Source organism: Arthrobacter sp. 10L430 (genome assembly GCF_056395245.1).
In genome coordinates this window covers 57672-113885 of record NZ_JBFTJD010000008.1, presented here as the reverse complement: position 1 = coordinate 113885, position 56214 = coordinate 57672, and the positions used below count along the sequence as shown (strand labels likewise).

The following is a 56214-nucleotide window of genomic DNA, read 5'->3' as shown; positions in this document are numbered from 1 at the left end:
ATCAGCCGGCTGTTCGACTCTGACGAACTTTCCAAGTAGCGGATAAGGACCGAACGGCTGACCACCAGCAGCGGCACGCCGCTTCGCCCGCAGTGTCGGCCCCGCCTCAACCAGCCTCGCTGGGGCCCGACCGGACCAGGCGGGCTTCTGCAGTTTCAGCTCAAGCAGCTGATCGGCGGGATCCTCGCCCAGATTCCGGCAGGGCTGAAGACCGAACCGTTCATCAACGGCGAATGGACCCCATCGTCCTCGGGCCAGACCTTTCGCGTGGAGAACCGAGGTGCTTCTTTCTGCCTGTGAGATTGGTGCGTCAACAACACTATTTTCCCAGCTCAGAAGCACCTTGCGTTTAACACGCCCCTAGTCGGCCAAACTCATGAAATCGCCGGCTAAACATCGTCGCAAGCCCGGGGCAGCTGCCCGCCCTTGCCCATGCTCCAAATAGACCCGTTCATTTGAAGCACAACCCAACCTGACGCCGATCGCGGTTTCCCAGCGCCGGACAAGATCCCTTTCGTCGGAGAGTTGGGATTCCACGGTGTCAGCGAAGTCGCTGCCCTGCTTCCAGCTGGCAAAGAACTCGGGCTCGTGCTTAGCGGCCCACGCGCTGGCCTGGGCAAGCTGGGCTTGGTGGTCGTCCTGGCCTTGTCCCGCCGGCTCACCAGCGTTGCCTGATGGGATGGCTACGTCGGTTCCGGCCCGACGGGCTTTCTCGGTGCTGAAGGCCTGAACCCCTGACTCCGGGTAGGCGGCATCCGGACCGACGTCGTGGGTGTCGATCCTGTACCGGGCAAGGAGTTCGGTACGGATATTCTCCGAGGCTGCCAGCGCAGCCGGGTCGTGGTCCTTCCAGCCTTCGGCGACGACATGTGCCGTTGCGATGTCATGGGGCTGGGCCTTGTCCCATCATTGCTCCTTCTCCACCGGAGCCAGGACTGCGTGTGCGGCGCTGCGGTCCGCAGCGAGGCGTGTCTGGGCTTCCCGTGCTGCCTGGGCGGCCGGGTGTTCCTGGCCCCTTTGAGATTCCTGGCGGCGGCGGGCCAGGGTTCGGCGATACGTAAGGCAATCATCAGCGACTGCCGCAGGCCACCCTCCACGGCGTCATCGATTTCCATCTGATCATGCCGCACCACTCCCCCGCATCCATGAACCACCAAAAGCAACTTCGCTGTTTGTCATTCTGATTCCCATCATCGCTGGGCAGGTCCTCCACGCAACCAGGGCGCCACGCGCCGCTCACGAACCAAAATTCCGTTCGGCGCTCCTCCGTCACTTATTTCCTCACGAAACTTTGAACCGCTCCCGGTTCCCCAAGCTGCACTCCGGACCCTCAAACCCAGCGCTGACTCCGTTACCAGAACGACGCACACATCTGACAGACACCCCTGCCGGCCCCAACAAAAGAAGGCAGCAAGCGGACGCCGTGGATGACCGCGTGAAAGCAATTCACAGGATGAACGCGGGCCAGACCTCCGAGCAGGCCAGGACGCCCGGGAAGGCGTGCTGTACGCGAGCAGGTCCCGACCATGACATGAAGACCCACGGGGAAAGCGACTGCAAGGCAGAGGAAACTTCCACAGCGGGAACCGGTCATGTAGCCCACTCCGTGAACGACGATGAAGAGGTAACACGCACCGAAACATCGACCAAGTAGGCAAGGAGGCATCCGGCCACAGGAACGGCCACCAACAAAAAAGGGCCCCCGAAGGGGCCTATCAGTGAACAGTTTGTGCACACCCAGAGGCCCACAAGCCCCTGAACAGGGAAAACACGTGCCCGAGGTGGGACTCGAACCCACACACCTTTCGATACCGCATTTTGAGTGCGGCGCGTCTGCCAATTCCGCCACTCGGGCGCGGAGTACACGGAGTAACAATCGTAGGCTCACAACGTGTTGTGAGCAACGCAGCCACTTCCAGTGCGCGGATTTACTCTACATGCAGATAGGCTGAATTCCAGAATCGCGCCAGTGCCGCCGCAACAAGCCATGCAGATCCAAGTACAAACCCGGGCGCAACTAAGATAGTCATGTTCCCGCCGTACCTTTTCAAGGAGATCCCGTGTCAGAACCGACGGAGTCAAACACCACGTCCCAGCCGGCGCGCCGCGTAATTGTCGCCGAAGACGAAACCCTCATCCGCCTGGACATCATCGAGATCCTGCGCGGCGAGGGCTACGACGTCATTGGCGAGGCCGACAACGGCGAGAAGGCCGTGCAGCTGGCCGAGGAGCTCAAGCCCGACCTCGTCCTCATGGACGTCAAGATGCCCGTCATGGACGGCATCACCGCGGCCGAGAAGATCGTCAAGGCTCGCATCGCCCCCGTGGTGCTGCTGACCGCCTTCAGCCAGAAGGAACTCGTGGAGCGCGCCCGCGACGCCGGCGCTATGGCTTACGTGGTCAAGCCCTTCACGCCGGCCGACCTCATCCCCGCCCTGGAGATCGCCCTCTCCCGCCACGAGGAGATCAAGGCCCTCGAAAACGAGGTCACGGACCTCCAGGAGCAGTTTGCCACCCGCAAGCTCGTGGAGCGCGCCAAGAGCCTTCTCACCACCAAGATGGGCCTGACGGAGCCGGAAGCCTTCCGCTGGATCCAGAAAACCTCCATGGACCGCCGCCTGAGCATGCGCGAAGTGGCCGAGACCATCATCAACCAGGTCAACTAACACCGAGACCAAGCAACCAAGGAGGGTCCCCGCCAATCGGCAGGGACCCTCCTTTTGTTCCCAGAAGAACCTTTTCGTTCTCAACGAAAAAGGGAGGGTCCGCGCCCAACGGCGGGGACCCTCCCTTTTGGTCTCAGCTACCCAGCAGGACCTGGAACTAGCTCTTCTTCTTCTTTTCCGGCCAGGGGCCGAGCTTCTCGCGGTTGGTCGTCCCCTCGCCCAGGCGTGAGGTGTCGGCGAGGTCGCCAACCTTGTGGACCTTCAGCGAGTTGGTGGAACCGGCCTTTCCGGGAGGGGAACCGGCAGCGATGACCACAAGGTCACCATCTTCCACGAGCTCCATGTCCAGCAGGCTGCGGTCAACCTGTGCCGTCATTTCATCCGTGTGGCCCACCATGGCCACCAGCACCGGCTGGATGCCCCAGGTCAGCGCCAGCTGGTTCCACACGTGCTCCACCGGAGTGAACGCGAAGACCGGCTTGATCGGGCGGAGGCGGGACAGGCGCCGTGCGGAATCACCGGACTGGGTGAAAGTACAGATGTACTTGGCGTCCAGCTGGTCGGCGATTTCGACGGCGGCACGGGTGATGGCGCCACCGCGGGTCTTGGGCTTGGTGCCCAGCGGGGGGACGCGCTCCAGGCCGTGCTCCTCGGTGGACTCGATGATCCGGGCCATGACCTTGACCGTCTCGATCGGGTACTTGCCCACACTGGTCTCGCCGGACAGCATGACCGCGTCGGCGCCGTCGAGCACTGCGTTGGCGCAGTCCGAAGCCTCAGCGCGGGTGGGGCGCGGGTTGTCGATCATCGACTCGAGGACCTGCGTGGCCACGATGACCGGCTTGGCCCAGCGGCGTGCCAGTTCGATGGCGCGCTTCTGAACGATCGGCACTTCCTCCAGCGGAAGCTCCACACCGAGGTCGCCACGGGCCACCATGATGGCGTCGAACGCGTCGATGATTTCGTGGAGCTGCTCCACGGCCTGCGGCTTCTCGATCTTGGCGATCACCGGAACGCGGCGGCCTTCTTCGTCCATGATCTCGTGGACGCGCTTGATGTCCGTGGCGTCACGCACGAAGGACAGGGCAACCATGTCCACGCCGCGGCGCATCGCCCAGCGCAGGTCGTCCTCGTCCTTCACGCTCAGCGCGGGGACGTTGACGGCAACGCCCGGCAGGTTGATGCCCTTGTTGTTGGACACCATGCCGCCCACGGTCACCTGGGCGACAACCTTGACGTTGTCCACTTCGATGGCGCGCAGCGCGACCTTGCCGTCATCGATCAGCAGCGCGTCGCCCACGTTGACGTCCTCGGTGAGGCTCTTCAGCGTGGTGGAGCAGATGTCCTTGGTGCCGGGCACGTCCTCGGTGGTGATCGTGAAGATATCACCGACAGCCAGCTCATGGGGGCCGTCCACAAAGCGGCCGAGACGGATCTTCGGTCCCTGGAGGTCGGCCATGATGGCAACGGCCTTGCCGAGATCAGCCGCAGCCTTACGGACGTTCTCGTAGGTGTTGTCATGCACGGAGTAATCGCCGTGGCTCATGTTCATCCGGGCTACGTCAACGCCGGCTTCCAGCACCGCGAGGGTGTTTTCATAGCTGGCAATCGCCGGTCCGAATGTGGCCACAATCTTTGCGCGTCTCATATACCTACCCTATTGGTCTCTTGCATTGGTTAAGTTGTCGTGGAGGTGAACTTTCACCTCCGAGGCATCGCTAGAGGACGGCGATGGCGCGGTCCGTCGGGGCCACGGGAGCCGGAAGGATTGTGCTCCCCATCAGGAACTTGTCCACCGCGGCTGCGCAGGCACGGCCTTCGGCGATGGCCCACACAATGAGCGACTGGCCGCGTCCGGCATCGCCGGCCACGAACACGCCCTCGGTGTTGGTCATGTAGTAGCCGTCGCGGGACACGTTGCCGCGGCCGTCGAAGTCAGCGCTGACCTGCTCGGTGATGCCGGCAGGCTCGGCACCGGTGAAGCCCAGGGAGAGGAACACCAGGTCTGCGGGGATAATCCGCTCGGTGCCGGCCTTGGGCAGCCGCTTGCCGTCAACGAACTCGGTTTCGGCGACCTTGACGCCGGTCAGCTTGCCGTTTTCGCCGACAAATTCCACGGTGGAGGCGAGGTACGTGCGCTCACCGCCTTCTTCGTGGGCGCTGGCAACTTCGAAAAGCGTGGGAAAAGTCGGCCAGGGCTGATGGCCCGCCCGTTCCGCGGGGGGCTGCTTGCCGATGGCCAGGGTGGTCACCGATGCCGCGCCGTGGCGGTGCGCGGTACCGAGGCAGTCAGCGCCGGTGTCACCGCCGCCGAGGATCACCACATGCTTGCCCTTGGCGTGGATCTGGTTTTCCACCGACTCCCCCGCCACTACGCGGTTGGCCGGCACGAGGTAGTCCATCGCGAAGTGAACACCGTCAAGCTCGCGGCCCGGGATGTTCAGGTCGCGCGGCACGGTGGCGCCGGTGGCAATGACCACTGAGTCGTAACGGCGGCGCAGCTGCTCCCACGTCACGTCCGTGCCGACGGCGACGCCGGTACGGAAGCGGGTGCCTTCAGCCTTCATCTGCTCAAGCCGGCGGTCCACCTGCTCTTTTTCCATCTTGAAATCGGGAATGCCGTAGCGCAGCAGTCCCCCGATCTTGTCGTCGCGTTCGTAGACTGCCACGGTGTGGCCCACGCGGGTCAGCTGCTGGGCAACCGCCAGCCCTGCCGGGCCGGAGCCGACGACGGCGACCGTCTTGCCGGTGAGGCGTGTGGGAGGCAGCGGGTTGACCCAGCCGTTGTCGAAGGCCTCATCGATGATGGAAACCTCCACCTGCTTGATGGTCACGGCAGGCTGGTTGATACCCAGCACGCAGGACGCCTCGCAGGGAGCCGGGCACAGGCGGCCGGTGAACTCGGGGAAATTGTTGGTGGCGTGCAGCCGCTCAATCGCTTCCTCGCCCTTGTCCCGCCACATGAGGTCGTTCCACTCGGGGATCAGGTTCCCGAGCGGGCAGCCCTGGTGGCAGAACGGCACGCCGCAGTCCATGCAGCGGCCGGCCTGGCTCTTGAGGACACCCTTTTCCTGGGCCTCATAGACTTCCTTCCAGTCCATGATGCGGACGGGAACGGGGCGGCGTGGCTGGGTTTCACGCTGGCGTACTTTCAGAAATCCGCGTGGGTCAGCCACCGGTCACCTCCAGGATTCGAGACCAAACTTCTTCGCCGTCGGGGTCCAGGCCCTCTTCGATGGCGTCAAGACGGGTTTGCAGCACGGCCGCGTAGTCGCGCGGCAGCACCTTGGTAATGCGGGCAGCGGTGTCATCGAAGTTCTCGAGCAGGCGCGCCGCGAGCTGCGAGTCGGTTTCCTCGACGTGCTTGACGAGGAGGCCGTGCACGATGTCGCGGTCCTCGGCGTCCAGGTCGCGGAGCTGCAGCTCGCCGGACTCCAGCGCCTGCTTGTTCACGCGGGTGGTCCGCAGGTCCAGGACGTAGGCCGTGCCGCCGGACATGCCGGCGCCGAAGTTGCGCCCGGTCCGTCCGATGATGAGCGTCTGGCCGCCGGTCATGTACTCGCAGCCGTGGTCGCCGATGCCCTCGACTACCGCCGTGGCGCCGGAGTTCCGGACCAGGAAGCGTTCGCCCACCTGGCCGCGCAGGAACATTTCGCCGCTCGTGGCGCCGTAGCCGATCACGTTTCCGGCGATCACGTTGCTCTCCGCATTGAACACGTTGGTGCGGTCCGGGCGGACGATGATCCGGCCGCCGGAGAGGCCCTTGCCGACGTAGTCATTGGAATCGCCGTACATGCGCAGCGTGATGCCGGCAGGCAGGAAGGCGCCCAGCGACTGGCCGGCCGTTCCCGTCAGCGTGATGTCGATAGTGTCCGTGGCCAGTACGTCCGTGCTGAACGTCTTGGTGACCACGTGGCCGAGCATGGTGCCCACCGAACGGTCGGTGTTGATGACATTTACGGCAATCTTCACCGGGGCGCGGTCGCTCAGCGCTTCCGCTGCCATGGCGATGAGCCGCTGGTCGAAGTGCTTGTCCAGCTCGTGGTTCTGGCCGGTCAGGTTCCGCAGCGGGGCGTCGTCGTCGAACTCCAGCCCGTGCAGGATCGGATCAAGGTCCAGGCCCTCGGCCTTCCAGTGGTTGATCGCTTCGCGGGTGTCCAGCATTTCTGCGTGGCCTATCGCTTCCTCGATGCTCCGGAAGCCGAGTTCCGCGAGGATTTCGCGGACTTCCTCTGCCAGGAACTCGAAGAAGTTGACCACGAACTCGGGCTTGCCGCTGAAGCGGGCCCGCAGCTCGGGGTTCTGCGTGGCAACGCCCACCGGGCACGTGTCCAGGTGGCAGACGCGCATCATGATGCAGCCTTCGACCACCAGCGGGGCCGTGGCGAAGCCGAATTCCTCGCCGCCGAGCAGGGCAGCAATCACGACGTCGCGGCCGGTCTTGAGCTGGCCGTCCACCTGCACCACCACGCGGTCGCGCAGGCCGTTGAGCATGAGCGTCTGCTGGGTCTCTGCGAGCCCCAGCTCCCACGGGACACCGGCGTGCTTGAGCGAGTTCAGCGGCGAGGCGCCGGTTCCGCCGTCGTGTCCGGAAACGAGCACGACGTCGGCCTTCGCCTTCGTCACACCGGCGGCAACTGTGCCGATGCCCACCTCGGAGACGAGCTTGACGTGCACGCGGGCCGAAGGATTGGCGCGCTTGGCATCGTAGATGAGCTGCGCGAGGTCCTCGATGGAGTAGATGTCGTGGTGCGGGGGCGGGGAGATCAGTCCGACGCCGGGGGTCGAGTGGCGGGTCCGGGCAACCCAGGGGTAGACCTTCTGGGCCATCAGCTGGCCGCCTTCGCCGGGCTTGGCGCCCTGGGCCATCTTGATCTGGATGTCGTCGGCGTTGGTCAGGTACAGGCTCGTGACACCGAACCGGCCGGATGCGATCTGCTTGACGGCGGAGCGGCGCTCGGGATCGAGCAGGCGGTCCACGTCCTCGCCGCCTTCACCGGTGTTGGACTTGCCGCCCAGGCGGTTCATCGCGATCGCGAGCGTTTCGTGGGCTTCCTTGGAGATGGAGCCGTAGCTCATGGCACCCGTGGAGAACCGCTTGACGATGCTGGAGACCGGCTCCACTTCCTCGAGCGGCACTGCGGGACGGGCGCCGTCCTTGAACTTAAGGAGACCGCGCAGGGTCATCAGGTTCTCGGACTGGTCGTCCACGCCCTTGGTGTAGGACTTGAAGATGTCGTAGCGGCGCTCACGCGTGGCGTGCTGCAGCCGGAAGACCGTCTCCGGGTTGAAGAGGTGCGGCTCGCCGTCGCGGCGCCACTGGTATTCGCCGCCGCCAAGCAGCGGGCGGTGCGGCTGTTCAATGCCGCCCTCGGGGTAGGCCATCTGGTGCCGTGCGGACACTTCGGCCGCGATGACGTCCAGGCCCACGCCGCCCAGCTGGGAGTGCGTGCCGGAGAAAAATTCGTCCACGAGCTCCTGGCCCAGGCCGAGCGCTTCGAAGGTCTGCGCACCGGTGTAGGAGGCCACGGTGGAGATGCCCATCTTGGACATGATCTTCAGGACGCCCTTGCCGAGCCCCTTGATGAGGTTGTAGACGCCATCCTGCGCGGTGACGCCAACGACGTCGCCTGCTGTGATGAGCTGCTCCACGGACTCCATGGCCAGGTACGGGTTGACGGCCGAGGCGCCGTAGCCCACGAGCACTGCCACGTGGTGCGTCTCGCGGACGTCGCCGGCCTCGACCACGAGGGCCGTCTTGGTGCGGTTGGCGCTGCGCAGCAGGTGGTGGTGCACGGCGCTGACCAGCAGCAGCGAAGGAATGGGCGCCCACTGGGCGTTGGAGTCACGGTCGGACAGCACCACGTACTGCACACCGCGGTTGATGGCGCCCGAAACCTGCTCGCAGATCTCGGTCAGCCGGGCACGCAGGGCGTTCTCGCCGCCTTCGGGGCGGTAGAGGCCGCGGACCTTCATGGCGACCTTGTCGCCGTCGGCATTCTCGATGTTGGCGATCTTCGCCAGCTGGTCGTTGTTGATGACCGGGAACGGCAGCGAAACCTGCGGCTGGCGGACCTGCTTGGTGTCGAGCAGGTTGCCGTTGGGGCCGATGGCGCACGTCAGCGACGTGACCAGCTCTTCACGGATCGCGTCCAGCGGCGGGTTGGTGACCTGCGCGAAGGACTGCACAAAGTAGTCGAACAGCAGCCGGGGGCGCTTGGACAGGACGGCAACCGGCGTATCGGAGCCCATGGCACCCAGCGGCTCGGCACCCGTGCGTGCCATCGGGCCGAGCAGGATCTTGAGCTCTTCGGTGGTGTAGCCGAAGGTCCGCTGGCGGATGTTCACGGACGCGGCCGTGTGCACCACGTGCTCGCGCTCGGGGAGCTCGTTGAGGTCGATCAGGTTGTCCTTGACCCATTCGGCCCAGGGGTTCGCCGCAGCGACCTCGGCCTTGACCTCTTCGTCGTCGATGATCCGGCCGGCTTCGGTGTCCACCAGGAACATCTTGCCGGGGGAAACGCGGCCCTTCTTGACCACCTTGGAGGGTTCGACGTCGATGACGCCCACCTCGGAGGCGAAGACGACCAGGCCGTCCTCGGTGATCCAGTAGCGGCCGGGGCGCAGTCCGTTGCGGTCCAGCGTGGCCCCGACGAGGTTGCCGTCGGTGAACGACACGGCGGCCGGTCCGTCCCACGGCTCCATCAGCAGGGAGTGGTACTCGTAGAACGCACGGCGTGCCGGATCCATGGTGGCGTGGTTTTCCCACGCCTCCGGGATCATCATCATGATCGAGTGCGTGATGGGGCGGCCGGAGAGCCAGAGCAGCTCCGCCACCTCATCGAAGGACGCCGAGTCAGAGGCACCGGGGGTGCAGATCGGGAACAGTTCTTCCGGGGAATCCCCCAGCAGCGGGTTGGCCAGCTGGGACTGGCGGGCGCGCATCCAGTTCCGGTTGCCCTTGACGGTGTTGATTTCACCGTTGTGGGCGATGGTGCGGAACGGCTGTGCGAGCGGCCAGGACGGGAAGGTGTTGGTGGAGAAGCGGGAGTGGACGATCGCGAGCTTGGTCTTGAAGCGCTTGTCGGAGAGGTCCGGGTAGAACGGCTCCAGCTGAGCCGTGGTCAGCATGCCCTTGTAGACGATGGTCCGTGAGGACAGCGACGGGAAGTAGACGCCGAACTTGTTTTGGGCGCGCTTGCGGATCCGCCAGGCGCGGGAATCGAGTTCGTTGCGGTCCAGCTGCTCGCCGGTGGAGGAGGCGAAGAACGGCTGCGAGAAGTACGGCATGCAGGCGCGGGCCATGGCACCGACCAGGTCGGCCACGATCGGCACTTCGCGCCAGCCGAGGACGGTGAGGCCCTCGTCGGCGGCGAGGCCTTCGATGCCTGCCTTGGCGGCATCGGCCTCGCGCTGCTCGGCAGGGAGGAAGGCCGTGCCCACGACGTACTGCCCGGGTGCCGGGAGTTCGAATTCGGTGACGGCGCGGAAGAACTCGTCCGGTACCTGCATCAGCAGGCCGGCGCCGTCACCCGTTCCCTCGTCCGCGCCAACGGCTCCGCGGTGCTCAAGGTTGCGCAGGGCCGTGAGCGCGGCATCAACGATGTCGTAGCCGGGCTCCCCGCGCAGGGTGGCGATAATCGCAAGACCGCAGGCGTCCTTCTCCTGCTCCGGGTTGTAGAGCCCGGCTGCCTCGGGGAGCGCCGCAAACCGTTTAAACGGTGACATGGCGGCGTCCGGCTGGTTCGCTTCGGACCAGCTGGGGCTGTGAAGAGTTTGGGTCATGGGAGACGTCCTTCCTCCTGATCGTGCGTATGGAAGGGACAACGTTGGCCCCACTCAGAGCGCCGGTGTGATGGGCACAACAAAGTGTTAGTTACTGGAAATTGTAGGGCAGGGAGGACTGCTGAACTAACAGTTACGCAGTCTCTCCGCCCGGGCTTGACCGGTCAGCAGCTCTATGCTGCCCGGCATGGGCCCTGATGCCACGACGCTGTGGTGTTGGGCGCTCCAAGCGGTGGCTCAGGCTGCCCTCGGTGCCGGCGCTGAACTAGCGGGTGCCGTCAGCTTTCGGCGCAGGTCCGGTGGCAGTAGCACCGGATTTTCCGGTGTCCGGCGAGTCCTTGGCGGACGTGTTGCCGCCAGTGGCTGCCGGCACTGCTTCCGTTGGGGCAGAAGCGTGGCCTGGACCGTTTTGGTTATCTGGGAGATTATCACGCGATTCACTATCTGAGACAACGGCGTCCGCATCACGGACGGTATCGGCTGCGGCACGGCGGCCGCTTGCCTTCTCCGGTGAGGTCCCGCCGTCGTCCGCTTTCCCGGTGACAGCCGGCGCTACCGACGCACCGACCGTCTCTTTAGCGGGGCCCACGTCGCCATCCGCCGTTTCGCCGACGGGTCTGTCACCGGCCGTTTCGACGGCGGCCTTGTCGCCGGCCGTTTCGACGGCGGGCTTGTCGCCGGCCGTTTCGACGGCGGACTCAGTGCCGGGCCCGGCAACGGGCTCGCGGCCGGGGAGGTAGACGCTCTGCTGATCGCCCTTCCTGCGCAGGCCCAGCACGATGAACACGGCCAGGGCAGCGATGAACACGAAGATGCTGGTCCAGACATTGAGCCGTGTGGTGATGCCGAAGAGGCTGATCTGCTCGGCATCGTCGATGCGCATGGCTTCGATCCACACCCGGCCCAGTGTGTAGTACATGGCGTAGACCCAGAAGAGCCGGCCGCGGCGGAAATGGAACCGCCGGTCCAGCGCCAGAAGGATGAGCACACCCACGAGGTTCCAGAGCGACTCGTACAGGAAGGTGGGGTGGAACAGCGTGTCCGCAGGGAATCCGGACGGGAAGTTGGGGTTGTCGGAGTCAACCTGGAGGCCCCAGGGCAGCGTGGTGGGGCCGCCGAAGAGCTCCTGGTTGAAGTAGTTGCCCCAGCGGCCAACGGCCTGCGCGAGCAGCAGTCCCGGCGCCGCGGCGTCCAGGAACGCCGTGAGCTTGACGCCCGCCCGGCGGCAGCCGATCCAGGCGCCGAAGGCACCCAGCACCACGGCACCCCAGATGCCCAGGCCGCCGCGCTGGATTTGCGGGATCAGGGACAGGTCCCCCGTGCCGTCAAAACCCGGCCCGAAGTAGGCGTCCGGGGAGGAGAACACGTGATAGAGCCGGCCGCCGATGATGCCGAACGGGATGGCCCAAATGACGATGTCCCACACGCTGCCTTCGGGAGCTCCGCGCTTTGCCCACCGCACCGACGTCAGCCACAGGCCGACGATGATGCCCGCGAGGATGCACAGGGCGTAGGCATGGATGCGCAGCGTGCCCCACGGCAGTGGAATGTCGAAGCCGGACCAGTCGGGGCTCGGAATGCTCGCCGGGACGAAGCCCGCCGGCACCATATTCGCCAGCGCGGCCGCGGAGTGGAACATCTGCATGATGGAGGGCTACTTCCTGGTCAGTCCGGCGCTAAGGTCTTTGGTCAGGCTGGCCACGGCGTCCACGCCGCCGTCGCGGATGGCGGACACGAGGGCTGTTCCCACGATCACACCGTCGGCATAGGCGGCGATTTCCGCCACCTGGTCCGCGTTCGATACGCCGAGGCCCACGCAAACTCGCTCCGCGCCGGCCACCTTGGCCGCGGCCACCACGCCCTTGGCTGCCGTGCTCACGGAAGACCGGGCGCCGGTGACACCCATGATGGAGACGGCGTAGACGAAGCCCCGGCTCGCCTCGACCGTGCGCCGCATGCGATCGGTCGAAGACGAGGGGGCCACAAGGAACACCCGGTCCAGCCCGTACTTGTCGGAGGCTTCCATCCAATCCGCGGCTTCGTCCGGGATGAGGTCCGGAGTGATCAGGCCCGCTCCCCCGGCTTCGGCGAGGCGGCGGGAAAATTCGTCCACGCCCATCCGGATCACGGGGTTCCAGTAGGTCATAACCAGGACGGCAGCGTCGGTTTCGGCCGTGATGCCAGCCACGACGTCGAAGACCTGGCGGACGTGGAACCCGTTGGCGAGGGCTTCCGTGGTGGCGGCCTGGATGACCGGGCCGTCCATTACCGGATCCGAGTACGGAATGCCGATCTCGATGAGGTCAGCGCCGTTGCGTGCCAGGGCTATGCCGGCGGCGATGGTTTCCTCGACGCTGGGGTAGCCGGCGGGCAGGTAGCCGATGAGGGCCGCCCGTCCTTCCGCGCGGGCCTTGTCAATGGCGATTGCCGATTTGCTGGTCATCTGCGCGGTGCTCACAGCTGTTCCCCTTCCTTGCCGATGGCGGCCTCTGCGGAATCCTTCTCCAGGAGGTCGAACCATTCGGCTGCTGTTGCCACGTCCTTGTCGCCCCGGCCGGACAGGTTGACGATCACGATCTTGTCCGAAATCTTGCCTGTGGCCTGGCCCGCTGCGGCCTCCTCAACGGCCAGCCGCTGCCCCACCTTGATGGCGCCGGCAAGGGCGTGCGAGGACTCGATGGCCGGAATGATGCCTTCGGTGCGGCACAGGAGCCGGAAGGCCTCCATGGCTTCGCTGTCCGTGATGGGCTCGTAGCTGACCCGTCCGATGTCGGCGAGGTACGAGTGCTCCGGGCCGACGCCCGGGTAATCCAGTCCGGCGGAGATGGAGTGCGATTCGATGGTCTGGCCGTCGTCGTCCTGCATGAGGTACGACCGCGCACCGTGCAGCACGCCGGGCCGGCCGAGCGTGATGGTCGCCGCGTGGCGGCCAGTTTCCACGCCGTCGCCTCCGGCCTCGAAGCCGTAGATCTTAACGGAGGCGTCGTCGAGGAAGCCGTGGAAGATGCCGATGGCGTTGGAGCCGCCGCCGATGCAGGCGCAGACGGCGTCCGGCAGGCGGCCGGTCTGGTCGAGGATCTGCGCGCGGGCTTCCTCACCGATGACCTCGTGGAAGTAGCGGACCATCGCGGGGAACGGGTGGGCGCCCGCTGCGGTGCCGAGCAGGTAGTGGGTGTTTCCGACGTTGGCCACCCAGTCGCGAAGCGCTTCGTTGATGGCGTCCTTGAGGGTCTGCGACCCGTTCGTGACGGGAATGACGGTGGCGCCCAGGAGCTCCATCCGGGCCACGTTCAAGGCCTGGCGGCGGCAGTCTTCCGCGCCCATGTAGACGACGCATTCCAGGCCCAGCAGCGCGGCGGCCGTGGCGCTGGCCACGCCGTGCTGGCCGGCACCGGTCTCGGCGATGACACGCGTCTTGCCCATGCGCTTGGCAAGCAGCGCCTGGCCCAGCACGTTGTTGATCTTGTGCGAGCCGGTGTGGTTGAGATCTTCGCGCTTGAGGAAGATGCGCACTCCCCCGGCGTGCTCGGCGAACCGCTTGGCTTCGGTCAGGAGCGAGGGCCGCCCGGAGTAGTTCTTGTTTAGATCGGCGATCTGTGCGGTGAATTCGGGGTCCGCCTTGGCTTTTTCGAACGTGTCTTCCAGTTCGTCCAGGGCCGCAATCAGTGATTCAGGCATCCATCGGCCCCCGTAGGAACCGAAGTAGGGTCCCGGGGCGTGGCGCAGCGATGCGCCTCCCTGCAGGAATGCGTCCACCGAGCCTTCGTCAGAGCCGGCTGTCGGCGCTTCGGCCATCAGTCTCACCATCCTGTTCACTTTTGACTAATTGAGGTCAGGCGGCATCCGGTGCGCAGCCTATTGCGGGCTGTGTCCGGATGGCGCCACGGTTAGGGCGAAGCTTAGACGCGGGCAGCGATCGCTGCGGCCCCAGCTGCGGCGAACTCCGCGATGCGTTCGCGCGGTGTGGCGTCACTGACGAGCGCCTCTCCCACGAGGATGGCGTTGGCGCCGTTTGCCGCGTAGTGGGCAACGTCGTCGGCTCCCCGCACGCCGGACTCCGCCACCACGACCGCGCCGGCCGGAATGCTTCCGGCGAGTGAGGCAAAAAGGGACCGGTCGACGTCGAGCGTCTTGAGGTTGCGTACGTTGACACCGATGATCCGGGCGTCGGCATCCACGGCCCGGTCGATCTCCTCCGGCGTGTGCGTCTCCACCAGAACATTCATGCCAAGTTCCCGGCTGAGCGCACTGAATTCACGCAGCTGCTGATCGGACAAAGCGGCCACGATCAGCAGGACAAGGTCCGCACCGTGGGCGCGTGCCTCCCAGATCTGGTACTCGTCCACGGTGAAATCCTTGCGGAGCAGCGGGACGTCCACGCGGGCCCGGACCGCATCCAGGTCCGCCAGCGAGCCGTTGAAGCGGCGCTGTTCGGTTAGCACGCTGATCACGGCGGCGCCGCCGTCGGCATAAAGCGCCGCCAGCGAGGCCGGGTCCACGATGTTCGCGAGGTCGCCCTTTGACGGGCTGCGGCGCTTGATCTCGGCAATGACCTTGAGCTGATCGCGGGTGGCCGACGGCCCGTCGAGGGCTGCCCACGCGTCGCGCGCCGGAGCCGCTGCCAGGGCGCGGTCCTTGAGTTCCGCGAGGGACACGAGGCGCTTGCGGCCGTCCATGTCCTCCCTGACACCGGCATTGATGTCGTCGAGAACCGTCACGGTCAGTGGCCGGTGCCCTTGATCTTGCTGCCGCCCACGCCGTAGCCCGCCTTGCGCATGATGAAACCGGCCAGCAGGCCGAGCACCATGACCGCGGCACCTGCCACGAAGATGGGGGTGCTGGCGATGACAAACGCGATGGCGGCGATGAGGGCGCCGATCAGCATGACGATCACGCAGGTCCACGCGGCCGGGCTGTTGCCGTGGCCCAGGTCAATGCTGTGGTCGATGCCGTGGTGCGTCTTTCCGGGCGCCGCGGGCTTAGTACCGGAAACAGTGGCTTTGCTCATGTGAATCTCCTCAGGATCAATACTGCTTACATTCTGCCATTTTTTGGCGCGGCCTTAGTCATCGGCGGGCACGCCGCGTGGCTCCGTGACCATCCGGCTCAGGTGGGATCGTCGCCGCGCGAGAGCCGGTCCCAGCTGTCGATCTCGTCGACAGGGCCGGCCTGGGCGCCAGAGCTGCCTGGTGCGGCGGCGTCGTACTTGGTCCGCGCCTTCCAGCGCCGTCCCGCCGGGACGACCAGGAGCCCGCCAAGCGCGAGAAGGGAACCGGCGACGACGGCGAGGACGGGAAACGCCGTAACGCCCACCTCCGCGCTGCTCCCGCTGATGCCGGTGGCGGCGGCGATGGAACCCTGCGCGGCCGCCAGCGGGTCCGCGAGTACGGTCGCCGCAGCGGTGACGATCCCGACGGCCGCCAGCACGATGATGGCCGTAATGATCCAGCGGGCGATCCTGCCGGCGATGGACGCGGCGAGGCCGCCCGCCAGGGCGACGAGGGCAAGCGCGGTCACCGTGGTGGCTGCCTTGCTCCCCTGGACCTGGAGTCCGTTCTGTTCCGCGGCGCCCTGCCCCAGTTGCTGCGGGTCAAGATGGACAGTCAGCCAGGTCTGGGTGGTGGTGCCGAAGACCGCCAGCGCCAGTACGGCAATGAGCAGGACCACCGTGGATTTCCGCGCCCATGCCGGGGTGCTGCTGCGGGCTTTTGTCCTGGCGGCGGACTCTGCCGGAACCGCCATCAGGACTCTGTTCCGGCTTCTGCGCCGGCTTTCGGGCCGGTTTCCTTCCCGGCCTTCCGGCCGGTGGCGTCAGCCGCGGAGACAGAGTCCGGCGTGATGTTGTGCAGCGAGCCCGCCGTGTGGACTGCGCGGAGCGGAGCGGCCGCCTTGTTGACAGTTTCCAGCGCCTCGGTGGGATTGACTGAGTCCGCCACGATGCCGCCGCCGGCCTGGACATAGGCCCGGCCTTCGCGCAGCAGCGCCGAGCGGATGGCAATGGCCATGTCCATGTCCCCGGCGAAGTCGAGGTATCCCACCACGCCGCCGTAGATTCCGCGCCGGTGCGGCTCAAGCTCATCGAGCAGGCGCAGGGCGCGGGGTTTCGGGGCGCCAGACAGTGTTCCGGCCGGGAAGGTTGCCTTCAGGACGTCGTACGCCTTCGCAGTGGGGGCGAGCCGTCCCACGACCGTGGAGACGAGGTGCATGATGTGACTGAAGCGTTCCACCTCCATGAACTGAGTGACGTCCACGGACCCCGCCATGCAAACCTTGGAGAGGTCGTTACGGGAGAGGTCCACCAGCATCAGGTGTTCCGCCCGTTCCTTTTCGTCCGCCAGGAGTTCTTCGGCGAGGGCCTTGTCCGTTTCCACGGTCTTGCCGCGCGGGCGGGACCCGGCAATGGGGTGCGTGATGACGTCGTCGCCGGTGACCGTCACCAGCGCCTCGGGCGACGAACCGACGATTGAGTACTCCCGGCCGTCCGCGTCCTCGAGGCTGAAGATGTACATGTAGGGACTCGGGTTCGTGTTGCGGAGCACCCGGTAGACGTCAAGCGGGGATGCGCCGCACTCCATCTCGAAGCGGCGGGAGATGACCACCTGGAAGACTTCACCGTCCACGATCGCCTCCTTCCCGCGGTCCAGGGCAGCTAGGTAGGCAGGCTCGTCCCACCGTTCCTGGACACTGGACGCGAAGTCGAGGGCCGCGGGCTCCAGCACTGACACGGGCTGGGTCACGGGAGTGCTGATGCGGGCCAGCAGTTCCTTCACGCGGCCGACGGCATCCTGCCAGGCTTCGTCGACGCGGTCGGGGCTGTTGTCGAAGTTGATCGCGTTCGCGATCAGCAGCACCGTGCCGTCCATGTTGTCGTGGACGGCCATATCCGTGACGAGGTTCAGCGCCATTTCGGGCAGCTGAAGATCGTCTTCGGGAGGGCTGGTCAGCCTTTCCCAGTGCCGGACGGTCTCCCAGCCGAGGAAGCCCACGAGCCCCGAGGTGAACGGAGGCAGTCCGTCGAACCGGTCGGTGCGCAGGGCATCGATCGTGTCCCGGATGGCGTCGACCGGGTTACCGTCAACGGGAACGCCAGCGGGCGGTTGGCCAAGCCAGTGTGCCTGCCCGTCCTTGGTGGTCAGTGTGGCGCGGGACCGTGCGCCGATGAAGGAGTACCTGGACCAGGCGCCGCCGACGGCCGCCGATTCCATCAGGAAGGTGCCCGGCTGGCCCTGTGCCAGTTTCCGGTAGAGGCCGATGGGCGTTTCGGCGTCGGCCAGCACCTTGAGCCGGACAGGGATGACACGGCTGTGGCCGGCGAGTTCCCGGAATTCTTCCAGGCCCGGGCTGATGATTCCAAGGTCCTGCATGGCTATTGGTTCTCCGTCTGTTCTTGGGTGGTGCCTGATTCGATGGATCTGGTGAGTGGAACGCAGGCTATTCGGCCGTTCCGGTCACGACGTCGAGGCCCCGGCCGTCGAAGCACGTGCGTGTTCCGGTGTGGCAGGCTGCACCGACCTGATCGACGCGCACGAGGAGGGCATCGCCGTCGCAGTCGAGGGCCACCGATTTGACCCACTGCACATGGCCCGAGGTATCTCCCTTGCGCCAGTACTCCTGGCGGGACCGGGAGTAGAAGGTCACCCGGCCGGTGGTCATCGTGCGGCTCAGGGCTTCGTCATCCATCCAGCCGAGCATGAGCACCTCGTCGGTGTCGTGCTGCTGCACGATCGCGGCCACCAGTCCGGCGCCGTCCCGCTTCAGGGCAGCGGCGATTTCGGCGGGAAGCGGGCTTGCGGACGGGCGGTCGCCGGCAGCAGTGCCGACGGCGGCGGCAAGGGCTGAACCGGGAGTGGGGCTGGGGGCGGGCTGCTCAGACATCAGGTCAAGTCTAGTGCCTCACCACATGGGCCTAATCAGTGTGAAGAACAGCACAAACTGGCGAATCGATTCGCTGCGCAACTGCCCCGGCGACGTGCTAGTTTCACAAGTGATGCATTTCGTCGACCCGTCCCGAGAAGTCCTGGCCGAAACCCTGCTGGCGGCTGGCCCTGAGTCCCCCACGCTTTGCCGTGGCTGGAAGACCAGGGACCTGGCAGCACACCTGTATCTGCGCGAGCGGAAGGCCGCTGTGGGCCTCGGCCTGATCATCAAGGGCCTGTCAAGGGCTTCCGACAAAGCCACGGCCAAGCTGGCCTCGAAGCTCAAGACGGCCGACGATTACAGCAAACTGGTGAACTCGTTCCGCGCCGGACCGCCTGCTTTGTCGCCAATGAAGATCAAGGCGCTGGACGAAAGCTCCAACCTGATCGAATACTTCGTCCACACCGAGGACATTCGGCGTGCCGTGGACCGCTGGGCACCGCGTGCCCTCGACGAGGAGTATTCAGAGGCCCTGTGGGATGAACTCATCAAGCGGGCTGCCATCCTTTACCGCGGCGTGGACCTCGGCATCGTTCTCGTCCGGCCCTCCGGCCCCCGGCATGTCGCGAAACGCGCGCCGGTCTCCGTAGCCATCGTCGGCGAGCCCGGCGAACTGCTGATGCACGCCCACGGCCGCACCCGCCATGCCCTGGTGACCTTCGAGGGCCAGCCGGACGCCGTCGCGCTTCTTCAGTCCGCCGAAGTCGGGCTGTAACTGTCACCGAATTAGCCTGTCGAAATATCGCTGATTGAGCCTGCCGAAATCAGGCGTCAAAACTCTGGTTTCGACAGGCTCAACCAGCTCACCTGCCGGCTTCCCTAGCGGACTTCGAAACCGGCTTCGCGGATGGCCGCCTTGACCTGCGACATCATGTCGTCCGGGCCCCAGTGGAAGATCGAGGCGGCCAGTACGGCGTCCGCACCGGCCTCGACGGCGGGCGGGAAGTGCGCGGGTTCGCCGGCACCGCCGGAGGCGATGATCGGAACCCTGACGGCGGCCCTGACGAGCCGGATCAGCTCGAGGTCGAAGCCGTCCTTCGTGCCGTCGGCGTCGATCGAGTTGAGCAGGATTTCGCCGACTCCCCGGTCGGCAGCTTCCTTCGCCCAGGCGACGGCGTCGATTCCGGTGCCTTGGCGGCCGCCATGGGTGGTGACTTCAAAGCCCGACGCCGTGGGCTCGGATCCGGGGCGCGTGCGCCGTGCGTCCACGGACAGCACCAGCACCTGGGATCCGAAGTGCTTGGTGATTTCGTCGATGACGTCGGGGCGTGCCACCGCGGCGGTGTTGATGGACGCCTTGTCCGCACCGAAGCGGAGCAGCTTGTCCACTTCGGCAACCCCGCGGACGCCGCCGCCCACGGTGAGCGGGATGAACACTTCCTCTGCGGTGCGCCGGACGACGTCGAACGTCGTTTCCCGGTTGCCCGACGACGCCGTCACGTCCAGGAAGGTGAGCTCGTCCGCTCCGGCGTTGTCGTAGCGGTGGGCCAGTTCGACGGGGTCTCCGGCGTCGCGGAGTCCTTCGAAGTTGATGCCCTTGACCACACGGCCGGCATCAACGTCCAGGCACGGAATGACGCGTACGGCTACAGCCATGACTTCTCCTGTTGTCCTGCAGAATGCTGTTAATGAAGGGCCCGCGTTTGCGGAGGCGGCTCAGATGCGGCAGGCGTGGATGCTGCTGACCAGGATGGCGCGGGCGCCGAGGTCGTACAGCTCGTCCATGATCCGGTTGGTTTCCTTCTTGGGGACCATGGAGCGGACGGCAACCCACTCGGAGTCACGCAACGGCGAGACCGTGGGCGACTCGAGGCCGGGGGTGAGCGCGGCGGCTTCCTCTACGAGGTCCTTGCGGATGTCGTAATCCATGAGCACGTACTGGCGCGCCACCAGGACGCCCTGGAGGCGGCGGATCAGGACCTCGATCTCTTTCGAGGTGCCGTTCGCGGCGCCTCCCTGCCCGGTGCGGCGGATCAGGACGGCTTCGGACTTGAGAATGGGATCCCCGAAGATCTCCATGCCGGCGGCCTTGAGCGTGTTGCCGGTTTCGACGACGTCGGCGATCGCGTCCGCCACGCCGAGGCGGACAGAGGATTCCACGGCACCGTCGAGGCGGACGACCTTGGCCTTGATGCCGCGGTCTGCAAGGTAGTCGCGCAGCAGGCCGTCGTAGCTAGTGGCCAGCCGCTTGCCTTCGAGTTCGGACACGTCGGAGAAATCGCCTACCGGACCGGCGAAGCGGAAGGTGGACGCCGCGAATCCCAGCGGAAGCAGTTCCTCTGCCTCCACCTGTGCGTCCAGAAGGAGGTCGCGGCCGGTTATGCCGACGTCGAGCGTTCCCTGGCCCACGTACACGGCGATGTCCCGGGGGCGGAGGAAGAAGAATTCGATCTCGTTGTCAGGGTCCACCATGACCAGCTCGCGGGTATCGCGGCGCTGGCGGTAGCCCGCCTCGGAGAGCATCGCAGACGCGGCTTCGGACAGGGATCCCTTATTGGGTACAGCTACTCGCAGCATGGTAGGTCTTTCTGGGGTTGGAAGTTTTCAGTTCAGGCAAGCGGGCCACGCGGACGCGGCTACAGATGCTTGTAAACGTCTTCCAGGCTCAGGCCCTTGGCCAGCATCAGGACCTGCAGGTGGTACAGGAGCTGCGAGATCTCTTCGGCCGCGGCGTCGTCGGACTCGTACTCTGCCGCCATCCAGACTTCGGCGGCTTCCTCCACGACTTTCTTGCCAATGCCGTGGACTCCGGACTCCAATTCGGCGACGGTGCGGGAGCCCTCCGGACGGGTGGCTGCCTTCTCACTCAGTTCTGCGAACAGCGTCTCGAAATTCTTCACGCCCTCCAGACTACTTGCTCCGGGCCGGACCCCGCCTGTCGGGCCGTTGCATGACGGCGGGGATGTGAGCGAATACACACGCTGGGTGCGTCCGCCCCATCCCCGCTGTCTCGACTGGCCTTGCGGTTACTCAGTACTGCTTGAGCAGCAGCGCGGTGGTCAGCGCAGCTGTGACGGCCTCGTGGCCCTTGTCCTCCGAGGAGTCCGGCAGTCCCGCCCGGTCCAGGCCCTGCTCCTCGGTGTCGCAGGTCAGCACGCCGAACCCGACCGGAACGCCGGTGGTAACGCTGACGTCGGTGAGCCCCAACGTCGCCGCCTGGCAGACGTAGTCGAAGTGGGGCGTTCCGCCGCGGATGACGACGCCGAGGGCAACGACGGCGTCAAAATGCGGTGCCAGCCGCGCCGCGGCTACGGGAAGCTCAAAGCTGCCGGGCACCCGGAGAACGGTGGGTTCGCTGATGCCCGCGTCCTTGGCTGCGCGGAGCGCGCCGTCCAAGAGTCCGTCCATGATCTGGGTGTGCCAGCTGGCGGCCACGATGGCCAGCTTCAGCTGCGAGGTTTCCGCCAGGTTGAGGGTGGTGAGGTCGATCTGTGGTGCGCCGTGTCCGCTCATGGGTGGTGTTGATCCTTCAGTCTTGTTCGTGGTCAAAAGTGCCTGAGCCGTTGCCAGGTACAGTCGCGGCCTGGCCATCCAGGGTGAGCATGTGGTCCATCCGGTCCTTCTTGGTCTGAAGGTAGCGGATGTTCTGTTCCCGTGAGGGCACCTCGGTGGGAACCATCTCCACCACTTTGACGCCCGCCTTGGCCAGTCGGTTCTGCTTGTCCGGGTTGTTGCTCAGCAGCCTGATCTCGTGGAGTCCCATCTCGGCCAGGATCTGCGCTGCGGCGTTGTAGCACCTGGCGTCCACGGGCAGCCCGAGCTGCTCATTGGCCTCGACCGTATCGAAGCCGGCCTCCTGCAGGGCGTAGGCCTTGATCTTGTTGGCCAGTCCGATGCCGCGGCCCTCCTGGCCGCGCAGGTACAGGAGCGTACCGCCGTTTGCCTCGATCATTTCCAGGGCATAGGCGAGCTGCTCGCCGCAGTCGCAGCGGTAGGACCCGAAGACGTCGCCGGTGAGGCATTCGGAGTGCAGCCGGACGAGGGGAGCCTTGCCGTCCCTGGGAGGGTTGGGAGAGCTCACAGCGAGGTGCTCCGCGCCAGTGATCAGATCGGTCCAGGCCTGCGTCACGAGGTTTCCGAACGCCCCGGGCAGCTGCACCACAGGACCGCCGCTTACCGGATGCGGCACCCGGCCGTTGCTGCTGGTCTCCGCTGCTTGAGTTGCGGTCATCGTCTTTCCCCTTCTCCGGCCGGACTGGCTTCCGGACTGCTCTCCTGTGAAGATACACGGTCGTTTACCTCAAGGTATGCCACGAGGTCCTCGATCGAAATCAAGGGGCAACCGTGTTCCGCGGCGAAAACCCGCAGGCCATCCAGCCGCATCATTTCACCGTCGTCGTACACAACTTCTGCGATCACGCCCACAGGCTCCAGTCCGGCGAGCCGGCACAGGTCCACGGCCGCTTCGGTGTGGCCGGGGCGTTCACGCACTCCCCCCTTAACGGCCCGCAGCGGGAAAATATGCCCGGGGCGTGTCAGCGACTCCGGTTGGCTGCCGGGGTCCGCGAGGATCCTTGCGGTCAGCGCCCGGTCCGTGGCAGAGATGCCCGTGCTCACGCCGGCGGCGGCATCGCAGGAGACCGTGTAGGCGGTGCCCTTCGCATCCTGGTTGACCTCGACCATGGGCGGCAGGTCCAGGGCATCCGCGCGGGGACCCGCGAGCGGAACACAGATGACGCCCGAGCTGTAACGGATGGTCCAGCCCATCAGGGCCGGGGTGGCGTGCTGGGCCGCGAAGATGATGTCGCCTTCGTTTTCGCGGTCCTCGTTGTCAACCACCAGCACAGGCCGGCCGGCCGCCATTGCCCGGACAGCGTCCCCGATCGGATCAAGCGTCAGCGTGCCGGTGGCAGCCGAATCAAGTTTTGCCGCGCTCACTTCTGGTCCTCCGTAGCCGTTGCCGTGCCGCTGAACGCCAGCAGCCGTTCGGTGTACTTTGCCAGTACGTCCACTTCGAGGTTCACTTTTCCGCCGGCCGGCTTCGCGCCCAGTCCGGTGTCGGCCAGGGTGGTCGGGATGAGGCCCACCTCGAACCAGGGAGCGGATTCCTGGGCCGGGCTGACAGCCGTGACCGTGAGGGAGACGCCGTCGATGGCGATGGATCCCTTCTCCGCGATGTAGCGCGCCAGCCGCAGCGGCACTCCGAACCGGAGCCGTTCCCAGTTCCCTTGGGCCTCGCGTTCGAGGAGTTCGCCGACCCCGTCCACATGGCCCTGGACCACATGGCCGTCAAGGCGGCCGCCTGCCGGCACGCAGCGTTCCAGGTTGACGGCGTCCCCCGCGGTGAGTTCGCCGATGGTGCTGCGGATGAGGGTCTCCCCCATGACGTCGACGCTGAAGTCCTTGCCGTCAATCTCGGTCGCGGTGAGGCAGACCCCGTTGACGGCGATCGAACCGCCCAGCGGCAAACCGTCGGCGGTGCCGGGGGCGTGCAGGCGCAGCGTTGCGCTCACATCCCCATTACGGTCCACGGACAGGACCTTCCCCTGCTCGGCAATAATTCCGGTGAACATCAGTAGCCTCCCATGGCTGTGCCCGCTGCTGTGCGGGCAGGTAGTGAATTGGTTGACGTGGAGTGCGCCGCTGCCGGCGCAGGGCTTTGGGTGGCATGCGGTCCTGCCGGACCTTCCGGACGCAGGTGCAGCCGAAGGTCCCTGCCCAGCTTCTGGACTGCTCCGCCGGAGGCTGCATCCCATTCCCAGCGCTGGGCATCGGCAAGGGTGCCGATTCCGAGGCCGCTGAGCGCAGCGGTTCCCGATCCGAGCAGCGTGGGCGCCAGGTACACGATCAGTTCGTCCACCAGGCCATCCGTCAGGAAGGCGCTCAGGATCTTGGATCCGCCCTCCACCATGACGTGACGCGCGCCTGCCGCAAACAGCAGGGACAGTGCCTCGCCGGGCTCACGGGTGGGCAAATGGAGGATTTTGCCGTCGTCGCCGCGCACGGCGGCGTCATCGGGAACATCGCGAAGACCCATCACGGCCCGCAGGGGCTGTTCGCCGGAGGCATCGCCGTTGGCATCCCTCGCCGTGAGCCGCGGGTTGTCCACGAGGACTGTCTGGGTGCCGACGAGGATGGCGTCGATCCGGCGCCGGATGGCGTGGTTGTCCGCCAGAGACTCCGGGCTGGAGATCCACTGGCTAGTGCCGTCATCAGCAGCGATCCGGCTGTCCAGCGTCTGGGCGATGTGCAGTGTGACGAAGGGGCGCTTGGCCTCGACAGCCTGGAACCAGCGCCGGTTCAGCTCCAGCGCGCGGTCCGCTGCCAGTCCGCTCCGCACGCCGACCCCTGCGGTGCGCAGGGTGGCTGCCCCACCGGCCGCCGGATCGTGGGGGTCGTCGACGGCGTACACGACATTCGCTATTCCGGCATCAATGATCGCCTGCGCGCAGGGTCCCGTGCGTCCCACATGGTTGCAGGGTTCCAGGGTGACCACCATGGTGGATCCGCTGAGATCCACTCCTGTGCTGACCGCTGCCGCTATGGCGTCGGCCTCAGCGTGCGCCGTTCCGGCCCCGCGGTGGTAGCCGGTCACCAGGTGACGGCCGTCAGGGCCGACGACGACGGCACCCACCAGGGGGTTGGCGCCCCGCGGCCCCTGCAGGGCAGCTTCCAGGGCGGTGTCCATGGCGGCGGTTTCGGCAGCGCTGAAGGCGTTGATCGGCTGGCCGCTCACGTGGAAACCGCCGGATCCGCCCACACGGTACGAATGTCCATGCGTCTGTGTCGTTCCTTCCCTCTCGAACCGCGATGGCTCCGGGGGTATACGACAGTGCAATGCTGCGGCGTCAGTAGACGCCACAGATACAGCCGTACGTGCTTCTCTCATCCAGACTTTAACTGTCGGTACCGGAATTTCACCAGTTCAACCGTCCGCCGGGCTTTCCGAGGAAAAACCGGCTCGCGGGTCGCGGACTGTCACCGCCGGTTCGGACTTACACCGACCCCGGAGCACGTATGTGTGTTGCTATTCTGACACAACCCGGAGCATGCTCCGGGTATTCCCTGCCATGGACCGTCACGGAATCCGTAACGTCAGCGGCGTCCGGTGGACGACGCCGAACCGCGTTGCGGTCCGGGCGCGCCGGCCAAAGCCGTCGAGCGCCGTCGAGCTAGAGCGAGCCGGCCTTCCGCAGGCGGTCGATGGCCCCGGCCGGGTCAGCGGCGCCGTAGACTGCCGAGCCCGCGACGAAAACGTTCGCTCCGGCCTCAGCGGCACGGAGGATCGTTTCCTCGGTGATGCCGCCGTCAACCTGGAGCGCAACGTTCACGCCGGAGCCTTCGATGGCGGCGCGGGCGCGGCGGATCTTGGGAAGCGTGAGGTCCAGGAAAGCCTGGCCGCCGAATCCAGGTTCCACTGTCATGATCAGCAGCATGTCCAGTTCCGGGAGCATCTCCAGGTAGGGTTCCACCGCGGTGGCCGGCCGCAGTGCCAGACCTGCCTTCGATCCGCGGGCGCGCAACTCCCGCGCCAGCTTCACCGGGGCGATGGACGCCTCCGCATGGAACGTCACGGAGGCGATGCCTGCATCCGCGTATTCCGGCGCCCAGCGGTCGGCGTCCGAAATCATCAGGTGCGCGTCCAGGGGAACCGGGCTGACCGCCTGAATCCGCTGCACCACGGGCAGCCCGATGGTCAGATTGGGGACAAAGTGGTTGTCCATCACGTCCACGTGCACCGAATCAGCGTTGCTGATTCTCTTCAACTCGGCTTCAAGGTTGACGAAGTCGGCGGAGAGGATGCTGGGGTTGATGCAGCACTGCGGCATGCGGGTCCTTTCGCGGGTGGCAAATCAGGGCTTGTTGTGGATCAGCGCTTCTTGTGGATCAGGGCCAGGAACATGGCATCTGTGCGGTGAATGTGCGGCCAGAGCTGGGCCGTGAGTTCGTGGCCCGCGTCAAGATGTCCGGTCAGGCTGACGGCATCGAGCGCATTTCCGGCGTCCAGCAGTTCGAGGTCGTCGCGCTTGCGGAGTGCATCGCTGACCACCGCCGTGGTCTCGGCCGGGTGAGGCGAGCACGTCACATAGGCCACCACCCCGCCGGGCTTTACGGCGTCCAGTGCCGACTTGAGCAGTTCCCGCTGCAGGGGGCCGAGATCAACCAGGTCCTTGGGCGTGCGCCGCCACCGGGACTCGGGCCTGCGGCGCAGGGCACCGAGTCCGGTGCAGGGTACGTCCACGAGCACCCGGTCAAAGCGTTCCGGCTGTTCGCTGCCAACTTCCCTGCCGTCTCCGGTCCGGACGTGCCAGATGTCCCCGGGGACGGCGGCCAGCGCCTGCCGGACCAGTTTGGCGCGGTGGGGTGCGGGTTCATTGGCCAGGAGGGTGGCGCCACGCTCGTTGGCCAGGGCGCCGAGCAGTGCAGCCTTGCCGCCAGGGCCGGCGCACAGGTCCAGCCAGGCTTCGCCCTCCCCCGCCACGCTGCCCAGGTCCGGGCCGCCAAGATCAGTACCGCCAAGGTCCACGGCGGCCAAGGCGCGGGCGACCAGCTGCGAGCCGACGTCCTGGACGCGTGTGGTTCCTTCCCGTACCGAGGAGAGCCGGCCGAGGTCCCCGCCGCTGGAAAGCGCGGAGCCTTCGACGAGTTCGCCCGGTGCAGCGCCGTTTTCGAGGGCTTCGTCCAGGCTGCCCAGTCCGGGCAGCGCTACCAGATTGACCACAGGGGCAGCATTGTCCGCCTCAAGGAGGTCGTTGATTTCGGTGACCGGTCGGCCATGCGCCACGAGGGACTGCCTGAACGCACGCACGATCCATTCCGGGTGGGCGTAGCGGACAGAGGCTACCTTGGTGGCGTCCTGCTCGTCGCTGAGCAGGACTTCCAGCCATTCCTCCAAAGTCCGGGCTGAGACCTTGCGCAGCACGGCATTGATCAGGGTGGACGGACCGGCGCCGATCACTGCGCGGGCCAGCCCCACCGTCTGGTCCAGCGCCGCATGGGCGGGAACGCGCATGGCAAGCAACTGGTGCGTGCCGATGCGCAGGGCATCCAGGACAGCCGGGTCCAGCTGGTCCAGGGGCCGGTCCACGCAGCGTGCCAGAACGGCGTCGTAGGTGCCCTGGCCACGCAGCGCGCCGTAGCTCAGCTCGGTGGCGAAGCCGGCGTCGCGCTTGTCCAGCCCGTGGTGCCGGATCCTCGACGGCAGCACGAGGTTGGCGTAGGCGTCCTCGGAGGCAACCGCGCGCAGCACTTCAAAGGCCACCAGCCGGGCCGGATCAGCGCGCCGGGTGCGCTGGGACGGTGCGTTCTCGGTGTAATTGCGTTGCGGGCCGCGGTTCCGTTCCCTGCCCTGGGCGTTCCGGAGACTGCCGTCCCGGCCCCGCTGGACGCCGCCCTGTCCGCCCTGTCCTGCACGCTGGGGGCCTTTTCCACGGCCGCTGCCGCTTGTCCCGGACTCGCTCATTCGAACACCACGCTTTCAAGTGAAGCCTGTCCGCGCGCCCAGTCAGCGGCGGTCATCATTTTCTTGCCCGCAGGCTGGACCCGGGTCAGCTCGACCGGGTGCGAGCCGGTTCCCACCAGCACGCTCTTCCCGTTGAGCGCCAGTGCCCCGGGCGCCAGCGCCGGAGCCTCGGGGCGCAGCAGCACGGGTTCGAGTTTCAGCCGCTGGCCGTCCAGGGTGGTCCAGGCGCCGGGCTCCGGGGTGACCCCGCGCGCCCGCCTCCCGACGGCCAGGGCAGGCTGCTGCCAGTGCAGCCGGCCGTCATCGAGTCCAAGCTTGGGAGCCAGCGAAACCTGGCCCTGCTGCGGGAGGGCCACGGCCTTCCCGGCATCCACAGCGGAGAGCGTCTGGGTCAGCAGCACGGCGCCGCTGTGGGACAGCCTGTCCAGCAGTGCTCCCGCGGTGTCATCCGGACGGACCGCTTCGGTGAGCGTCCCGAACACGGGGCCGGTGTCCAGCCCTTCCTCCAGAAGGAAGGTGACGGCCCCGGTGACGTCGTCCCCGGCGATGACAGAACGCTGGACGGGCGCAGCGCCGCGCCAGGCCGGCAGCAGGGAGAAGTGGAGGTTGATCCAGCCGTGGCGCGGAATATCCAGGGCGGCTCGCGGCACCAGGCCGCCGTAAGCGACGATGGCCGCCACATCAGGACGGACGGCAGCAATCCTGGCGGTGACTTCGGCGTCAACCTTGGCGGCGTGAATGATTTCAATGCCCAACTCTGCGGCGCGCGCTGCGACGGGCGACGGCGTGAGCACGCGTTTGCGGCCTATCGGCGCATCCGGCCGGGTCAGCACCGCAACGACGTCGAACCCGGCGTCTACCAGCGCATTCAGCGATGGGACGGCTACTGCCGGTGTTCCTGCGAAGAGGACCTTCATCCGGCGGCGCCGAAGCTGCCGGCACCGGACGTTCCGGCTCCGAAGCTGCCGCTCCCGAAACTGGAGCCGACCGTTTTGGCGCGCTTCGCCGTCGTCCGTTCGGTGATGGAGTCGTAGTTGGCGTTGCGGATGGAGCGGAGCGCAGCCTTGCGGTCCTCGCCTTCGAGGCGGTCCGTAAAAAGTATGCCGTCAAGATGGTCGGTTTCGTGCTGGAAACAGCGGGCGAGCATCCCTTCCGCATCGACCGCGACGGGGTTCCCGTGCAGGTCCACGCCGGTGACACGGGTGGCACGGTGGCGGCGGACGGGGAAGCCCAACCCGGGAATGGAGAGGCAGCCTTCCACTTCGTCGGGTTGGAAGTCCTCGCTGTTTTCCAGCACGGGGTTGATGACATGACCTTCGACCCCGCCGATCCGGTAAGTGAAAACCCTGAGGCTGACGCCGATCTGCGGCGCGGCGAGGCCTGCGCCTTCCACGTCCTCCATGGTTTCGGTCATATCGGCAACGAGCCTTGCCAGCTCCGGCCCGAATTCCGTGACAGGGTCGGCGACCGTGCGGAGCACGGGATCGCCGATGATACGGATATTCAGAATTGCCATCTGCAGTCATTTCCTCACGGTGGACGGTAACGGATCCAGACCAGTTTAGTTGCTGCCGCCCCGCCGGCGCCCCCGGTGGTTACGGCAGCTGACGTGGATGAACACTGCTAGGCCTGCTGACATGCGCCCGTGGTGAACTCCGTGCGCATGCCAGCATGGATCAGGTACACACCGGTCAGGCAAACACCGGCGGCGCCACCGGCAGCAGTGCAGGCCCGGCGCTGAGGGTGTCGGCGGACATTTCCCAGACGCGCCGAAGCGCGCAGAACTTCCACCAGTGGTGCCGCAGCACCTCGGGATTCGCCCGGACGGGGCGCACCTCCGTCTCACCGATGGCGACTGCCAGCAGTACCGGAGCCTCACCGTGCCGCCAGGGTTCCCACTCCCCCGCCTCTGCGTCCACCAGGCTTTCCTCCGCCTTCATTCCGGCGACGAGCTGCATGACCACCTTGTCATCCAGCGGCTTGACCTGGCCGTCCCGCGTGGTCCCCTTGGTCTTGTAGTCAATGAGGCAGGTCCGTCCGTTGATCTTGGCCACGAGGTCCAGCGTTCCGGCGTACCCAACCGTCGCGTTCCAAACCGTGATCTCCGGCGCCACGGGCTCCACGCGGAACAGCTCCCACCACTCATCAAAGCGGGCAGCGAAGGCTTCTTCGCCATTGGACGCCAGCGCCTCTCGGGTTTCCTGCATCCGGTGGGGCTTGCCCAAGGCACGGAGCGCCACCTGTTCGCAGTAGTTGTGCACCCGGTCGCCGCGCCGGGCTGCGTCGTCACGGTACGTTTCTGCGGCCTTGGCCGCGCGGTTCACCGCCTGCCGGACCTTGGCCGGACTGCCCAGGATCTCGGGAAGGGAGGGATCCTTGGCGAGGCTGCTGGCACCCATGTAGCCAAACCAGCCGTCCAGCCCATGGGGCTGCTGGCCGATGACTGTGGTGATGGAGGGCACCGAGAACACTTCCGTGGTGGAGCGCGCGTACATCCGGCCGTATTCCGTGGCGTGGGCGAGAAGTGGATCAGTCATGGCGAGACTCTTTCACAGGGGGCTGACAGTTAAGTCGGGAAACAGAAAAGTCCGTCCCGCCCAGATTGATTTCCCTGGGCGGAACGGACCATTCATCGGTGGGCGATACTGGGTTCGAACCAGTGACCTCTTCGGTGTGAACGAAGCGCGCTACCACTGCGCCAATCGCCCCGATGCATTTGAATGCTAGCCCACGATGCGGGGTTTACGGAAATCGGGCGAGCGGCGGCGTACAGCGACCCAACAAAGACGCGCGAATTACACCTCTGTAATTCAAGAATTTGCCTAGAATTCAAGGAAGTACAGGGGTCTGCGCCAGCGTCGGGGAGGTCGATTTGGAGATTCCCTGAACCTCCTATAGAGTTTTTACTCGTTGGAACGCGAGGAAATGCCGCTCAAGGCAAGGAATCGAAGCTCCGAAATGCGGACGTAGCTCAGCTGGTAGAGCACCACCTTGCCAAGGTGGATGTCGCGAGTTCGAATCTCGTCGTCCGCTCGCAGGACACTGTCACGGCAATGATTCTTAGGAATCGATGCTTACACGGTGGGTTGGCCGAGAGGCGAGGCAGCGGCCTGCAAAGCCGTATACACGGGTTCGAATCCCGTACCCACCTCGGTGAAAACCATGGTTTCCGGTCTAACCGGATTCAATGGGCGATTGGCGCAGCGGTAGCGCGCTTCCCTGACACGGAAGAGGTCACTGGTTCGATCCCAGTATCGCCCACCAGAGCAAGGAAACTTGCTCGTTGTTGAACGCCCGGCCTGCCGGACGTACTTCATGCGCGGACGTAGCTCAGCTGGTAGAGCACCACCTTGCCAAGGTGGATGTCGCGAGTTCGAATCTCGTCGTCCGCTCTCTGTAATCCTTTGCGGATTCGAACCCAGGATTTACCGGTTTTCCGGTTCCGGGCGATTGGCGCAGCGGTAGCGCGCTTCCCTGACACGGAAGAGGTCACTGGTTCGATCCCAGTATCGCCCACACAGCAAGCAGCTCTCCGGAGCTGCTTTTTTCTTGCCCTCACGCAGCGGGCCCCTCACCGGTTTGACAAATTTTGTCAACTGATTCTTGGCATAGAACCGACGGAGGGCTAGGATCGAATGCGGAGGAGCGATCTGGCTCCGCGATTGAAGGGAGGTGCTCGTGGGACTAATTGACGATCTAAAGGGCAAAGCTCAGGGTCTGATCCGCGGCAACGAGCAGGCCATCAAGGACGGCATCGAAAAAGCGGGCGACTTTGTCGACTCGAAGACGGGCGGCAAGTACGCCGGCCATGTAGATAAGGTCCAGGATGGCGCTTCCACCTACGTTGACAACGCAGACGGTACGCCGAACGAGGCCCCGGCGGGCCAGGTAGTGCCGCCGGTCGAGAAGGCTCCGTAACAAGGATTTGCCCGGGCATTGCCCCGACACGTCAACGGGGGCGCCGGTCCCGCCGAGAGGCGGCACCGGCGCCTTTGGCGTTTAAGTGCCCTTGGCGTTTAACTGCCCGTGCGTCGACTGCCTGAGGCGTTCAAGCACTGTTGACGCTTAAGCGGCCCGGTCGCTAGGACGGCTCGTGGTTCTGGCCTTCACGGGCCAGGGCGGTGAGGCGCGAGACCGCCCGGAAGTACTTCTTCATGTAGCCGCCGGTCATCATTTCTTCCGTGAACAGCTTGTCGAAGGGGACACCGCTGGCAAGGATCGGAACGTCCTTGTCGTACAACCGGTCCGCGAGCACCACGAACCTCAGCGCAACAGCCTGTTCGGTAATCGTCTCCACATCCCGCCAAACAACACCGTCCACTCCGTCAAGGAGCTTGCGGTAGCGGCTCGGGTGCACACCGGCAAGATGCGCGATCAGGGTCTTGAAGTCATCCTCCGCCACAGTCTGGCCATCGAACTCGGCCTTCATGTGGGCGTGGAGTTCACTGTTCCGCAACGGGGACGGCGCCGCCGGCAGTCCGCGGTGCCGGAAATCCTCGCCGTCGATCCTGAGGACATCGAACTGGTCTGACAGGACCTGGATCTCCCTCTGGAAATCGACCGCAGCGAACCGGCCGTCGCCCAGGGAGCCGGGCAGCGTGTTGGAGGTGGCAGCGAGCTTGACACCGGCGTCGGCGAGTTCGCGCATGAGCCGGGACATCAGGACGGTATCGCCAGGATCATCAAGCTCAAACTCGTCGATGCACACAAGCTTGTAGGAACTCAGCGCTTCAACAGTTTTCCGGAAGGACAGGGCGCCCACCAGGTTGGTGTACTCAACGAACGTGCCGAAGGCCTTGGGCCCCGGGGCAGCGTGCCACAGCGACGCCAGCAGATGGGTCTTGCCAACGCCGAAGCCGCCGTCAAGGTAGATACCGGCCCTTGACGTGTCCTTCTTCGCGAAGAGCCTTTTGAAAAGTCCCGCGCCGTCGCCGGCGCCCACACCCCCGGCGAATGCTTCCAGCGCGTGCACGGCTGCAGCCTGGCTGGGCTGCGAAGTGTCAGGCCTGTAGCTGGCGAAGGACACCTGCCCGAACCTGGGCGACGGGTAGAACCCTTTCAGGAGCTCATCCACTGACACCGCCGGCGTCCGGGTGGCAAGCTTTTCGATCTGTACCAAGGTGGTCCGTTCTGCTGGTGACTTATCCCCAGAAAGAATACCGGCAATGGCACCGCCTCCAGCCTGCACGGTGCGCACACGCCCGGAAGCCGTGACCAAGCGCACATTTCGTCCTGTTAACGGGGGGAAGCTTTCACCGCGGCCCGTGGCTAGTGTTGGAGCAGTGACCGACCGGTTCCTTCGGCGGTCTGCCGTGACCGTTTCAGTGAAAGGCCATATGAATGTCCTACCCAGTTGAACAGAACGAAAAGTTCGCCGCTTACGCCAACCCCGAGCGGCTGGTCTCCACGGAGTGGCTCGCCGCCGCCATCGACGGCGGGGCCCTGGACAACGGAAAACTCGTGGTGGTGGAGTCCGACGAAGACGTCCTGCTGTACGAGACCGGGCACATCCCCGGAGCCGTCAAGGTCGACTGGCATACGGACCTGAACGACGAAGTGACCCGCGACTACGTGGACGGCCAGGCTTTCGCGCTCCTGGCCGCCGCCAAAGGCATTTCCCGCGACACCACCGTGGTGATTTACGGCGACAAGTCCAACTGGTGGGCCGCCTACGCACTCTGGGTCTTCACTCTCTTCGGACACGACGATGTACGGCTGCTCGACGGCGGCCGCGACAAATGGATCGCCGAGGGCCGCGAGCTGAGCACGGCCGTTCCGTCGCCCGCACCCGGCAACTACCCCGTCGTCGAACGCGACGACGCCCCGATCCGCGCGTTCAAGGAAGACGTCCTTGCCCACCTCGGAAAGCCACTGATTGACGTGCGCTCCCCCGAGGAATACACCGGCCAGCGGACCCACATGCCTGCCTACCCCGAGGAAGGCGCACTCCGCGGTGGCCACATCCCCACGGCCGCGTCCATCCCGTGGGCACGCGCAGCCGCGGAAGACGGCACGTACCGGAGCCGCCCGGAGCTGGAGGCGCTTTACCTGGACGAAGCCGGACTGACGGAAGGCGACGACGTGGTGGCCTACTGCCGCATCGGCGAGCGTTCCAGCCACACCTGGTTTGCGCTGAAGTACCTTCTCGGCTTTGACACCGTACGGAACTATGACGGCTCCTGGACCGAGTGGGGCAATGCAGTGCGCGTGCCGATCGTTAAGGGTGCCGAGCGCGGCGCGGTCCCCGCGGGCGTTAGGTAAGCAGCCGTAAGAAAGGGACCGGGCGGGAACAAAACTGCGTAAGCTTGAAGCGATGAGTACTTATGCACTGCCCACCGCGCTGGCGGAAATTGTCGATGACTTCCAGGCACTGAGCGAGCCCGAGAGGCTCCAGCTGCTGCTGGAGTTTTCTCTGGGCCTGCCCGAACTGCCGGAGCGGCTGCGGGACCACCCCGAGCTGCTCGAGCAGGTGGTTGAGTGCCAGTCGCCGTTGTTTCTGACCATCGAGACGGAGAAGAACGACGGCGGGTCCCCCGCCTTCCGGCTGTTTTTCAAGGCGCCTCGCGAGGCCCCCACGACGCGGGGCTTCGCGGGCGTGCTCCATGAAGGGCTGGACGGCCTTACGGCTGAGGAAATACTTGCAGTGCCGGACGACATGCCTGAACTGCTGGGTCTCACCCGGGCCATCACTCCCCTCCGGATGCGCGGGATGACGGCAATGCTTGGGCGGATCAAGCGCAAGGTTGCCGCTTCTGCCAGGCTCTCCAGCTAGGGTTTCAGGCCCGGGCCAATGGCGCGAAAGAACACTTCACAGGGAACGCCTGCCACAGCCGCACTGGCTGCGGCGGGCGTTTCCTTCACCCTGCACCCGTACAGCCACGACCCCGCTGCAGCCAGTTACGGGCTGGAGGCCGCCGAGGTGCTCGGGGTTGACCCTGCACGGGTCTTCAAGACACTCATGGTCGAGGTGGACGGCAGGCTCGCCGTCGGCGTCGTTCCCGTGAGCGGAAACTTGGACCTGAAGGCGATCGCGTCGGCCCTGGGGAGCAAGAAAGCCGCCATGGCGGATCCGGCTGCGGCCGAAAGGCGGACCGGCTACGTCCTGGGCGGAATCTCGCCCCTGGGCCAGCGGCAGCCCTCCCCCACCGTCATCGACGACAGCGTGCTGGCGCTGGGCACCGTCCTCGTTTCCGGCGGCCGCAGGGGCCTCGACATCGAACTCGGCCCCACGGACCTGATCCGCCTCACGAAGGCCATCACCGCACCGATCAGCACGGTAGCGGCCAGCGCCAAAACCATCACCGGCGGGCGCTAATCGCCCCGGCTGGCGCTAGTCCCCCAGGTCACGTTCCACGCCGGACTGCTGGCCGGGAGCCTGACCGGGACCGGGCTGATCTGGATTCAACTGTCCTGGATTTAGCCGGGGCGCAAGCTGCTGCTGCAGCCAGGCCTTGACCAGGCTCTCCCACCGGACCGGATCGACATTCCACTCCTTGGCATGCCTCGCCTGCCCGAACGCCTCGAACGTCACCATTTCGGGGTTCTTCTCCGCGAGGACGGCGGACGGTCTGTACGGCACGTATTCGTCGTCCACGCTGTGAATAATCAGCGTTGGCGTCCGGAGTTCCACCGCCCGGGACACCCAGTCCATGGCCTTCAGGTCCACCGGCGCAGCCAGCCCGGTGAGGCGGCGCCCGAGGCGGTGACCCATCATCAGCTGGCCGTACCGGCCGACACCGGACGGGATCCTGTTCAGTTCGGCGTGGTGCGCCAGCACGTTGACCCAGTCGATGACGGGTGCGTCGAGGACCATGGCCCGGATGGCATTGCGGTGCCTCGACAGATCGGCAGTCTGCAGGCAGATGGCGCCGCCCATGGACCAGCCGAAGAGCACCACTTCCCGGGCCCCATGGGCGAGGGCGAAGGCGATGGCGGCGTCGATATCCCGCCATTCGGTGGATCCCAGGCCGTACCTGCCGTCCGGCGCCGAGGGCGCCAGCCCGTCGTTTCGGTAGGAAACCAGGAGGCTGGTCAGTCCCAGCTCGTGCGCGGCCCGGGCTGCACGCAGGCTTTCCTGCCGGGTGGCACCGCGGCCGTGGACCATGATGGCCCACGTTTCGGCGCCGGGCTCGGCGCGGATCAGCCACGCGGGAGCTGTTCCGCCGTCGACTTCAATGCCGACGTCCTCCGAGGCAAGTCCGACGGCGGAGGGATCGGGATACACGGCGCCGCTCCACCAGCCGCGGCGCGCGGTTTCCAGGTTTCCCTGGTAGACAGTCTCCACCTCGCGCAGCACTGTGCGCTCGGCCGGAGAGTAGGACAGGATCCTGCCGATCCTCGCGTGGCCGTTCCCGCCATCGAAGAAGAGGCTGTAAACGCCATCCTGGGTTGTCTCCGGTGTCGCGGCAAGGATGACTTGCAGGCCCCTGCCCTCCCTGATCACGGCGAGCACTTCCTGGTCCGCCGGCCGCGCACGGGCGGGCGTCAGTACGCGCCTGGCGAAGTACAGCGCCAGCGCCGACGATCCGGCCCCCAGGAGTGCCGCCGCAGCGCTGCCGGCAATAATTCCGCCGAGCGTCCATTTCGCCCGCAGGGTCATCTTGCTGGCCGGCTGCGCCGTGGTGTCCAGAAGGGCCACCGCCCCCTGCTGGCCGGTGCCGGGAAACAGGTGGCGCTGCAGCTCTGTGCCTGGCCGGAAGGAGGAGTCCATTGCACCATTGTTACCGGAGTCGGCTCCCGAGGCACATCCGGCGGCAAATGCATGCGGGCGCGGTTCCGCCGGGCTAGGCTGATGGCATGAGCGATCCAATCGTCATTCTCACAGAAGAGCCGCTGGGTGCGGACGACCGCGTCAACATCGAACGCCTGGTGAACGGGGGTGACGCGCCTCTGGTCGTGCTGGTCCCAGCCAACACGGAACGGCATCTGCTGGTGGATTTCCTTGAGAACCTCTCCATGCTGGACATCGCCAAGGCCTTCCGGGAGCTGACGGCACACGCGCCAGATCCGGCCACGCAGCGGGCGGCAGCCTCGGAGACATTGTCTGTCTCGCTCCGCGCCCTTGAGGGTCTCGGCAGCGGGGTTTCCGGCGAGACGGTGGATGGCGGGGCGGTCAACAGCCTGGTGGCCAAGGTGAAGGAACTCGGCGCCGCACAGGCCGTCGTCATCACCCGGCCGCACGCGGTATCAGACACCTTCCACACCGACTGGGCCAACAAGGCCCAGGACCGCCTGGGGCTTCCCGTGCTTCACCTGTACGCGGGCTCGGGATTTATTGGCGACTCCTGAGCGTTGATGAGGCTATGAGCACTCCAGAAAAAGCTGAAAACACGGTAGACACGCCGGTTGTCCGGAGCGACGACGAATGGCGCCGCGAACTCACCCCGGCGGAATACCGCGTGCTGCGCCAGGCCGGCACGGAACGCCCGTACACGGGCGAGTACTGGAACACCCACACTGCGGGCGTCTACCAGTGCCGGGCGTGCGGGGCCGAACTGTTCACCAGCAACGAGAAATTCGATTCCCACTGCGGCTGGCCCTCCTTTTGGGCACCCTTGGCAGAGGGAACGGTGCGGTATATCCACGACCGCACTCTCGGGATGGACCGCGTCGAGGTGCGGTGCACAAACTGTGATTCCCATCTGGGGCACCTCTTTGAGGGCGAAGGCTACGGCACGCCCACGGACCAGCGGTACTGCATCAACTCGGTCTCCCTGAAGCTGGTCACGGCCGAGAACGCGGACAGCACCGCGGCCACGGAGTCCTGAGGCTTCCCGGCGCTATACCTGGCTGGCTTGAACTGATCGATGAGCCTCACAGTTTCTTATGCTGAGGCCTAAAATGGATTAGGAACTCTGGCTGCTTGTTACGCTCGGCGTAGATGCTCAGGCAACCAGGAAGGCCACGCCGAAGATGACCATTACCGTTACCACCGCCCCCGCCAGGATCTCCGCGGACCACCCCGAATGGCGGCAGCTCAAGGCAGCAGCCACGGCCTTGCGCGGACTGCAGGTCCAGGACGGCTCCGTCCCGGACAAAGCGGACCACGCAGCCGCGGCGGGCCTCGTTTTGGCCATCATTGACGCAGTCGAAGCCGTTGCCCCGTCCTTCCCGCACGATGCCCGTTACCTGGAACTCCTGGCCGGCGACTTCACCCGCTGGATGGAGGCCGGATTCGGCATCCCTGACTTCCTGGATTCCCTGCTGGCGTTCCAGCCCCAGGAGCACCGTCACAACGGGCTTCAGCACCTGGTGGTCTTCCCCATGTACACCCAGAACGGCAGCAACAGCCGGCTCGTTGAGGCTGTCCTGATCGACGTGATCTGGCCCGAATTCATCGCCGGGCTCGAAGAGGGAGAATACTCCAACAAGCTGTTCGTCCCCATCCGTTTCCTCGACTTCACACCTGGCTACGACACCAACTCCGCCGTGCTGTTCCCGGAGACCGTGGCCGTCCGCGAAACCCCCAAATTCACCTGGGGCGCGATCTTCGCAGACCGTGAGGCCGCCCGCTTCCGCCGGGTCCTCCGCGCCGCCGCGGACACCACGTCCCTGGAACTGCCCGCCGGGGCCGCCGAACTTCTCGAGGACCAGGAACTCACCGAGAAAACGTTTGTGCTGTGGGATCTGATCCACGACCGCACGCACATGCGCGGCGACCTGCCCTTCGACCCGTTCATGATCAAGCAGCGCATGCCGTTCTTCCTGTACTCGCTGGAAGAGCTGCGCTGCGACCTGACGGCCTTCCGGGAATCCGCGAAAATCGAAAAGGACGAAGACGCCGATCCCGAGGCCCGCCGGCATGCCAAGCTGGTCCAGTACGCCGTCATTTTCGACCGCATTTTCCGTTTCGCCATCACGGGCAGCCGGGTCCGCAACTACGACGGACTGGGCGGTCAGCTGCTGTTCGCCTGGCTGCACCAGCACCGCGTGCTGCACTGGACCGACAGCCGCCTCAGCATCGACTGGGACGAAGTTGCCGGCGTCGTCATTGACCTCGGCGCCCGGATCGAGGAGCTGTACTGGCGCTCCATCGACCGGCCCAAGACCGCCCACTGGCTGGCGGCTTACGAGCTCATCTCCGGAACGCTGACCCCCAACCCGGCCTCGGTCTGGGCCAGGGGGCCGGGGGCCCTCCCCCTGGACGGGCCGCCGCGCGGCCTCACCGACCAGGTGCTGGACGACGAGTTCCCGCTGTCCATGTTCTACGAAGCGCTTGAAAAGAAGATGCGCCACGTGATCGAGTCGACCGCCGGCATCACCGGATCATCAGACGCAACCGGCACCGGCCCCGCCGCGGAGGCGATGACCGAATGACCGGAAACAGCACCCCCACCGTCGTGGTCACCGGCGGGAGCGGCCCATCGGGCATCGCCGTGGCACGCGCCCTGGCGCGGGCCGGCTTCGCGGTATACACCGTCGGGTCGGACAAAGACCGGATCGAAGCCGCCGCGGCGCAGGCCGGCAGCGGTGTCACGCCTCTCATCTGCGATCTCGGCAGCCTGCCGGCCGTCCGCGAACTCCGCGGAGCCCTCGCGCGGACAGCGGGCAGGATCGACGGCGTCATCCACCTCGTGGGCGGCTGGCGCGGGGCCCAGGGTATCGCCGACCAGAGCGACGAGGACTGGGACTTCCTGGAACGCAGCTCCGTGACGACGCTCAGGAACGTGACCAGGGTGTTCTACGACGACCTCGCAGCATCTGAGGTCGGCCGGTTTGCCATGGTGTCCTCGACGGCGGTCACCGCGCCGTCCGCCGGCGTTGCCAGTTATGCGGCGGCCAAGGCCGCCGCCGAGGCGTGGACCATGGCAGTGGCGGACGGGTTCCGCCAGGACCAGCACTCCGAAAGGCAGGCAGGCGCAGGGCAGGCAGACGGCGGCCGGCACCTCTCCGACGAACTGTCCAGTGACGAAGAACAGTCCAGTGACGCTGAACAGCACAGTGACGCTGAACAGCACAGCGCCGCTGTCGTCCTCGTGGTCAAGGCGCTCGTGGACGGTGCCATGCGGAGCCGCCAGCCCGAACGCAAGTTTCCCGGTTACACCGACGTCGAGGATCTGGCAGCCGCCGTCGTCGGCCTGTTCGGAAAACCCGCCGCTGAACTGAACGGGCAACGGATGCTGCTGACCCAGTGACAGCAGCAATACCTGGCCGGAACTCCTTAGACTGAAAGCGTGACCAAAGCGATGACAACCACTGTAGAAACGGCCGGCAACGGCACCATGTCCCGGCTGCACGACGCGTCAGTCCGGGGCTTCGCGTCGGACAACTACTCGGGCGTGCACCCCGAGGTGCTGGCCGCCCTCGCGGCCGCCAATGAGGGCCATCAGGTGTCCTACGGCGAAGACGACTACACAGCACGCCTCCAGGAACTGATGGAACGGCACTTTGGCGAAGGCATTGAGTGCTTTCCCGTCTTCAACGGCACCGGCGCCAATGTGCTGTCGCTGCAGTCCCTGCTCCCCCGCTGGGGCGCGGTGGTCTGCGCGTCAACGGCCCACATCAACATGGACGAGAACGGCGCTCCCGAGCGCATCGGCGGGATCAAGCTCCTTCAGGTTCACACGCCGGACGGCAAGCTGACTCCTGAACTCATCGACCGCGAGGCCTGGGGGTGGGGTGATGAACACCGCGCCCAGCCGCTGGCCGTCTCCATCACACAAACCACGGAACTGGGCACGTGCTACACCCCGGAAGAGGTGCGCGCGATTGCCGAGCACGTCCACGCCAAGGGCATGAAACTGCACATGGACGGCGCCCGGCTGGCCAATGCCGCCGCGCACCTCGACGTCCCGCTGCGTGCGTTTACCCGCGACGCCGGCGTGGACATCCTGTCATTCGGCGGCACTAAGAACGGGCTGCTGTTCGGCGAGGTGGTGGTGGCGCTTAATCCGGAAGCCGCCCACGGCCTCCTCTTCCTGCGCAAGATGAACATGCAGCTGGCCTCCAAGATGCGCTTCATGTCCGCCCAGTTCATCGCGCTCCTGGAAGGCGACCTGTGGCTGCGCTCAGCCGCGCACGCGAACGCCATGGCCGCTAGGCTGCGGCACGCGGTGGACGCCATCGACGGCGTGGAGCCGACCCAGAAAACGGAATCCAACGGCGTCTTTGCCATTCTGCCCGATGGCGTGGCGGACCGGCTGCGGACGTCCTTCCGCTTCTACGACTGGAATGAAGCCGCCCGCGAAGTCCGCTGGATGTGCTCCTTTGATACCAGCGAGGAAGACGTGGACGCATTCGTCGAGGCCATCAGGAGGGAACTGTCCGCCGGGTAGGGTCGGCCGGATTGCCGGGGCTGGATTGCGGGGGCCGGCGGCGAGCCTGCGGGGATCGGCGGGTTCCAGTGCGTAGCCTGCGATTGTGAACGCACTGGCCCAGGTTCCTGCGGATTTTCTTTACGCCTTGGGAACGCTCCGGAAAGCACGATGCCGCAGTGAGCTGCGCCTGGACGAGATCCCGGCGCCGTCACGGCTGGCGCCGTTCGCCGTTGCACTTGGCGCCGAGGTCATCGGCACCGGCAGCCTCGGCAGCGACTACGCGGCTGTCCACGGTCCGGCGGCCATGGCCCTGGCCCGCTCCGCAGCTGCCAGCGACTCCGACGGCGACGAACTCGCCACCGGCCGCTTCATCCTGCTGCACGATCCCGACGGTTCCGCCGTCTGGGACGGCGAATTCCGGATCGTGACCTACATCCGGGCCCAGCTGGATGCGGACATGGGCAACGACGAAATGCTCGGCTCCGTCGCCTGGACCTGGCTCGTGGAAGCCCTGGAAACGCACCGTGCCCCCTACCGGGCCGCGGGCGGAACGGCCACCCGCGTGCTGTCGGAAAGCTTCGGCACGCTCTCCGACAGGCCCGGATCAATCGACATAGAACTCCGGGCATCCTGGACCCCTGCCGGCGCCGATGTCCAGGCCCACCTTGAAGCCTGGTCCGACATGGTCTGCACGTTTGCCGGCCTCCCCCCGCTCCCCGATGGCGTCTCCGCGCTGCCCCGCAGGCGCAGGAACTAAGGGCCCCGGCCCATGGTGACTCCGCCCTGCGGCGTGCTGCCGGTAAACTAGGGGCATCATGACCCCTCAAAATCCGGAAAACACCACAGCCGGCGCCCCGGCTGCTGAAACCACACCCCACATCTCGGTGGAAGGCTTCGATAGCCGCGTCCCCGTTGTCATCGACCTCGACTCCCCGCGCGACGGCGTGCCGCTTGTCATTGAGACGCAGTCAGGACTGGAGCGCTGCGCGGCAGCCATTGCCGCCGGCACCGGCCCGGCGGGGGTTGACGCGGAGCGGGCCTCGGGCTTTCGATACGGTCAGCGCGCCTTCCTGGTCCAGATCCGCCGCGAGGGATCGGGCACGTGGCTCATCGATCCCGAACCCTTTGACGACCTTCGGATCATCAACGATGCCCTCAAGGGCGTCGAATGGATCCTGCACGCGGCCAGCCAGGACCTTCCCTGCCTTTCAGAGCTCGGCATGTGGCCCGACAGGCTGTTCGACACCGAACTCGCGGCCCGCCTGGCAGGACTCCCCCGGGTCGGACTCGCCGCCGTCATCGAGCAGCTCCTCGGATTCGGCCTCGCGAAGGAGCACTCGGCAGCCGACTGGTCCACCCGCCCGCTGCCGGAACCGTGGCTCCGTTACGCCGCCCTCGACGTCGAGGTCCTGACGGAGCTGCGTGAGGAGCTCATCGAACTGCTCGAGGCAGACGGCAAGCTCGACTTCGCCGAGCAGGAATTCGCTGCCATCCTCGCCGCCGGACTTGCGCCGCCAAGGATCGACCCCTGGCGCAAGACCTCGGGGCTCCACCAGATCCGCGACCGCCGCCAGCTGGCTGCGGTGCGCGAGATGTGGCTTGAACGCGATTCGCTTGCCCAGAAGCGGGATGTGGCGCCGGGCCGGCTGATTCCTGATTCCTCCCTCGTGGCTGCAGCCAAGGCCATGCCCGCGACCGTGCCGCAGCTGCTGGGCACCAAGGGATTCCATGGCCGGGCCGCCCAGCGCGAGGCCCCCCGCTGGCTCCGCTGCATCGCAACCGCCCGCACCTTGGACGACCTTCCCCCGCTGCACCTCCCGACCAATGCACCCCCGCCGCCCCGGGTCTGGGCCGAGCGCGACCTCGCCGCCGCGGAGAGGCTGTCCACAGCCCGTCCTCTGCTGCAGATGAAGGCCGAGGAATTCAATCTTCCGCTGGAGAACCTGCTGACGCCTGATTACCTGCGCCGCGTCGCCTGGCGCCCGCCGGCTGACATCAGCGAAGCGTCGGTCGCCGAAGAGCTCAGTTCACTGGGCGCCAGACCGTGGCAGATTGAACTTGTGGCGCCGCTGATCACCGCGGCGTTCCTGAATCCGCAGCCCCTGCGGCCGAAGGAACCCAAAGAGCCAACGGCCTAGCAGAAATCCGCTCCTTGCACGCTAAGTTACTGGCGAGTAACATTGGGCTCACTGACGCTTGGATCCCTGATGATTTCTGGCCAGGATCCGGCACCAACGTCTCAATGAGGAGCAGCACGTGAGCCAACACCGAAGCAGCGGAAACCAGCGCGTTGTCCGCGACGTCGTCTTCGTGGACGGCGTGCGCACGCCTTTCGGCCGGGCCGGCGAGAAAGGCATCTACGCCGGCATGCGGGCTGATGACCTGGTGGTCAAATGCATCCGCGAACTGATGAGGCGCAACCCGGCCTTGCCCGCCGCCCGCGTCGACGAGGTGGCCGTCGCGGCAACAACCCAGACGGGCGACCAGGGCCTCACGATCGGGCGGACGGCTGCCCTGCTGGCGGGGCTGCCCCGCACCGTTCCCGGCTTTGCCATCGACCGCATGTGCGCCGGCGCCATGACCGCCGTCACCGCGACCGCGGGCGGCATCGCCTTTGGCGCCTATGACGTCGTGATTGCCGGCGGTGTTGAACACATGGGCAACCACCCAATGGGTGCCGGCGCCGACCCGAACCCGCGTTTCATGTCTGAGCGGCTCGTGGATCCGGCCGCCCTCAACATGGGCAATACGGCGGAGAACCTGCATGACCGCTTTCCGGCCATCACCAGGGACCGCACTGACGCGTACGCGGTTGCCTCCCAGAACAAGCTGCAGGCCGCGTACGGCACCGGACAGATCCAGCCGGACCTTGTTCCGGTGGCCACCATGAAGCCCGGCCAGGGCTGGACCGTCAACACGGTGGATGAGCCGCCGCGCCCGGGAACCACGCTGGAAGACCTGGCCTCGCTGCGGACGCCCTTCCGTGCCCACGGCCGCGTGACGGCGGGCAATGCTGCCGGACTGAACGACGGCGCCACGGCGGCGCTGCTGGCATCCTCCGACGCCGCGGCGGAACTGGGGCTGCCCGTGAAGATGCGGCTCGTCAGTTATGCCTATGCGGGAGTGGAGCCGGAAGTCATGGGCATCGGGCCCGTTCCGTCGACCGAAAAGGCCCTGGCGAAGGCTGGCCTGGACATCGGGGACATCGGCCTGTTCGAAATCAACGAGGCATTTGCCGTCCAGGTCCTGAGCTTCCTGGACCATTTCGGGATCTCCGACGACGACCCCCGGGTCAACCGCTACGGCGGGGCCATTGCGGTGGGCCACCCGCTCGCCTCCTCCGGAATCCGGCTCATGAACCAGCTTGCCCGGCAGTTCGAGGAGGACCACACCGTCCGCTACGGCATCACGGCCATGTGCGTTGGCCTGGGAATGGGGGCCACCGTCATCTGGGAGAACCCGCACCACGCCGACTACAGCGGGGCGGCGTCCCTGAACGCCGAAAACACCGCAGAAATATCCGCACGGAACGAGTCCCCGGCCTCCACCCACACCGCAGGAGCAACAGCATGAGTGCAGCAGATTTCCGCAAGCTCGCCGATCTCTTCCCCGACGAGACGGTCACCCACTCCTACGTACAGGACATCGAGCTGCCCGCCGACGCAGGCGGGGCAGGCGGAGGCACTTTCGCTCTCATCACCCTCGACAACGGGCTGGATCATTCCAAGCCCACCACCCTGGGGCCCAACACGCTCGTGGAACTCGGCACCGTTCTCGAAGGACTCCGTGACCGGGCCGCCAAAGGTGAGATCGTGGGCGTAGGCGTGACGGGCAAGCCGTATTATCTCGTGGCCGGTGCTGACCTGTCCGCGGTGAAGTCGCTCAACAGCCGGGAGCACGGCCTGTGGATGGCGCAGCTGGGGCACGATGTCTATGCCACGCTTTCCAACCTTGGCGTGCCAAGCTTCGCGTTCATCAACGGCGTGGCACTGGGCGGAGGTCTGGAAATCGCCCTGCAGTCCACGTACCGCACTGTCTCCTCCGGAGCCGGCGCGCTGGCCCTCCCTGAGTCCTTCATCGGGCTGGTTCCCGGCTGGGGCGGGGTCTATCTGCTGCCGCGCCTGATCGGCCCCGAAAATGCCCTCAGGGTCATGATCGAAAACCCGCTCAGCAACAACCGCACGCTCACCGGGCCGGATGCCTACAGGCTGGGCATCGCCGATGCCATGTTCGAACCGGCCGACTTCGTGGAACAGTCCGTCGCATGGGCCGCGAAAATCATCTCCGGCGAGGTCACACCCGAGCGGCCCAACGCCGTCGACCCTTCTGACCCGGAAGTGGCCGCCCGCTGGGCCGGGGCGGTGGCGGCCGGCCGCTCCTTCGTGGAGTCCAAGACGTCCAACGCCTCGCCCGCACCCGCCAAGGTCCTGGAGATCATGGAGACCACCCGGACCTTGTCGGAGGCAGACTCCGCGGCATTGGAATGCGAAACCCTGGCCGGCCTCATGCAGACCGACGAATTCCGCTCGACGGTCTACGCATTCCTTGACCTCGTGCAGAAGCGCTCCAAGCGCCCCGCCGGCGCACCCGACCGCAAGCTCGCGCGCCCCGTGACCAAGATCGGCGTGGTGGGTGCCGGACTGATGGCCAGCCAGCTTGCCCTCCTTTTCGCCCGCCAGCTCAAGGTCCCTGTCGTCATGACCGACATCGACCAGGCCCGCGTGGACAAGGGTGTGGGCTACGTGCACGCAGAAGTGGACAGGCTGCTGGGCAAGAAGCGGATCAGCCAGGACGCCGCCAACAGGACCAAGGCGCTCGTGACCGGGTCTGTTTCCAAGGAGCAGTTCGCAGATGCCGACTTCGTCATCGAAGCGGTCTTCGAGGAGCTGAACGTCAAGAAGCAGGTCTTCGCCGAACTGGAGGCCGTGGTCTCCCCCGACTGCGTCCTCGCCACCAACACGTCATCCCTGTCCGTCACTGCCATGGCCGCAGACCTGCAGAACCCGGAGCGGCTGGTGGGCTTCCACTTCTTCAACCCGGTGGCCGTCATGCCGCTGCTGGAGATCGTCCGTGCCCCCCGGACAGACGACGCGGTGCTGGCCACCGCCTTCGAACTCGCCAAAGGGCTCAAGAAGACCGCAGTGTTGGTCAAGGATGCTCCGGCTTTCGTGGTCAACCGCATCCTTCTGCGGCTCATGGGCGAAGTCACCGCGGCCTTCGACGAGGGAACGCCGGCGGACGTTGCAGACAACGCCCTGCGGCCCATGGGCCTGCCCATGACGCCGTTCACGCTGGGCGCGATGGTTGGCCTGCCCGTGGCACAGCATGTGCAGGAGTCGCTGCATGCGGCGTTCGGCGAGCGCTTCCCGGTGTCGCAGAACCTGCAGAAGCTGATTGACAACGGGGTGAAGTCACTCTGGGTGCCTGCTGCCGACGGCGGCCAGGAGATTCCCCCGTCGACGCTGGCGCTGATGTCGTTCGGGACTTCCCCTTCAAGCGGCGAGGAAGTCCTGCGCCGCACGCAGGATGCCCTGGCCGAGGAAATCGGCCTCATGCTCGACGAAGGCGTGGTGGCCGGGCCGGAGGATATCGATCTCTGCATGATCCTTGGTGCGGGCTGGCCGATGTTCCTGGGCGGCATTACTCCTTATCTGGACCGGGTGGGCGCGTCCGAGCGTGTCAACGGCAGGCGCTTCCTGGCCCCCGGAGTGGCGTCCCGGCCGTAAGTTTCTGCCGGCGGCGCGGCCGGGCGTTGTCGGGCCCTTCACGTTTTTAACGTGACGGGCTCGACGCCCGGACTTTTTCGGCCTGCCCGTAACGCGGTGTAGGGGCAGGCAGCGTCAGCACGAACAGGCTTCCTGCGACCAGCGCGGCACCAACCCAGGCCAGAGCCGGCAGGCGTTCGCCCACTACTGCCACCGCCAGGATGGCGGCCACCACTGTCTCAGTGAGGGATATCGTAGTGGCCGTGCTGGCGCGGACACGGGCCAGGCCCCAGCCGAACAGAACGTAGCCGGCAAACATTGGGACAAGGGCCATATACAAACCGACGGCCGCGTTCTGCCAGGAAGTGACGAGCGGAGTGCCGGTTATTGCCAGTACGGGCATGAGCAGTAGGCCGCCTATGCCGAAGACGGACCCCATGACTGCTGTTGAGGGTACGCCAGTGTTAATCAGGCGGTGGGCGGCCCAAGAGTAGACCGCATACGTGAGCCCGGCAATCAGCCCCAGGCCGATACCGGCTGACGTGGACCATCCCAGATCCGCTGCCGGATCACCTTGCCCGGCTCCGGCGAAACACAACAGCAGGGTACCGGACAGACCGAGCACCGCGCCCACCGCCCACCGTCCCGTAAATCGTCTCTTGTCCACAATCCGTTCAATGACGGCGGAGGCGAGCGGAGCTGAACCGATGGAGACAACGGTCCCAACCGCCACGCCGGCCAGGTGCATTGACGAGTAGAAGGCGAGCGGGTACGTTGCGACGGCCAACGACCCCAAAGCCATCGTGGACCACTGGCTGCGCAGGGATGTGGCGAACGCCATGATCGATCGTGCTGCAATCGCCGCCTGGAGCAGGCCGCCCAAACCCATTGCTGCCGCTCCGATCGCGAGTGGGCTTACTTCGGGGGCAAAGGTGGCCGCCGTTCCCGTTGTGCCCCACAGCACCGAGGCGGCCAGGACAAACAGCGCCCCCCAGGAACTTCCCCTGAAACCTGCGTTCTTCACAGGCCGCCGATCAGCGTGGCCGCAATCCCGCGGGCTTCCTGAATACAGCTGTCGTTGCCTTCGAGGCCTGCCCGGGCCATCGACCCTTCAAGCAGGAACGCCAGGTGCCGGGCAATTGAACCCGCCCGATCAGGTGAGTGCGGAAGGAGCTCGGCCACATGCTCGGATAACAACGCTTCAACCTCCTCCTTGTGCCGCCGGACCACCGTCCTTCCAGAGTCCCCGGCGGGCAGCTCGGCTGCGGCGTTGAGCAGGCCACAGCCCCGAAAGCCATGCTCGTACGCCAGACCGGCGTGATCTGCATACGCATCGAAGACCGCGAGGACGCGCTCCCTGGCGCCGGTCGCCCTCTCCAGCCTCATCCGATAGAGCCCCATCCACTCCTCGTGGCGGGCAGTCAGGTACGCCGTGATGAGGTCCGCTTTCGAGGCGAAGTTGTTGTAGAGGCTCTTCTTGGCCACGCCGGCCTCTGCCGTAATGGCGTCAATTCCCGTTCCGGCCAGGCCGTCTGCATAGAATCGCCGCGAGGCCGCCTCGATGAGTGCGTCGCGGGCACGTCTCCTGGGCGGGGCGCCTCCTGGTGTCAGCTGCTTCCCGGTCATCAGTGCTCCTCGCGAGTGGTGTGCGTAGTAGGTAGCCTAGTCTACCTACTACTCGCCCGAGTGCGCCAGCGCAGCGGTACCGCGTACCATGACCAGCGCCATGAAGGTGGCCGTCGAGCCGGTCAGACGTCGAAGGCGGATCCGAAGGCGGCCAAGGCGGTGTCCCCTGCTTCCAGGCTCTGCCCCCCGAACGCACCTGCCTCCAGGCCGATGACGCCGGTGTACCCAGCATCTCTAAGGGCCGAGGCGACGGCACGGTAGTTGATCTCCCCTGTACCGGGTTCGAACCGGCCCGGAACGTCGGCAACCTGGATCTCCCCGATCCATGGCCGGGCGGCACGGACCAGTTCGATCAGGTTTCCCTCTCCGATCTGGGCGTGATAGAGATCCAGCATCATCCTCACGTTCGGATGATCAACCGCCGAGACAAGGGCCATGGTGTCCTTTGCCCGGGCCAGCGGTATGCCGGGGTGGTCCAGAATCGTGTTCAGGTTTTCGAGTGCAAACGTCACGCCATGCTTCTCACCCAGCACGGCCAGACGCTCAAGGGTGCGCAGGCCTGTCAGCCACATCTCGCCGGTAGAACGGTGAAGCGGCCGGACGGCGCGGCCTCCCTCGCCGAGCTCGGCCGGGTGGACCACCATCCGTTCGACACCGAGTTCCAAGGCCGTTGGAATCAGCTTTTCCGCGGAGGCGAGCACTTCCGCGGCTCCAGCGGGGTCGATGAGGCTGCCGCCAAAGTAGCCGCTCATCGACGAAAAGCGGGCCCCGGTGGCTGCAAGGGCCGCAATATGCCGCCCCCGGGTGTCCCAGAGCTCTACTTCGAAGCCCTTCCCCTGGATGCGGCGGACCCTCTCGATCAGCGGCAGCTCACCGTAGACCATTTCGGCACAGACGGCCAGGCGGAAGCTCATGCGTGCTCCCCCACAGAGCGGAGATCCGGCTCGGCTGCCCGCAGCGCGGCGATCGAGGCGACATCCACAGGCAGCCCGGTCCCGGCTGACCGTGCCGCGGCCAGGGCCACCGCCAGGGCGTTGCGGGCATCTGCCCAGCCCGGACCAGGAATTCCCATGGCCTGGACGCCCTCACGCCGCGCCGAAACTGCGTCGGCGAAGCGTCCAACTTCCTCCGTGTAGGCGTCGTGGAAGAGGTCCACGTTTAAACGCACCGTGGAACTGCCGGTGCCGGCTGCGGTGTAGCTGGTCGCGCTGGAGGCCCGCAAACCGCCGGCTGTCACCATGCCGGCGGACCCGAACACCTCACCCCTCACGTCGTAGCCGTACAGTGCGTTAAAGTTCGCCTCGGCCACCGCAATGGCACCGTTGCTGTAGGTGACGGTGACAACCGCCGTGTCCAGCAGCCCGCCGGCTTTCGCCTCCGGGGCAACCAGCGCGTCAGCCACCGCGTGGACGCGCACTGGAATGGCGCCCGGATTCAGCCAGTTCAGCGTGTCAAAGTCGTGGATCAGGGTCTCCAAGAAGATCGTGTTGGGCGGGATGCGTTCCGGATTCGCGATCCCAGCCTCGGTACCGGGGTCCCGCGTCAGGGACCGCAGCAGCTGGGGTGTCCCCACAACGCCGTCGTCTATCAGCTTCCGTGCCGCGGCGAAATCGGCCGCGTAGCGCCGGTTGAAGCCAAACTGCACAATAACGCCGGCGGCCTCGGCCGCCGCCATGGCCTCATCCAGTTCCTCGACAGTGCGGCCGCCGGGCTTTTCGCAGAACACGTCCTTCCCCGCCCGGGCCGCGGCCGCGATCAGACCGGAGTGGAACCGCGCCGGTGCCGCGATGAGCACGGCATCGACGTCCGGGTCATTGATGACATCAGCGGGATCGGCGCTGATTTTGGCAACGCCCAGCCGGCTCGCGAGGGCCTCGACGGCGGGCATGGCCGGATCGGCAATGGCTTCGAGGCGGGCATTGGGAATCCGGCGCGCAACAGACTCGGCGTGGAAGGTTCCGATCCAGCCGGCGCCGATCAGGGCGATTCGGACGGGACGGTCTGCGTTGACCGGGTGCTGACGGTAACTCATGGCTACTCCTGGAAATTTAGATCGTTCTAGTGGGTCCATGGTGGCATGCCGCTGGCTTCGTGTCTAGATCGTTCTATAGACTGCTTCAGAACAAGGAGCAGCATGACGGAACAGCAGCGGCGCCCCACTCTCGTGGACGTGGCCCAGGCAGCAGGTGTGTCACGGGCTTTGGTCTCCATCGTGATGCGCGGTGCCCCCGGCGCCGCGGAGTCCACCAGGCAAAAAGTCCTGCAGGCCGCACGGGAACTTGGCTACAGGCCGGACAGCCGGGCGCGGTTGCTTCGCAGCAGCCGGACCAGGTTGCTGGGCCTGAGTTTCTCCAGCTCCCAGCCATTCCATGCTGAAATAGTTGATGCTGCCTACGCGGAGGCCCAAGGTCGCGGTTACGAAATCGCACTCAGCGCGATCGCCAGCGGAAGGCCTGAAATCCGGGCCATTGAGTCGCTCCTGGATTTCGGGTCCGAAGCCCTGGTCATGGTCTCGCCGGCCCTCAGCAACGAGGAACTGGCGCGCTATGCCAGCCTAGTGCCGGTCGTCAGCCTCCTGCGCGACGATGTAGGGGACTCCGTCGACTCCGTGAGCAGTGACGACCGCGCAGGCATCAGGTTGGCGGTCGGGCACCTCGTTGGACTGGGGCATCGCCACATCGTGCACGTGGACGGAGGGACGGCCGTTTCCGCCGAAAAGCGCCGCGCAGCTTTCCGTGCCGAGATGCAACGCCACGGCCTGGATGCCGTTGTTGTCACTGGTGGCCCGAACGAAGAGGACGGGCTCAGGGCCGCCCTGTGCTTGCTAGACACCTCGCTGGTGCGAGAAGTGCCTACAGCTGTTGTCGCGTTTAACGACAGATCAGCCCTCGGCGTGATTGAAGGCTTCCGTGCAGAGGGTCTGCGGGTCCCCGCTGACGTTTCGGTGCTCGGTTATGACGACAGCCAGCTGGCCCGGCTCAGCTATGTACAGCTCTCATCCGTCAGCCAGGACGCGCCGTTGCTTGCCGCGGCGGCCGTCAACCGGGCTGCCGACCGCGTGGAGGGAGCGGAGGCGCCGGCCCATGTCGTGCGCACCCCGCATCTGGTCGTCCGCAAAACCACCGCCCCTCCCCGGGGCTCCTAGGAGCCCGCCAGCACACCGTCGCTGAGCTTCACCGTCCGGTGGGCGTGCGCCAGCGCAAACGCGAGGTCATGCGTCACCAGTACGACGGCGGCGCCGCGGCCGGCCGCCGCTGAGATGGCGGCGGTGAGCCGCTGCAAACCGTGGGCATCAAGCGCGACCGTCGGTTCGTCGAGGGCCAGCACTGCCGGCTCCCGTGCCAGGACCGTAGCCAGTGCCAGCAGGCGCTGCCCGGAGCCGGAAAGCTCATGGGGATGGACGCCGCCTGCCCCGTCGAGTCCCACGGACGCCAGCGCTGCTTCTGCCCTGGCCTGTGCCCCGTCGCCGAACAACCGCTCCAGGCCGAACGACACCTCACGCTGCACGGTCCGCTCGAACAGCTGGTCATGAGGATGCTGGAACAACAGCCCGAGCCGCTCGGCCACAATTCCCGTCGGGACTCCCGAGATTGCTTTTCCGTCCACGCGGACCTCCCCGCGCAGCGGCCTGAGCAGCCCGTTGAACAGCCGCAAAAGCGTCGACTTCCCCGCGCCATTCGAACCGGTCACCGCCACGATTTCTCCCGGCCGCACGCTAAGGTCCGCGTTGTCCAGCAGGAGCGATGACCCGGGGCCGCCCGCGTCATACCCGAACGACACGCCATCCAGCTCCAGGGCAGGTGCAGCCGCCGGTACCGGCGAGAGCCGGGGCTGTGCCTGCAATGAGCGCTGCCCGGGCAGCCCGCTGACGACCACGCCGGCATCCGCCAGCGAGTCGCCGGCAAGCAGCCGGTCCGGCAGTCCGGCAGCTGTCCCTGCCCCGCCCTTCAGGACGATCCACTGCGACGCCGTACTGGTCAGTGAGTCGGCGTGCTGGCTCAGCACCACGACAGCCGTGCCGCGCGCCAGCTGGGCTTTGACCAGCCCCGTCAGTGCCTGCGCCCCGGCGTCGTCAAGCGATGCCAGCGGTTCATCAAGAATCAAAATGCCCGGATCTGCAACAATGGCGCAGCCGAGCGCAAGGCGCCGCAGCTCTCCCCCGGACAGGGTTGCCGGGTCCCGCTCCAGCAGCCCGGTGAGACCGGTCCGGTGGGCCGTTTCAGCCACGATCCGCACCATGTCTGCCCGCGCCGTCCCGCGGTTCTCCAGGCCGAAGGCTAGCTCCTCCTCCACCGTGCCGCGGACGGCGGAGAGCATGGCCGCCGCATCCTGGGGCACGTAGCCGACATGGTCGGCCCAGGCGGCGGCATCGATCCGCGGGTCGTCGTCGGCCCCGGAGTAAACCAGCGGGCGGCTTTCATCCGTATTATCACCGACGTACAGCTGCAGGGTGCCTTTCAAAGTTCCGTCGCGGCCACCCTCCAGCCACGCACCGAGCAAACGGCCCAGGGTGGATTTTCCGCTGCCGGAACCGCCAAGAACCGCCGTCAGGGATCCCGGGACGGCCTCTACCTGCACTCCGCGCAGGGCCGTCGCGGAGTCGCCGTGGAAGGCGAAGGAGTCAATGGCTGCACGCAGCGTTGCCCGCGCCGTTTCCTGCCCGCTCATCCGGCACCCACGGAGAAGGACGCGGCGATCCGCAGGACCACCGCGGCGGCGGCCAGCAGGAGGGCGACAACGCGGAAGCCACGCTGGGCGTGTGAATCGTTGACTTCCCTGTAAGTGGTTCTTGGACCGGGGCGACCGAATCCCCTGGCATCAAGTGCCTGGGCCCGGGTTCCGGCATCGTGGACCAGGCCCAGCACCAGCGGAATCATTTGCAGCCGCACGGCCCCCAGACGGCTCCGGATGCCTTTGCCCACCACCAGCCCGCGCGCTTCCTGTGCCTGGCGGACCTTCCCGAGCCGCGCGGCGATGATGGGAGCAAGCATCAGTGTGGATGCCAGAACATAGCCGAACTGCGGAGGAAGGCGAAGGGTGGCCAGTGCGGCAACCAGGTCCGGCACCCTGATGCTGAACGAAAACAGCATGAGTACCAGGACGAAGGCGGACGTGCGCAGCCCCATGTCGAGGGCGAACCCCAGCCCTTCTGCCGTGACCCGGGCCGGCCCCCACTGAACCAGCACTGTGCGGCCCTCGGGGTAAAAGAGCCCGTGCATCACCAGGAGCGAGAGCCAGAACGGCGCCAGGACTGCGGCGCCGGCAAGAATGACGCGGCGTGCGCAGCCGCTGGCGGCGGAAAGGGCGACAGCACCGGCCGCCACGGTGAGGGAAAACGCCCAGCTGGATGCCGCCGTCGTAATAACCAGTACTGCTGCGGCGGCTGCAAGCAGGGTGAGCGGATTAAGTCGGGGCGCGGCCACCGGGTCAGGAGTCCCTTTTGGCCGGGTCCTTGCCTGCGAGAACGTTGAAGCGGCGCACGAACGGGAACTGGAAGGTGGTGCGCCGCGGGAGGGCGTAGACCAGCGTGGCCGCGATGGCGAAGACGATGGCCTTGTCCATGGGGTCCGATATCAGGGCCTGCTTGGTGATGGCGGCGAGCAGAGTGTCGCCCATGGCCCGGAAGGCACTGACGATGGCGCCGGTCCCGGCCCCTGAGGTTCCGCCGAAGACGAAGGCGGCGATGGGCGCGGAGACCACCCCGGCCAGGATTCCAGTGACGAAGCCCGCAACCGGTGCGAGGTAGAAGCGCCGGAACAGCCCGTAGCGGGCGGCGGTGCCGGCGAGGAACCCGATCAGGGCCGCACCCGCGGCGAAGGGCAGGACGGTGGGGTTGATGAAGGACCAGACGATGCTGCTCAGGGCGCCGGTGGCGGCTCCGGCCGCGGGGCCAGCGAGCACGGCAACCAGCACGGTGCCGATGGCATCGAAGTAAAAGGGCAGCCCGCTGGTGCCCATGAGCTGACCCAGAACGATGTTCAGGACCAGTGCCACCGGCATGAGCACAACTGTCGACGTGGGAAGCGTGGGGAGCACACCGGCGATCAGCAGGGCGGCGCCGAGCAGGAAGCCGCCCAGGGCAACGAGGGCGGAGACGCTTCCCAGTCCGCCCGCGATGTCGGCGGGCTGGGTGAGTACCAGGTAGACGAAGGTGGCCGCGATGGCGGCGGCGCCCAAGAGCTCGAGTAGGCGGCGGTTTCGGCCCGCCTGCTGTCCAGGGGTGGGAAGGGTCAGGGACGGCTGTGACATGGTGGATCCTTAGGCTGATGACGGCGGGTCCCGCCCCCGTGGCGTGATCTTCCGCGTACGCAAAAGTTGGCGCCTATGTCACCTTGGCCCGGCTACCATCCTACCGACCGCAGGCACGGCGTGCTACGCGCAATCCGTGGTGCTACGGGTACACGCGGTGCCCGGAAGCCGGGAGGGCGCGCGCCAGGGACCCCACTGACGCAATCAGCTCATCAAAGCACTGCGCGGGATCGTTCGACGTCACGATTTGGGCGTTGGGCGGCTCATTCCAGAGGCCACGGAAGTCCGCCACCGTGGTGCCGAAAAGCCGGGGTGACTGGGTTTCCACGTGCACGGTTGCCGTCCGGGTCTCGAACGGCGTGCGGCCGATGGCGGCGGCGGCGGCGAAGGCGTCGTGCATGTGGGCGACATATCCCTGGTCATACAGCCGGTGAAATTCCATGTAGAAGCGGATGGCGTCCGCGAGGCAGGCCACGAGCGGATTGTCCGAGGCACTGCGCTGGCCTTCCGGCTGCTCCGGCAGCACGAGCTCCGGTCCGGCCGCCCCGGCGGCCTCAGCCAGCCTTTGCAGGTGCTCCGGCCGCAGTTCGATCCGCTCCGTGGTCTCGAGGGCGCACACCACCGGCAGTTTGTCTGAGGGAAGGCCGGAGTAGGCGGCGAAGACCTCCTGCGCAGCGTGCGGGTCAACGGACACGTTCCATTCCGCCGTGGGGGTGGTGTTGCCCTGGTAGTTGAAGCATCCGCCCATGATCACCAGGCCCCTGAGCAGCCTGGGGAGTTCCGGCTCGCGGCGCAGTGCCAGCGCGAAGTTGGTCAGCGGGCCGGTGATGAGACCTGTGATCTCCCCAGGATTGGCCCGGACTGTCTCTACCCAGACGTCCACGGCATGGCGTTCCGAGATTGCCTGTGCCGGCGGCGGGAGTTCTGCGTAACCGATGCCCTGCGGGCCGTGCGTCTCCTCGGTCGTCACCAGCGGTATCTCCAGCGGAGCCTCGGCCCCGATGGCCACCTCCACGCCGGACCTGCCGCAGAGTTCCAGGAGTGCCAGGTTGTTCAGGGCCACCTGCCGTGCGCCCACGTTTCCTGCGGTGCAGGTGATGGCCTGGATCCTGACCTCCGGGCGGGACAGCAGGTAGACCAGCGCGAGGGCATCGTCGATCCCGGTGTCGACGTCCATCAGGATGGACTGCATCAGAACAGGGCCACCTTGGGGGTCTGCGGGAAGATGGCGTCCAGCTCCGCCAGCTCGGACTCGCTGGGCACCCAGGCGACAGCCTCCGCGTTCTGGCGGACCTGCTCGGGCCTCGTGGCTCCTGCGATGACGCTGCTGACCGACGGCTGCGCTGCGAGCCAGGAGAAGGCCACCTGCACTTCGGTGAGGTCTCGCGCGGCCGCAAAGTCGCTGAACTGCTCCAGCTGCTGCCAGTCCGCGTCGTCCACAAGTTGGGTGCGAGTGTGGCTCAGCCGCGAGCCTTGCGGCGCCTGGTGCGGGGCATACTTACCGGTCAGGAGTCCGTTCGCGAGGGGGAAGTACGGCAGCACCCCGATCCCGTAGGCCTCCGCTGCCGGCGTGACTTCAAGTTCGGCGCGGCGGTCCAGCAGGTTGT

Annotated in this window: 52 protein-coding genes, 7 tRNA genes and 1 riboswitch (2 of these 60 running past the window's edge); of the genes, 22 read left to right on the top strand and 37 right to left on the bottom strand. The window is 66.3% G+C overall.

What is annotated here, in order from left to right; translation table 11 throughout:
* On the top strand, positions 1 to 39 hold the 3' portion of the coding sequence (locus tag AC1DDG_RS10470; protein WP_476876027.1) for a GntR family transcriptional regulator. The gene continues 642 nt to the left of window position 1, outside the view; only the last 39 of its 681 coding nucleotides appear in the window; its start codon lies off the left edge, out of view; it ends in the stop codon at positions 37 to 39.
* 1734 nt (positions 40 to 1773) lie between these two features.
* Here AC1DDG_RS10470 and AC1DDG_RS10465 read toward each other — a convergent pair.
* Positions 1774 to 1855, bottom strand: a tRNA-Leu gene (locus AC1DDG_RS10465).
* A 205-nt stretch (positions 1856 to 2060) separates the two neighbouring features.
* Here AC1DDG_RS10465 and AC1DDG_RS10460 point away from each other — a divergent pair.
* Positions 2061 to 2666: an ANTAR domain-containing response regulator gene (locus tag AC1DDG_RS10460; protein WP_056625858.1), complete on the top strand. Its 606-nt coding sequence runs from the start codon at positions 2061 to 2063 to the stop codon at positions 2664 to 2666.
* 157 nt (positions 2667 to 2823) lie between these two features.
* Here the strand turns inward: AC1DDG_RS10460 and pyk are convergent, their stop codons facing one another.
* The 11 genes from pyk to hisI all read right to left on the bottom strand — a co-directional run bounded on the left by pyk (position 2824) and on the right by hisI (position 18326).
* Positions 2824 to 4314: a pyruvate kinase gene (gene pyk, locus AC1DDG_RS10455; RefSeq protein WP_230116645.1), complete on the bottom strand. Its 1491-nt coding sequence runs from the start codon at positions 4312 to 4314 to the stop codon at positions 2824 to 2826.
* Between the two features lie 70 nt (positions 4315 to 4384).
* The gene (locus AC1DDG_RS10450) at positions 4385 to 5842 is read right to left on the bottom strand and encodes a glutamate synthase subunit beta (RefSeq protein ID WP_476876026.1); all 1458 of its coding nucleotides are present in this window, start codon (positions 5840 to 5842) and stop codon (positions 4385 to 4387) included.
* Positions 5835 to 10451 (bottom strand): glutamate synthase large subunit, encoded by a 4617-nt coding sequence (gltB, locus tag AC1DDG_RS10445; protein WP_476876025.1) that lies wholly within the window; start codon positions 10449 to 10451, stop codon positions 5835 to 5837. Before gltB ends, AC1DDG_RS10450 begins: the two co-directional genes overlap by 8 nt.
* 265 nt (positions 10452 to 10716) lie before the next feature.
* Positions 10717 to 12096, bottom strand: coding sequence for a prolipoprotein diacylglyceryl transferase (gene lgt, locus AC1DDG_RS10440; RefSeq protein WP_476876024.1), 1380 nt, complete (start codon positions 12094 to 12096; stop codon positions 10717 to 10719).
* Between the two features lie 9 nt (positions 12097 to 12105).
* Entirely contained in the window at positions 12106 to 12894 is a 789-nt protein-coding gene (gene trpA / locus AC1DDG_RS10435; RefSeq protein WP_476876038.1) for a tryptophan synthase subunit alpha, read from the bottom strand.
* A gap of 11 nt (positions 12895 to 12905) precedes the next feature.
* On the bottom strand, positions 12906 to 14246 hold the full coding sequence (gene trpB, locus AC1DDG_RS10430) for a tryptophan synthase subunit beta (protein WP_476876037.1): 1341 nt from the start codon (positions 14244 to 14246) through the stop codon (positions 12906 to 12908).
* Positions 14247 to 14350: 104 nt separating this feature from the next.
* Positions 14351 to 15169 carry an indole-3-glycerol phosphate synthase TrpC gene (gene trpC / locus AC1DDG_RS10425; protein ID WP_476876023.1) on the bottom strand — a complete coding sequence of 273 codons (819 nt, stop codon included), beginning with the start codon at positions 15167 to 15169 and terminating at the stop codon, positions 14351 to 14353.
* 2 nt (positions 15170 to 15171) lie between these two features.
* Positions 15172 to 15459, bottom strand: coding sequence for an HGxxPAAW family protein (locus AC1DDG_RS10420; protein ID WP_230116650.1), 288 nt, complete (start codon positions 15457 to 15459; stop codon positions 15172 to 15174).
* Positions 15460 to 15557: 98 nt separating this feature from the next.
* Entirely contained in the window at positions 15558 to 16193 is a 636-nt protein-coding gene (locus AC1DDG_RS10415) for a Trp biosynthesis-associated membrane protein (protein ID WP_476876022.1), read from the bottom strand.
* Entirely contained in the window at positions 16193 to 17815 is a 1623-nt protein-coding gene (locus AC1DDG_RS10410; protein ID WP_476876021.1) for an anthranilate synthase component I, read from the bottom strand. The genes AC1DDG_RS10415 and AC1DDG_RS10410 overlap by 1 nt, the downstream gene beginning before the upstream one ends.
* Before the next feature lie 67 nt (positions 17816 to 17882).
* Positions 17883 to 18326: a phosphoribosyl-AMP cyclohydrolase gene (gene hisI, locus AC1DDG_RS10405; protein WP_476876020.1), complete on the bottom strand. Its 444-nt coding sequence runs from the start codon at positions 18324 to 18326 to the stop codon at positions 17883 to 17885.
* Between the two features lie 112 nt (positions 18327 to 18438).
* On the opposite strand from hisI, the gene AC1DDG_RS10400 reads away from it, so the two are divergent.
* Positions 18439 to 19083: a TIGR03085 family metal-binding protein gene (locus AC1DDG_RS10400; RefSeq protein WP_230116654.1), complete on the top strand. Its 645-nt coding sequence runs from the start codon at positions 18439 to 18441 to the stop codon at positions 19081 to 19083.
* 104 nt (positions 19084 to 19187) lie between these two features.
* Here AC1DDG_RS10400 and hisF read toward each other — a convergent pair whose 3' ends face one another.
* The 14 genes from hisF to AC1DDG_RS10330 form a co-directional block, all read right to left on the bottom strand.
* Complete coding sequence (hisF, locus tag AC1DDG_RS10395) at positions 19188 to 19964, bottom strand: imidazole glycerol phosphate synthase subunit HisF (protein WP_476876019.1); 777 nt, start codon at positions 19962 to 19964, stop codon at positions 19188 to 19190.
* Between the two features lie 60 nt (positions 19965 to 20024).
* Positions 20025 to 20885, bottom strand: coding sequence for an ATP phosphoribosyltransferase (gene hisG / locus AC1DDG_RS10390; protein WP_230116656.1), 861 nt, complete (start codon positions 20883 to 20885; stop codon positions 20025 to 20027).
* Positions 20886 to 20944: 59 nt separating this feature from the next.
* A complete protein-coding gene (locus tag AC1DDG_RS10385) occupies positions 20945 to 21208 on the bottom strand; it encodes a phosphoribosyl-ATP diphosphatase (protein ID WP_476876018.1) in 264 nt (87 codons plus the stop codon).
* 130 nt (positions 21209 to 21338) lie between these two features.
* Entirely contained in the window at positions 21339 to 21821 is a 483-nt protein-coding gene (ribH, locus tag AC1DDG_RS10380; protein WP_476876017.1) for a 6,7-dimethyl-8-ribityllumazine synthase, read from the bottom strand.
* A 16-nt stretch (positions 21822 to 21837) separates the two neighbouring features.
* The gene (ribA, locus tag AC1DDG_RS10375) at positions 21838 to 22539 is read right to left on the bottom strand and encodes a GTP cyclohydrolase II (protein WP_230116659.1); all 702 of its coding nucleotides are present in this window, start codon (positions 22537 to 22539) and stop codon (positions 21838 to 21840) included.
* Entirely contained in the window at positions 22536 to 23246 is a 711-nt protein-coding gene (gene ribB / locus AC1DDG_RS10370) for a 3,4-dihydroxy-2-butanone-4-phosphate synthase (RefSeq protein WP_476876016.1), read from the bottom strand. Before ribB ends, ribA begins: the two co-directional genes overlap by 4 nt.
* Positions 23243 to 23881, bottom strand: coding sequence for a riboflavin synthase (locus AC1DDG_RS10365; RefSeq protein ID WP_476876015.1), 639 nt, complete (start codon positions 23879 to 23881; stop codon positions 23243 to 23245). The genes ribB and AC1DDG_RS10365 overlap by 4 nt, the downstream gene beginning before the upstream one ends.
* Complete coding sequence (gene ribD, locus AC1DDG_RS10360; protein ID WP_476876036.1) at positions 23881 to 24996, bottom strand: bifunctional diaminohydroxyphosphoribosylaminopyrimidine deaminase/5-amino-6-(5-phosphoribosylamino)uracil reductase RibD; 1116 nt, start codon at positions 24994 to 24996, stop codon at positions 23881 to 23883. Before ribD ends, AC1DDG_RS10365 begins: the two co-directional genes overlap by 1 nt.
* Before the next feature lie 184 nt (positions 24997 to 25180).
* Positions 25181 to 25327: riboswitch (FMN riboswitch) on the bottom strand.
* Between the two features lie 153 nt (positions 25328 to 25480).
* Positions 25481 to 26137 (bottom strand): ribulose-phosphate 3-epimerase, encoded by a 657-nt coding sequence (gene rpe, locus AC1DDG_RS10355; RefSeq protein WP_476876014.1) that lies wholly within the window; start codon positions 26135 to 26137, stop codon positions 25481 to 25483.
* A 41-nt stretch (positions 26138 to 26178) separates the two neighbouring features.
* Complete coding sequence (locus AC1DDG_RS10350) at positions 26179 to 27771, bottom strand: RsmB/NOP family class I SAM-dependent RNA methyltransferase (RefSeq protein ID WP_476876013.1); 1593 nt, start codon at positions 27769 to 27771, stop codon at positions 26179 to 26181.
* A complete protein-coding gene (fmt, locus tag AC1DDG_RS10345; RefSeq protein WP_476876012.1) occupies positions 27768 to 28688 on the bottom strand; it encodes a methionyl-tRNA formyltransferase in 921 nt (306 codons plus the stop codon). Before fmt ends, AC1DDG_RS10350 begins: the two co-directional genes overlap by 4 nt.
* The gene (def, locus tag AC1DDG_RS10340; protein ID WP_476876011.1) at positions 28685 to 29287 is read right to left on the bottom strand and encodes a peptide deformylase; all 603 of its coding nucleotides are present in this window, start codon (positions 29285 to 29287) and stop codon (positions 28685 to 28687) included. The genes fmt and def overlap by 4 nt, the downstream gene beginning before the upstream one ends.
* 175 nt (positions 29288 to 29462) lie before the next feature.
* On the bottom strand, positions 29463 to 30308 hold the full coding sequence (locus tag AC1DDG_RS10335) for a cytochrome (protein ID WP_476876010.1): 846 nt from the start codon (positions 30306 to 30308) through the stop codon (positions 29463 to 29465).
* Between the two features lie 99 nt (positions 30309 to 30407).
* A tRNA-Val gene (locus AC1DDG_RS10330) sits at positions 30408 to 30479 on the bottom strand.
* A 252-nt stretch (positions 30480 to 30731) separates the two neighbouring features.
* Here AC1DDG_RS10330 and AC1DDG_RS10325 point away from each other — a divergent pair.
* From AC1DDG_RS10325 to AC1DDG_RS10300, 6 genes are all read left to right on the top strand, one after another.
* A tRNA-Gly gene (locus tag AC1DDG_RS10325) sits at positions 30732 to 30804 on the top strand.
* Positions 30805 to 30851: 47 nt separating this feature from the next.
* Positions 30852 to 30922, top strand: a tRNA-Cys gene (locus AC1DDG_RS10320).
* Positions 30923 to 30960: 38 nt separating this feature from the next.
* Positions 30961 to 31035 (top strand) — tRNA-Val (locus AC1DDG_RS10315).
* A gap of 55 nt (positions 31036 to 31090) precedes the next feature.
* A tRNA-Gly gene (locus AC1DDG_RS10310) sits at positions 31091 to 31163 on the top strand.
* 52 nt (positions 31164 to 31215) lie between these two features.
* Positions 31216 to 31287 (top strand) — tRNA-Val (locus AC1DDG_RS10305).
* Between the two features lie 156 nt (positions 31288 to 31443).
* Positions 31444 to 31689, top strand: coding sequence for an antitoxin (locus AC1DDG_RS10300; RefSeq protein ID WP_476876009.1), 246 nt, complete (start codon positions 31444 to 31446; stop codon positions 31687 to 31689).
* Positions 31690 to 31852: 163 nt separating this feature from the next.
* Here AC1DDG_RS10300 and zapE read toward each other — a convergent pair whose 3' ends face one another.
* Positions 31853 to 32890, bottom strand: a complete 1038-nt coding sequence (gene zapE / locus AC1DDG_RS10295) for a cell division protein ZapE (protein WP_476876008.1) — start codon at positions 32888 to 32890, stop codon at positions 31853 to 31855.
* Positions 32891 to 33111: 221 nt separating this feature from the next.
* On the opposite strand from zapE, the gene AC1DDG_RS10290 reads away from it, so the two are divergent.
* Genes AC1DDG_RS10290 through ybaK form a run of 3 tightly spaced genes read left to right on the top strand, consistent with a single transcriptional unit; the run spans position 33112 to position 35086 of the window.
* Positions 33112 to 34032 (top strand): sulfurtransferase, encoded by a 921-nt coding sequence (locus AC1DDG_RS10290; RefSeq protein ID WP_230116669.1) that lies wholly within the window; start codon positions 33112 to 33114, stop codon positions 34030 to 34032.
* Between the two features lie 52 nt (positions 34033 to 34084).
* The gene (locus AC1DDG_RS10285; RefSeq protein WP_230116670.1) at positions 34085 to 34543 is read left to right on the top strand and encodes a SufE family protein; all 459 of its coding nucleotides are present in this window, start codon (positions 34085 to 34087) and stop codon (positions 34541 to 34543) included.
* 18 nt (positions 34544 to 34561) lie between these two features.
* Positions 34562 to 35086, top strand: a complete 525-nt coding sequence (gene ybaK, locus AC1DDG_RS10280; protein ID WP_476876007.1) for a Cys-tRNA(Pro) deacylase — start codon at positions 34562 to 34564, stop codon at positions 35084 to 35086.
* A gap of 15 nt (positions 35087 to 35101) precedes the next feature.
* Here the strand turns inward: ybaK and AC1DDG_RS10275 are convergent, their stop codons facing one another.
* Positions 35102 to 36370, bottom strand: coding sequence for an alpha/beta hydrolase family protein (locus AC1DDG_RS10275; RefSeq protein WP_476876035.1), 1269 nt, complete (start codon positions 36368 to 36370; stop codon positions 35102 to 35104).
* A 197-nt stretch (positions 36371 to 36567) separates the two neighbouring features.
* On the opposite strand from AC1DDG_RS10275, the gene AC1DDG_RS10270 reads away from it, so the two are divergent.
* The 9 genes from AC1DDG_RS10270 (at position 36568) to AC1DDG_RS10230 (ending at position 46753) form a co-directional block, all read left to right on the top strand.
* Entirely contained in the window at positions 36568 to 37059 is a 492-nt protein-coding gene (locus tag AC1DDG_RS10270; protein WP_476876006.1) for a hypothetical protein, read from the top strand.
* Between the two features lie 14 nt (positions 37060 to 37073).
* Positions 37074 to 37538 (top strand): peptide-methionine (R)-S-oxide reductase MsrB, encoded by a 465-nt coding sequence (msrB, locus tag AC1DDG_RS10265; protein ID WP_476876005.1) that lies wholly within the window; start codon positions 37074 to 37076, stop codon positions 37536 to 37538.
* Between the two features lie 145 nt (positions 37539 to 37683).
* Positions 37684 to 39087 (top strand): DUF6421 family protein, encoded by a 1404-nt coding sequence (locus AC1DDG_RS10260; RefSeq protein ID WP_476876004.1) that lies wholly within the window; start codon positions 37684 to 37686, stop codon positions 39085 to 39087.
* Positions 39084 to 39905 carry an SDR family oxidoreductase gene (locus AC1DDG_RS10255; protein ID WP_476876003.1) on the top strand — a complete coding sequence of 274 codons (822 nt, stop codon included), beginning with the start codon at positions 39084 to 39086 and terminating at the stop codon, positions 39903 to 39905. Before AC1DDG_RS10260 ends, AC1DDG_RS10255 begins: the two co-directional genes overlap by 4 nt.
* Before the next feature lie 51 nt (positions 39906 to 39956).
* Positions 39957 to 41045, top strand: coding sequence for a threonine aldolase family protein (locus tag AC1DDG_RS10250; protein WP_476876002.1), 1089 nt, complete (start codon positions 39957 to 39959; stop codon positions 41043 to 41045).
* An 82-nt stretch (positions 41046 to 41127) separates the two neighbouring features.
* Positions 41128 to 41784, top strand: coding sequence for a DUF3000 domain-containing protein (locus tag AC1DDG_RS10245; RefSeq protein WP_230116785.1), 657 nt, complete (start codon positions 41128 to 41130; stop codon positions 41782 to 41784).
* 58 nt (positions 41785 to 41842) lie between these two features.
* Positions 41843 to 43165 (top strand): HRDC domain-containing protein, encoded by a 1323-nt coding sequence (locus tag AC1DDG_RS10240; RefSeq protein ID WP_476876001.1) that lies wholly within the window; start codon positions 41843 to 41845, stop codon positions 43163 to 43165.
* A gap of 118 nt (positions 43166 to 43283) precedes the next feature.
* Positions 43284 to 44600: a thiolase family protein gene (locus AC1DDG_RS10235; RefSeq protein WP_476876000.1), complete on the top strand. Its 1317-nt coding sequence runs from the start codon at positions 43284 to 43286 to the stop codon at positions 44598 to 44600.
* A complete protein-coding gene (locus AC1DDG_RS10230; RefSeq protein WP_476875999.1) occupies positions 44597 to 46753 on the top strand; it encodes a 3-hydroxyacyl-CoA dehydrogenase NAD-binding domain-containing protein in 2157 nt (718 codons plus the stop codon). The genes AC1DDG_RS10235 and AC1DDG_RS10230 overlap by 4 nt, the downstream gene beginning before the upstream one ends.
* 46 nt (positions 46754 to 46799) lie before the next feature.
* Here the strand turns inward: AC1DDG_RS10230 and AC1DDG_RS10225 are convergent, their stop codons facing one another.
* The 4 genes from AC1DDG_RS10225 to AC1DDG_RS10210 form a co-directional block, all read right to left on the bottom strand.
* Positions 46800 to 47756, bottom strand: a complete 957-nt coding sequence (locus AC1DDG_RS10225; RefSeq protein WP_476875998.1) for a DMT family transporter — start codon at positions 47754 to 47756, stop codon at positions 46800 to 46802.
* Entirely contained in the window at positions 47753 to 48358 is a 606-nt protein-coding gene (locus AC1DDG_RS10220; RefSeq protein WP_476875997.1) for a TetR/AcrR family transcriptional regulator, read from the bottom strand. Before AC1DDG_RS10220 ends, AC1DDG_RS10225 begins: the two co-directional genes overlap by 4 nt.
* 122 nt (positions 48359 to 48480) lie before the next feature.
* On the bottom strand, positions 48481 to 49272 hold the full coding sequence (locus AC1DDG_RS10215) for a TIM barrel protein (protein ID WP_476875996.1): 792 nt from the start codon (positions 49270 to 49272) through the stop codon (positions 48481 to 48483).
* Positions 49269 to 50390, bottom strand: coding sequence for a Gfo/Idh/MocA family oxidoreductase (locus AC1DDG_RS10210; protein ID WP_476875995.1), 1122 nt, complete (start codon positions 50388 to 50390; stop codon positions 49269 to 49271). The genes AC1DDG_RS10215 and AC1DDG_RS10210 overlap by 4 nt, the downstream gene beginning before the upstream one ends.
* 102 nt (positions 50391 to 50492) lie before the next feature.
* On the opposite strand from AC1DDG_RS10210, the gene AC1DDG_RS10205 reads away from it, so the two are divergent.
* Positions 50493 to 51503 carry a LacI family DNA-binding transcriptional regulator gene (locus AC1DDG_RS10205; protein WP_476875994.1) on the top strand — a complete coding sequence of 337 codons (1011 nt, stop codon included), beginning with the start codon at positions 50493 to 50495 and terminating at the stop codon, positions 51501 to 51503.
* On the opposite strand, the gene AC1DDG_RS10200 is transcribed toward AC1DDG_RS10205, so the two are convergent.
* The 5 genes from AC1DDG_RS10200 to AC1DDG_RS10180 all read right to left on the bottom strand — a co-directional run.
* Positions 51500 to 53026, bottom strand: a complete 1527-nt coding sequence (locus AC1DDG_RS10200; protein WP_476875993.1) for an ABC transporter ATP-binding protein — start codon at positions 53024 to 53026, stop codon at positions 51500 to 51502. The genes AC1DDG_RS10205 and AC1DDG_RS10200 overlap by 4 nt on opposite strands.
* Positions 53023 to 53781 (bottom strand): energy-coupling factor transporter transmembrane component T family protein, encoded by a 759-nt coding sequence (locus AC1DDG_RS10195; RefSeq protein WP_476875992.1) that lies wholly within the window; start codon positions 53779 to 53781, stop codon positions 53023 to 53025. Before AC1DDG_RS10195 ends, AC1DDG_RS10200 begins: the two co-directional genes overlap by 4 nt.
* Positions 53782 to 53785: 4 nt before the next feature.
* On the bottom strand, positions 53786 to 54607 hold the full coding sequence (locus tag AC1DDG_RS10190; RefSeq protein ID WP_476875991.1) for an ECF transporter S component: 822 nt from the start codon (positions 54605 to 54607) through the stop codon (positions 53786 to 53788).
* Between the two features lie 142 nt (positions 54608 to 54749).
* The gene (locus AC1DDG_RS10185; protein WP_476875990.1) at positions 54750 to 55799 is read right to left on the bottom strand and encodes a nucleoside hydrolase; all 1050 of its coding nucleotides are present in this window, start codon (positions 55797 to 55799) and stop codon (positions 54750 to 54752) included.
* Positions 55799 to 56214 carry the 3' portion of an aldo/keto reductase gene (locus AC1DDG_RS10180; protein ID WP_476875989.1) on the bottom strand. It continues 562 nt past the right edge of the window, so the window shows 416 of its 978 coding nt (coding positions 563-978); its start codon lies off the right edge, out of view; it ends in the stop codon at positions 55799 to 55801. The genes AC1DDG_RS10185 and AC1DDG_RS10180 overlap by 1 nt, the downstream gene beginning before the upstream one ends.

Coding starts and splice junctions, on each gene's coding strand:
- AC1DDG_RS10410 (WP_476876021.1), bottom strand. CDS start 17,815: ATGCAGGACCTTGGAATCATCAGCCCGGGCCTGGAAGAATTCCGGGAA.
- AC1DDG_RS10250 (WP_476876002.1), top strand. CDS start 39,957: ATGACAACCACTGTAGAAACGGCCGGCAACGGCACCATGTCCCGGCTG.
- ribD (WP_476876036.1), bottom strand. CDS start 24,996: ATGGACACCGCCCTGGAAGCTGCCCTGCAGGGGCCGCGGGGCGCCAAC.
- AC1DDG_RS10185 (WP_476875990.1), bottom strand. CDS start 55,799: ATGCAGTCCATCCTGATGGACGTCGACACCGGGATCGACGATGCCCTC.
- rpe (WP_476876014.1), bottom strand. CDS start 26,137: ATGCCGCAGTGCTGCATCAACCCCAGCATCCTCTCCGCCGACTTCGTC.
- AC1DDG_RS10365 (WP_476876015.1), bottom strand. CDS start 23,881: ATGTTCACCGGAATTATTGCCGAGCAGGGGAAGGTCCTGTCCGTGGAC.
- AC1DDG_RS10210 (WP_476875995.1), bottom strand. CDS start 50,390: ATGAGTTACCGTCAGCACCCGGTCAACGCAGACCGTCCCGTCCGAATC.
- hisF (WP_476876019.1), bottom strand. CDS start 19,964: ATGGCTGTAGCCGTACGCGTCATTCCGTGCCTGGACGTTGATGCCGGC.
- AC1DDG_RS10335 (WP_476876010.1), bottom strand. CDS start 30,308: ATGACTGATCCACTTCTCGCCCACGCCACGGAATACGGCCGGATGTAC.
- AC1DDG_RS10190 (WP_476875991.1), bottom strand. CDS start 54,607: ATGTCACAGCCGTCCCTGACCCTTCCCACCCCTGGACAGCAGGCGGGC.
- def (WP_476876011.1), bottom strand. CDS start 29,287: ATGGCAATTCTGAATATCCGTATCATCGGCGATCCCGTGCTCCGCACG.
- AC1DDG_RS10240 (WP_476876001.1), top strand. CDS start 41,843: ATGACCCCTCAAAATCCGGAAAACACCACAGCCGGCGCCCCGGCTGCT.
- AC1DDG_RS10200 (WP_476875993.1), bottom strand. CDS start 53,026: ATGAGCGGGCAGGAAACGGCGCGGGCAACGCTGCGTGCAGCCATTGAC.
- AC1DDG_RS10420 (WP_230116650.1), bottom strand. CDS start 15,459: ATGAGCAAAGCCACTGTTTCCGGTACTAAGCCCGCGGCGCCCGGAAAG.
- AC1DDG_RS10400 (WP_230116654.1), top strand. CDS start 18,439: ATGCATTTCGTCGACCCGTCCCGAGAAGTCCTGGCCGAAACCCTGCTG.
- AC1DDG_RS10260 (WP_476876004.1), top strand. CDS start 37,684: ATGACCATTACCGTTACCACCGCCCCCGCCAGGATCTCCGCGGACCAC.
- lgt (WP_476876024.1), bottom strand. CDS start 12,096: ATGCAGATGTTCCACTCCGCGGCCGCGCTGGCGAATATGGTGCCGGCG.
- ybaK (WP_476876007.1), top strand. CDS start 34,562: ATGGCGCGAAAGAACACTTCACAGGGAACGCCTGCCACAGCCGCACTG.
- AC1DDG_RS10350 (WP_476876013.1), bottom strand. CDS start 27,771: ATGAGCGAGTCCGGGACAAGCGGCAGCGGCCGTGGAAAAGGCCCCCAG.
- msrB (WP_476876005.1), top strand. CDS start 37,074: ATGAGCACTCCAGAAAAAGCTGAAAACACGGTAGACACGCCGGTTGTC.
- AC1DDG_RS10230 (WP_476875999.1), top strand. CDS start 44,597: ATGAGTGCAGCAGATTTCCGCAAGCTCGCCGATCTCTTCCCCGACGAG.
- AC1DDG_RS10415 (WP_476876022.1), bottom strand. CDS start 16,193: ATGGCGGTTCCGGCAGAGTCCGCCGCCAGGACAAAAGCCCGCAGCAGC.
- hisG (WP_230116656.1), bottom strand. CDS start 20,885: ATGCTGCGAGTAGCTGTACCCAATAAGGGATCCCTGTCCGAAGCCGCG.
- AC1DDG_RS10215 (WP_476875996.1), bottom strand. CDS start 49,272: ATGAGCTTCCGCCTGGCCGTCTGTGCCGAAATGGTCTACGGTGAGCTG.
- fmt (WP_476876012.1), bottom strand. CDS start 28,688: ATGAAGGTCCTCTTCGCAGGAACACCGGCAGTAGCCGTCCCATCGCTG.
- AC1DDG_RS10285 (WP_230116670.1), top strand. CDS start 34,085: ATGAGTACTTATGCACTGCCCACCGCGCTGGCGGAAATTGTCGATGAC.
- AC1DDG_RS10275 (WP_476876035.1), bottom strand. CDS start 36,370: ATGACCCTGCGGGCGAAATGGACGCTCGGCGGAATTATTGCCGGCAGC.
- AC1DDG_RS10205 (WP_476875994.1), top strand. CDS start 50,493: ATGACGGAACAGCAGCGGCGCCCCACTCTCGTGGACGTGGCCCAGGCA.
- AC1DDG_RS10220 (WP_476875997.1), bottom strand. CDS start 48,358: ATGACCGGGAAGCAGCTGACACCAGGAGGCGCCCCGCCCAGGAGACGT.
- hisI (WP_476876020.1), bottom strand. CDS start 18,326: ATGTCTGAGCAGCCCGCCCCCAGCCCCACTCCCGGTTCAGCCCTTGCC.
- AC1DDG_RS10255 (WP_476876003.1), top strand. CDS start 39,084: ATGACCGGAAACAGCACCCCCACCGTCGTGGTCACCGGCGGGAGCGGC.
- ribH (WP_476876017.1), bottom strand. CDS start 21,821: ATGAGCGGACACGGCGCACCACAGATCGACCTCACCACCCTCAACCTG.
- gltB (WP_476876025.1), bottom strand. CDS start 10,451: ATGACCCAAACTCTTCACAGCCCCAGCTGGTCCGAAGCGAACCAGCCG.
- AC1DDG_RS10270 (WP_476876006.1), top strand. CDS start 36,568: ATGAGCGATCCAATCGTCATTCTCACAGAAGAGCCGCTGGGTGCGGAC.
- trpB (WP_476876037.1), bottom strand. CDS start 14,246: ATGGCCGAAGCGCCGACAGCCGGCTCTGACGAAGGCTCGGTGGACGCA.
- pyk (WP_230116645.1), bottom strand. CDS start 4,314: ATGAGACGCGCAAAGATTGTGGCCACATTCGGACCGGCGATTGCCAGC.
- AC1DDG_RS10290 (WP_230116669.1), top strand. CDS start 33,112: ATGTCCTACCCAGTTGAACAGAACGAAAAGTTCGCCGCTTACGCCAAC.
- ribA (WP_230116659.1), bottom strand. CDS start 22,539: ATGACCGCAACTCAAGCAGCGGAGACCAGCAGCAACGGCCGGGTGCCG.
- trpA (WP_476876038.1), bottom strand. CDS start 12,894: ATGACCAGCAAATCGGCAATCGCCATTGACAAGGCCCGCGCGGAAGGA.